Origin of the sequence: Nocardia sp. CA-135953, from assembly GCF_050955735.1 — a bacterium.
Classification (GTDB): Bacteria; Actinomycetota; Actinomycetes; order Mycobacteriales; family Mycobacteriaceae; genus Nocardia.
The window spans coordinates 1-57,671 of record NZ_CP192082.1; the positions used below are offsets into that span (position 1 = coordinate 1).

The 57,671-nt window shown below is 64.8% G+C and carries 50 protein-coding genes and 3 tRNA genes (1 of these 53 running past the window's edge); 27 read left to right on the plus strand and 26 right to left on the minus strand.

Annotation, left to right across the window (positions count from 1 at the left end; genetic code table 11):
• From dnaA to ACQPXH_RS00050, 10 genes are all read left to right on the plus strand, one after another.
• Positions 1-1,998, plus strand: coding sequence for a chromosomal replication initiator protein DnaA (gene dnaA / locus ACQPXH_RS00005; protein WP_433600299.1), 1,998 nt, complete (start codon positions 1-3; stop codon positions 1,996-1,998).
• An 842-nt stretch (positions 1,999-2,840) separates the two neighbouring features.
• The gene (gene dnaN / locus ACQPXH_RS00010; protein WP_433600300.1) at positions 2,841-4,016 is read left to right on the plus strand and encodes a DNA polymerase III subunit beta; all 1,176 of its coding nucleotides are present in this window, start codon (positions 2,841-2,843) and stop codon (positions 4,014-4,016) included.
• 136 nt (positions 4,017-4,152) lie between these two features.
• Positions 4,153-5,340, plus strand: coding sequence for a DNA replication/repair protein RecF (gene recF / locus ACQPXH_RS00015; RefSeq protein WP_433600301.1), 1,188 nt, complete (start codon positions 4,153-4,155; stop codon positions 5,338-5,340).
• A gap of 266 nt (positions 5,341-5,606) precedes the next feature.
• A complete protein-coding gene (locus ACQPXH_RS00020; protein ID WP_327094807.1) occupies positions 5,607-6,167 on the plus strand; it encodes a DUF721 family protein in 561 nt (186 codons plus the stop codon).
• A 498-nt stretch (positions 6,168-6,665) separates the two neighbouring features.
• Positions 6,666-8,705 (plus strand): DNA topoisomerase (ATP-hydrolyzing) subunit B, encoded by a 2,040-nt coding sequence (gene gyrB / locus ACQPXH_RS00025; protein WP_433600302.1) that lies wholly within the window; start codon positions 6,666-6,668, stop codon positions 8,703-8,705.
• A 47-nt stretch (positions 8,706-8,752) separates the two neighbouring features.
• Positions 8,753-11,275: a DNA gyrase subunit A gene (gyrA, locus tag ACQPXH_RS00030; RefSeq protein ID WP_433600303.1), complete on the plus strand. Its 2,523-nt coding sequence runs from the start codon at positions 8,753-8,755 to the stop codon at positions 11,273-11,275.
• A 39-nt stretch (positions 11,276-11,314) separates the two neighbouring features.
• The gene (locus ACQPXH_RS00035; RefSeq protein WP_433600304.1) at positions 11,315-12,397 is read left to right on the plus strand and encodes a DUF3566 domain-containing protein; all 1,083 of its coding nucleotides are present in this window, start codon (positions 11,315-11,317) and stop codon (positions 12,395-12,397) included.
• Between the two features lie 136 nt (positions 12,398-12,533).
• A tRNA-Ile gene (locus ACQPXH_RS00040) sits at positions 12,534-12,607 on the plus strand.
• Between the two features lie 29 nt (positions 12,608-12,636).
• The gene (locus ACQPXH_RS00045; protein ID WP_218007666.1) at positions 12,637-12,744 is read left to right on the plus strand and encodes a DLW-39 family protein; all 108 of its coding nucleotides are present in this window, start codon (positions 12,637-12,639) and stop codon (positions 12,742-12,744) included.
• A gap of 25 nt (positions 12,745-12,769) precedes the next feature.
• Positions 12,770-12,845 (plus strand) — tRNA-Ala (locus tag ACQPXH_RS00050).
• Positions 12,846-13,513: 668 nt separating this feature from the next.
• On the opposite strand, the gene ACQPXH_RS00055 is transcribed toward ACQPXH_RS00050, so the two are convergent.
• Together ACQPXH_RS00055 and ACQPXH_RS00060 are read right to left on the minus strand one after the other, a co-directional pair.
• Entirely contained in the window at positions 13,514-14,569 is a 1,056-nt protein-coding gene (locus ACQPXH_RS00055) for a hypothetical protein (RefSeq protein WP_433600305.1), read from the minus strand.
• 40 nt (positions 14,570-14,609) lie between these two features.
• Positions 14,610-15,320: a YoaK family protein gene (locus ACQPXH_RS00060; protein WP_433600306.1), complete on the minus strand. Its 711-nt coding sequence runs from the start codon at positions 15,318-15,320 to the stop codon at positions 14,610-14,612.
• Between the two features lie 155 nt (positions 15,321-15,475).
• On the opposite strand from ACQPXH_RS00060, the gene ACQPXH_RS00065 reads away from it, so the two are divergent.
• The 3 genes from ACQPXH_RS00065 to ACQPXH_RS00075 all read left to right on the plus strand — a co-directional run bounded on the left by ACQPXH_RS00065 (position 15,476) and on the right by ACQPXH_RS00075 (position 18,987).
• Positions 15,476-16,417, plus strand: coding sequence for an acyl-CoA dehydrogenase family protein (locus ACQPXH_RS00065; RefSeq protein WP_433600307.1), 942 nt, complete (start codon positions 15,476-15,478; stop codon positions 16,415-16,417).
• A 714-nt stretch (positions 16,418-17,131) separates the two neighbouring features.
• Positions 17,132-18,139, plus strand: a complete 1,008-nt coding sequence (locus tag ACQPXH_RS00070) for an ATP-binding cassette domain-containing protein (RefSeq protein ID WP_433600308.1) — start codon at positions 17,132-17,134, stop codon at positions 18,137-18,139.
• A gap of 29 nt (positions 18,140-18,168) precedes the next feature.
• Positions 18,169-18,987 carry an ABC transporter permease gene (locus ACQPXH_RS00075; protein WP_433603677.1) on the plus strand — a complete coding sequence of 273 codons (819 nt, stop codon included), beginning with the start codon at positions 18,169-18,171 and terminating at the stop codon, positions 18,985-18,987.
• Between the two features lie 17 nt (positions 18,988-19,004).
• On the opposite strand, the gene ACQPXH_RS00080 is transcribed toward ACQPXH_RS00075, so the two are convergent.
• The gene (locus ACQPXH_RS00080) at positions 19,005-19,217 is read right to left on the minus strand and encodes a hypothetical protein (protein ID WP_364474058.1); all 213 of its coding nucleotides are present in this window, start codon (positions 19,215-19,217) and stop codon (positions 19,005-19,007) included.
• Between the two features lie 105 nt (positions 19,218-19,322).
• On the opposite strand from ACQPXH_RS00080, the gene ACQPXH_RS00085 reads away from it, so the two are divergent.
• Together ACQPXH_RS00085 and ACQPXH_RS00090 are read left to right on the plus strand one after the other, a co-directional pair.
• A complete protein-coding gene (locus tag ACQPXH_RS00085; RefSeq protein WP_433600309.1) occupies positions 19,323-19,850 on the plus strand; it encodes a peptidylprolyl isomerase in 528 nt (175 codons plus the stop codon).
• Between the two features lie 4 nt (positions 19,851-19,854).
• Positions 19,855-20,724, plus strand: coding sequence for a rhomboid family intramembrane serine protease (locus ACQPXH_RS00090; RefSeq protein ID WP_433600310.1), 870 nt, complete (start codon positions 19,855-19,857; stop codon positions 20,722-20,724).
• A gap of 44 nt (positions 20,725-20,768) precedes the next feature.
• Here the strand turns inward: ACQPXH_RS00090 and ACQPXH_RS00095 are convergent, their stop codons facing one another.
• Positions 20,769-21,233 (minus strand): PH domain-containing protein, encoded by a 465-nt coding sequence (locus ACQPXH_RS00095; RefSeq protein ID WP_433600311.1) that lies wholly within the window; start codon positions 21,231-21,233, stop codon positions 20,769-20,771.
• Positions 21,234-21,329: 96 nt separating this feature from the next.
• Positions 21,330-21,593, minus strand: a complete 264-nt coding sequence (gene crgA, locus ACQPXH_RS00100) for a cell division protein CrgA (RefSeq protein ID WP_063044162.1) — start codon at positions 21,591-21,593, stop codon at positions 21,330-21,332.
• 205 nt (positions 21,594-21,798) lie between these two features.
• Between crgA and ACQPXH_RS00105 the strand changes: the two genes are divergently transcribed.
• Positions 21,799-22,443, plus strand: a complete 645-nt coding sequence (locus ACQPXH_RS00105) for an aminodeoxychorismate/anthranilate synthase component II (protein WP_433600312.1) — start codon at positions 21,799-21,801, stop codon at positions 22,441-22,443.
• Complete coding sequence (locus tag ACQPXH_RS00110; protein WP_433600313.1) at positions 22,440-23,558, plus strand: dihydrofolate reductase family protein; 1,119 nt, start codon at positions 22,440-22,442, stop codon at positions 23,556-23,558. The genes ACQPXH_RS00105 and ACQPXH_RS00110 overlap by 4 nt, the downstream gene beginning before the upstream one ends.
• A gap of 70 nt (positions 23,559-23,628) precedes the next feature.
• Here the strand turns inward: ACQPXH_RS00110 and pknB are convergent, their stop codons facing one another.
• The 7 genes from pknB to ACQPXH_RS00145 form a co-directional block, all read right to left on the minus strand.
• Positions 23,629-25,533 (minus strand): Stk1 family PASTA domain-containing Ser/Thr kinase, encoded by a 1,905-nt coding sequence (gene pknB / locus ACQPXH_RS00115; protein ID WP_433600314.1) that lies wholly within the window; start codon positions 25,531-25,533, stop codon positions 23,629-23,631.
• On the minus strand, positions 25,530-27,050 hold the full coding sequence (locus ACQPXH_RS00120; RefSeq protein WP_433600315.1) for a protein kinase domain-containing protein: 1,521 nt from the start codon (positions 27,048-27,050) through the stop codon (positions 25,530-25,532). The genes pknB and ACQPXH_RS00120 overlap by 4 nt, the downstream gene beginning before the upstream one ends.
• Before the next feature lie 38 nt (positions 27,051-27,088).
• Complete coding sequence (locus ACQPXH_RS00125; RefSeq protein WP_433600316.1) at positions 27,089-28,555, minus strand: peptidoglycan D,D-transpeptidase FtsI family protein; 1,467 nt, start codon at positions 28,553-28,555, stop codon at positions 27,089-27,091.
• On the minus strand, positions 28,552-30,027 hold the full coding sequence (locus ACQPXH_RS00130) for an FtsW/RodA/SpoVE family cell cycle protein (RefSeq protein WP_433600317.1): 1,476 nt from the start codon (positions 30,025-30,027) through the stop codon (positions 28,552-28,554). Before ACQPXH_RS00130 ends, ACQPXH_RS00125 begins: the two co-directional genes overlap by 4 nt.
• Positions 30,027-31,511, minus strand: a complete 1,485-nt coding sequence (locus ACQPXH_RS00135) for a protein phosphatase 2C domain-containing protein (protein WP_433600318.1) — start codon at positions 31,509-31,511, stop codon at positions 30,027-30,029. Before ACQPXH_RS00135 ends, ACQPXH_RS00130 begins: the two co-directional genes overlap by 1 nt.
• Positions 31,508-31,975, minus strand: coding sequence for an FHA domain-containing protein FhaB/FipA (locus ACQPXH_RS00140; RefSeq protein ID WP_014980860.1), 468 nt, complete (start codon positions 31,973-31,975; stop codon positions 31,508-31,510). Before ACQPXH_RS00140 ends, ACQPXH_RS00135 begins: the two co-directional genes overlap by 4 nt.
• A gap of 201 nt (positions 31,976-32,176) precedes the next feature.
• Positions 32,177-33,622 (minus strand): DUF3662 and FHA domain-containing protein, encoded by a 1,446-nt coding sequence (locus tag ACQPXH_RS00145; protein WP_433600319.1) that lies wholly within the window; start codon positions 33,620-33,622, stop codon positions 32,177-32,179.
• A 222-nt stretch (positions 33,623-33,844) separates the two neighbouring features.
• Between ACQPXH_RS00145 and ACQPXH_RS00150 the strand changes: the two genes are divergently transcribed.
• Positions 33,845-33,927 (plus strand) — tRNA-Leu (locus ACQPXH_RS00150).
• A gap of 642 nt (positions 33,928-34,569) precedes the next feature.
• Here the strand turns inward: ACQPXH_RS00150 and ACQPXH_RS00155 are convergent.
• Positions 34,570-35,043, minus strand: a complete 474-nt coding sequence (locus tag ACQPXH_RS00155; RefSeq protein WP_433600320.1) for a hypothetical protein — start codon at positions 35,041-35,043, stop codon at positions 34,570-34,572.
• Between the two features lie 91 nt (positions 35,044-35,134).
• The gene (locus ACQPXH_RS00160) at positions 35,135-36,859 is read right to left on the minus strand and encodes a hypothetical protein (RefSeq protein ID WP_433600321.1); all 1,725 of its coding nucleotides are present in this window, start codon (positions 36,857-36,859) and stop codon (positions 35,135-35,137) included.
• 177 nt (positions 36,860-37,036) lie between these two features.
• Between ACQPXH_RS00160 and ACQPXH_RS00165 the strand changes: the two genes are divergently transcribed.
• Positions 37,037-37,531 (plus strand): hypothetical protein, encoded by a 495-nt coding sequence (locus ACQPXH_RS00165; RefSeq protein WP_433600322.1) that lies wholly within the window; start codon positions 37,037-37,039, stop codon positions 37,529-37,531.
• Positions 37,532-37,628: 97 nt separating this feature from the next.
• Here ACQPXH_RS00165 and ACQPXH_RS00170 read toward each other — a convergent pair whose 3' ends face one another.
• From ACQPXH_RS00170 to ACQPXH_RS00195, 6 genes are all read right to left on the minus strand, one after another.
• Complete coding sequence (locus ACQPXH_RS00170) at positions 37,629-37,856, minus strand: hypothetical protein (RefSeq protein WP_433600323.1); 228 nt, start codon at positions 37,854-37,856, stop codon at positions 37,629-37,631.
• A gap of 447 nt (positions 37,857-38,303) precedes the next feature.
• A complete protein-coding gene (locus ACQPXH_RS00175) occupies positions 38,304-38,708 on the minus strand; it encodes a hypothetical protein (RefSeq protein ID WP_433600324.1) in 405 nt (134 codons plus the stop codon).
• 111 nt (positions 38,709-38,819) lie between these two features.
• Entirely contained in the window at positions 38,820-39,347 is a 528-nt protein-coding gene (locus ACQPXH_RS00180; RefSeq protein WP_433600325.1) for a hypothetical protein, read from the minus strand.
• A 1,256-nt stretch (positions 39,348-40,603) separates the two neighbouring features.
• Positions 40,604-41,197 carry a hypothetical protein gene (locus ACQPXH_RS00185; RefSeq protein ID WP_433600326.1) on the minus strand — a complete coding sequence of 198 codons (594 nt, stop codon included), beginning with the start codon at positions 41,195-41,197 and terminating at the stop codon, positions 40,604-40,606.
• A gap of 184 nt (positions 41,198-41,381) precedes the next feature.
• Positions 41,382-41,504: a hypothetical protein gene (locus tag ACQPXH_RS00190; RefSeq protein WP_433600327.1), complete on the minus strand. Its 123-nt coding sequence runs from the start codon at positions 41,502-41,504 to the stop codon at positions 41,382-41,384.
• Between the two features lie 787 nt (positions 41,505-42,291).
• Positions 42,292-42,894 carry a phosphotransferase-like protein gene (locus ACQPXH_RS00195; protein WP_433600328.1) on the minus strand — a complete coding sequence of 201 codons (603 nt, stop codon included), beginning with the start codon at positions 42,892-42,894 and terminating at the stop codon, positions 42,292-42,294.
• Between the two features lie 737 nt (positions 42,895-43,631).
• Here ACQPXH_RS00195 and ACQPXH_RS00200 point away from each other — a divergent pair.
• Positions 43,632-44,249, plus strand: a complete 618-nt coding sequence (locus tag ACQPXH_RS00200; protein ID WP_433600329.1) for a hypothetical protein — start codon at positions 43,632-43,634, stop codon at positions 44,247-44,249.
• A gap of 910 nt (positions 44,250-45,159) precedes the next feature.
• Here ACQPXH_RS00200 and ACQPXH_RS00205 read toward each other — a convergent pair.
• Genes ACQPXH_RS00205 through ACQPXH_RS00215 form a run of 3 tightly spaced genes read right to left on the minus strand, consistent with a single transcriptional unit; the run spans position 45,160 to position 46,436 of the window.
• Positions 45,160-45,531, minus strand: coding sequence for a hypothetical protein (locus tag ACQPXH_RS00205; protein ID WP_433600330.1), 372 nt, complete (start codon positions 45,529-45,531; stop codon positions 45,160-45,162).
• A gap of 51 nt (positions 45,532-45,582) precedes the next feature.
• Positions 45,583-45,999, minus strand: coding sequence for a roadblock/LC7 domain-containing protein (locus ACQPXH_RS00210; RefSeq protein WP_433600331.1), 417 nt, complete (start codon positions 45,997-45,999; stop codon positions 45,583-45,585).
• A complete protein-coding gene (locus tag ACQPXH_RS00215) occupies positions 45,996-46,436 on the minus strand; it encodes a hypothetical protein (RefSeq protein WP_433600332.1) in 441 nt (146 codons plus the stop codon). Before ACQPXH_RS00215 ends, ACQPXH_RS00210 begins: the two co-directional genes overlap by 4 nt.
• A gap of 538 nt (positions 46,437-46,974) precedes the next feature.
• Between ACQPXH_RS00215 and ACQPXH_RS00220 the strand changes: the two genes are divergently transcribed.
• Positions 46,975-48,156 carry a tyrosine-type recombinase/integrase gene (locus tag ACQPXH_RS00220; RefSeq protein ID WP_433600333.1) on the plus strand — a complete coding sequence of 394 codons (1,182 nt, stop codon included), beginning with the start codon at positions 46,975-46,977 and terminating at the stop codon, positions 48,154-48,156.
• A 77-nt stretch (positions 48,157-48,233) separates the two neighbouring features.
• Positions 48,234-48,836 (plus strand): hypothetical protein, encoded by a 603-nt coding sequence (locus tag ACQPXH_RS00225; protein ID WP_433600334.1) that lies wholly within the window; start codon positions 48,234-48,236, stop codon positions 48,834-48,836.
• 167 nt (positions 48,837-49,003) lie between these two features.
• Here ACQPXH_RS00225 and ACQPXH_RS00230 read toward each other — a convergent pair whose 3' ends face one another.
• The gene (locus ACQPXH_RS00230) at positions 49,004-49,429 is read right to left on the minus strand and encodes a hypothetical protein (RefSeq protein WP_433600335.1); all 426 of its coding nucleotides are present in this window, start codon (positions 49,427-49,429) and stop codon (positions 49,004-49,006) included.
• Here ACQPXH_RS00230 and ACQPXH_RS00235 point away from each other — a divergent pair.
• Positions 49,409-49,978 (plus strand): hypothetical protein, encoded by a 570-nt coding sequence (locus tag ACQPXH_RS00235; RefSeq protein ID WP_433600336.1) that lies wholly within the window; start codon positions 49,409-49,411, stop codon positions 49,976-49,978. The two genes, ACQPXH_RS00230 and ACQPXH_RS00235, sit on opposite strands and share 21 nt — an antisense overlap.
• Before the next feature lie 451 nt (positions 49,979-50,429).
• On the opposite strand, the gene ACQPXH_RS00240 is transcribed toward ACQPXH_RS00235, so the two are convergent.
• Both ACQPXH_RS00240 and ACQPXH_RS00245 read right to left on the minus strand, forming a co-directional pair.
• Positions 50,430-51,374 carry an alpha/beta fold hydrolase gene (locus ACQPXH_RS00240; protein WP_433600337.1) on the minus strand — a complete coding sequence of 315 codons (945 nt, stop codon included), beginning with the start codon at positions 51,372-51,374 and terminating at the stop codon, positions 50,430-50,432.
• An 829-nt stretch (positions 51,375-52,203) separates the two neighbouring features.
• Positions 52,204-53,028 (minus strand): helix-turn-helix domain-containing protein, encoded by an 825-nt coding sequence (locus ACQPXH_RS00245; protein ID WP_433600338.1) that lies wholly within the window; start codon positions 53,026-53,028, stop codon positions 52,204-52,206.
• Between the two features lie 621 nt (positions 53,029-53,649).
• On the opposite strand from ACQPXH_RS00245, the gene ACQPXH_RS00250 reads away from it, so the two are divergent.
• The 4 genes from ACQPXH_RS00250 to ACQPXH_RS00265 form a co-directional block, all read left to right on the plus strand.
• Positions 53,650-54,483 carry a hypothetical protein gene (locus ACQPXH_RS00250; protein WP_433600339.1) on the plus strand — a complete coding sequence of 278 codons (834 nt, stop codon included), beginning with the start codon at positions 53,650-53,652 and terminating at the stop codon, positions 54,481-54,483.
• A 65-nt stretch (positions 54,484-54,548) separates the two neighbouring features.
• Positions 54,549-55,736: a cutinase family protein gene (locus tag ACQPXH_RS00255; protein ID WP_433600340.1), complete on the plus strand. Its 1,188-nt coding sequence runs from the start codon at positions 54,549-54,551 to the stop codon at positions 55,734-55,736.
• Positions 55,733-57,301 (plus strand): cutinase family protein, encoded by a 1,569-nt coding sequence (locus ACQPXH_RS00260; protein ID WP_433600341.1) that lies wholly within the window; start codon positions 55,733-55,735, stop codon positions 57,299-57,301. The genes ACQPXH_RS00255 and ACQPXH_RS00260 overlap by 4 nt, the downstream gene beginning before the upstream one ends.
• Before the next feature lie 14 nt (positions 57,302-57,315).
• On the plus strand, positions 57,316-57,671 hold the 5' end (the start) of the coding sequence (locus ACQPXH_RS00265) for a hypothetical protein (protein WP_433600342.1). 391 nt of this gene lie beyond the right edge of the window; the window shows 356 of its 747 coding nt (coding positions 1-356); its start codon is at positions 57,316-57,318; the stop codon falls past the right edge of the window.

A 57,671-nucleotide genomic window follows, 5' to 3' on the forward strand; every position in this document is an offset into this window, starting at 1 on the left:
ATGGACGACGAGCAGAACGTGCTGGCCACCGTGTGGCCGGAGGTGGTCGCCGAACTCACCACCGGCTCGGCCGATGGTGCCATCCCGCCGGTCTCCCGGGCACAGCAGGCCTGGCTCAAACTGGTCAAGCCGCTGACCGTGGCGCAGGGGTTCGCCTTGCTCTCGGTGCCATCGTCGTTGGCCCAGGAGGCCATCGAACGCGATCTGCGCGAACCCATTCTGCGTTCACTCGGCCGTCGTCTCGGTCCGCAGGTCGAGGGCCTTGGCGTCCGGATCGCGGCGCCGGCGACGCAGCCGACCGAACGCCCTGGCAACAATCCGCGTCACGCGCGCATGACGAGTCGGCCCGAGCGTGGCCGCGACAGCGGTCGCGGTCCGGCGGGCTATCCCGCCCCCGACTATCCCGGGCGCAACGACTACGCCCCGCCGCGTTATGCACAGCCCAACGATTACCCGGCGGCACCCGAATACTCGACCGGACCGGAGTACTCGACTGGACCGGAGTACTCGGCGGCACGCGACTATGCGCCCACGCCGGAATACGCGGGCACACCCGAGTACCTGCCGGTGCCCGGATACGAGGTTGGGGGGGCGTACCCGACCGACGAATACCCGAGCCGCGGCGACTATCCGGGCCAGACCAATGGCGAACGGCAGGAGCCGCCCGCGTCCCGCCGCGAATCCGGACTCCCGCCGCGACGCGATTCGGTGCCGCCCGGCCAGGAGTCACTGTTCAATCCGGAGCCGCTACCGGAACCGGTGCGGGCGCAGGGGCGCGCGCCGATGCGCGAGGCGGCATCCGCACGGGAATCCCGGCCGGGCACCGATCCGGCCATCGCGGCCGCGCACGAATCGGTTCGCGAGCCGATCTCGGACAACCCGCACGACGACGAACCGGTCGTCAATGTCCGCAATTCGTGGCCGACCTACTTCACCAAGTCGCAGGAGAATCCGGCGCCGTCGAATTCCTCGGCGAGCCTGAATGCCAAGTACACCTTCGAGACCTTCGTCATCGGCGCGTCCAATCGCTTCGCGCATGCCGCGGCGGTCGCGATCGCGGAGGCACCCGCGCGCGCCTACAACCCGCTGTTCGTCTGGGGCGCCTCGGGTCTCGGCAAGACCCATCTACTGCACGCGGCCGGACACTATGCCCAGCGGCTGTTCCCTGGCATGCGGGTGAAGTATGTATCGACAGAGGAATTCACCAACGACTTCATCAACAGTCTGCGCGACGACCGCAAGGTGGCATTCAAGCGCCGCTACCGCGAGACCGACATTCTGCTCGTCGACGACATCCAGTTCATCGAGGGCAAGGAAGGTATCCAGGAGGAGTTCTTCCACACCTTCAACACCCTGCACAACGCCAATAAGCAGATCGTGGTGTCTTCCGACCGGCCGCCGAAGCAACTGGCCACGCTGGAGGAGCGGCTGCGGACCCGGTTCGAGTGGGGCCTGATCACCGATGTGCAGCCGCCGGAGTTGGAGACGCGTATCGCGATTCTGCGCAAGAAGGCGCGGATGGACCGGCTCGATGTGCCGCACGACGTGCTGGAACTGATCGCCAGTCGGGTCGAGCGCAATATCCGCGAGCTGGAGGGTGCGCTGATCCGGGTGACGGCGTTCGCCTCATTGAACGGCCAGCCGCTGGATCTGCCGCTGGCCGAGGTCGTACTGCGCGATCTCATGCCGGATACCGCGACGCTGGAGATCAACGCGGCGACGATCATGGCCGTAACCGCCGAGTACTTCAACACCACGCTCGAGGAGCTGACCGGGCCGGGTAAGGCCCGGCCGCTGGCGCAGGCCCGGCAGATCGCCATGTATCTATGCCGGGAACTAACGGATCTATCGCTTCCCAAGATCGGCCAGGCTTTCGGTCGCGACCACACCACGGTCATGTACGCGGAGAAAAAAGTGCGCAAGGAGATGACCGAGCGGCGCCGCGTGTACGACCAAGTACAAGAACTAACAGCCCGAATTAAACAGCGTTCGCGCTGACCGGCACTAACACCTCGGCACCGCCCTTGACCTGGGGCGGTGCCTTTTTGTGCCCTGTGGACTCCTCGAGGAATTCTTGTGGAGTCCTCGAGGAAACTCCGAGTTGTGCACCGGTTCGTCCACAGGCTGTGCGGATGATCGTGGATCCGTTGCTAACAGGGGTGGAATCAACAGAGTCCACAGCCGTATCCACACACAGGTCCTGACCAGCGACGGGCTCGGTCAGCGGCTTGGGGAATCCTCGAGGATTCCGTGTGGAGTCCTCGAGGATTCCTCGAGCTGTCCACGATTCGGTGCACACGTGTGAACAACCTGGTGAATCTGGTGGAACAACTCGAGGAGCGCTCGAGGATGAATGGGGGACAAACCCGCGACGTCCACAACCCCCATCCGTTCATCCTCGAGTCACCCAGCGGTCATCCACACCGCACCACGCCCCCGGACCTGCGGATTCGGCCGCAGTCCACAGATTCCACAGTGCCTACTACTACTTCAGTTCTTCTTCTTGAAGATCTCTCTTCAAAACAGGATGTGTGGAAAGTCGATCAGTGAGCATCGGCATCCGAGCCACTCGCCGAGACAAGCAAGGAGAAGAGGGGGGCGACACATCCGCGCGATTCACCCGCACCTGTTCTCCTTGCTCGATATTTCGCAGCACGGATCGTCTTCGCGACACAGAACAACCGGAGGGTCGGGCTAGGTTCAGCTGGTCCGGACGAGTACGGTTCAATGTCGGTCGCCTATGCCAGACTGCAAAGGTGGCAGGTACAGCACCCCCTTTCGAGAATCAACGCTGACGAAGCCGACAGAGATCACGGAACCGGGAGAGGACAGAACGGGCGATGGAGCTGGCGGGTATGAAATTTCGGGTCGCCCGAGAGGATTTCGCCGAGTCCGTTGCATGGGTGGCACGCAGCCTCCCGTCGCGGCCTCCGGTCCCGGTACTCGGCGGCGTACTACTCGTTGCGGGCGAGGACGGACTGACCGTCTCCGGCTTCGACTACGAGGTCTCCGCGCAGATGCGCGTCGCGGCCGAGGTTGCCGGACCCGGCGAGGTGCTCGTCTCCGGTCGACTGCTCGCCGATATCACCAAGGCGCTGTCCAATAAGCCCGTCGATGTTGCCGTCGACGGCACCCGCGTGCTGATCAGCTGTGGCAGTGCGAAGTTCTCGCTGCCGACCATGCCGGTCGAGGACTATCCCCAGCTGCCCGAGGTGCCGCAGCAGACCGGCGAGCTGAGCGTCGATGTCTTCGCCGAGGCGGTCGGCCAGGTCGCGGTCGCCGCCGGACGCGACGACACGCTACCGATGCTCACCGGCATCCGGGTCGAGATCGAGGGACCACAGGTCGTGCTCGCGGCCACCGACCGATTCCGGTTGGCGGTCCGCCACATCGAATGGCAGCCCACCCGCACCGATATCGAAACCTCGGTGCTGATTCCGGCCCGGACGCTGTCGGAAGCCGCGAAGACGCTGGGTCCCTCCGATGCTCCCGTACAGCTTTCGCTCGGCACCGGCAGTGGTGCGGACGGTCTGCTCGGCATCGTGAATGCGGGCCGCCGGACCACCACGCGACTGCTCGATGCGGAATTCCCCAAGTTCCGCCAATTGCTCCCCAAGGAGCACACCTCGATCGCCACCCTCCCGGTCGCCACGCTGACCGACGCCATCAAGCGCGTCGCGCTGGTCGCCGAGCGCGGTGCACAGGTGCGGCTGGAATTCACCGACGAGGGGCTGCTGCTCTCGGCAGGCGGCGACGACGCGGGTCGCGCCGAGGAGTGGCTGGAGGCCGAATTCCGCGGCGAGTCACTGACAATCGCGTTCAATCCGGGTTACCTCGTCGACGGCCTCTCCGCGCTGCACGCTGATCGGGTCACCTTCGGCTTCACCACGCCGAGCCGTCCCGCGGTGCTGCTGCCAGCGAGCGACGAGGAACCCAAGGTGACGGAGTCGGGTGCGTTCGTCGCGCTGGAGAGCCCGTACATCTACCTGTTGATGCCGGTTCGGTTGCCGGGCTGAGCATCGGCGGCGATGCGATTTATCCACAGTTCGTCCACAGACAGTGGATGGACCACAAGATGTTGTGGTTTGCGCCCCATTCGTCGCCGGCAGCGGCGGAAAACGGCGATTACGACGGCCGGAGCGGAGTAGACGCGTGTTCATCCGGACGCTGTCACTGCGCGACTTCCGCTCCTGGGAGCACGCCGAACTCGAATTATCCCCAGGCCGAACGGTTTTCCTGGGGGCCAATGGCAACGGCAAAACGAACCTGCTCGAGGCGGTCGGCTACCTCGCCACCTTGGGCTCACATCGGGTCGCCGCCGACGCACCGCTGATCCGTATCGGCACCGAACGCGCCAGGATCGGCGCGACCGTCGTGAACGCGGGCCGCGAACTGCGCATAGATCTCGAATTGAACCAGGGCGCCGCGAATCGTGCGCAGATCAACCGATCTCCGGTGCGCAGGCCGCGAGAAATCCTCGGCATTCTGCAGACGGTGCTCTTCGCGCCGGAGGACCTCGCCCTGGTCCGCGGCGATCCGGGTGAACGGCGGCGCTTCCTCGACGAGTTGTGCACAGCCAGGTTGCCGCGGCTGGCCGCCGTGCGCGCCGACTACGACCGGGTGCTGCGACAGCGCTCGGCCCTGTTGAAATCCGCTGGGCGCCAAGCCCGCTCGAAGGCGGAACTCAGCACCCTCGATGTATGGGACGGGCATTTGGCGACCCACGCCTCGGTGCTGCTCGCACAGCGACTGCGTCTGGTGCACGATATGTATCCGTATCTCGCACAGGCGTACTCGTCGATCGCGCCCGAATCACGCCCCGCCGCAATCGGTTACCGCAGCGCGAGCCTGCCGCCGGAATTCCTGGACCCGGCGCGCGCACCGCAGCCCGATGACGTGGAGGCGCTGGAGGCGAATATGCTGCGCGAACTGGCGGCGGCGCGGCCGAAGGAATTGGAGCGAGGGGTCTGCCTGGTCGGCCCGCACCGCGACGATCTGGATCTGATGCTCGGCACGGCCCCCGCGAAAGGCTTTGCCAGCCATGGTGAGTCGTGGTCGTTCGCACTGGCGCTGCGGCTCGCGGCCTTCGAACTGCTGCGCGCCACCGGCGCCGAGCCGGTACTGCTACTCGATGACGTATTCGCCGAACTCGATCGCCGCCGACGCACGGCGCTCGCCGAGGTTGCGGTCGGCGCCGAACAGGTGCTGGTCACCGCCGCGGTCCCCGAGGACGTGCCCGTGGAACTTTCCGCTGTTCCGCTCCGGATTGAAACGAACGGCGGTGCGGACGGCCGCATCTCCCGAATCGCCGACCGGGAATCCGACGCCGCCACCGGTTGATCGGGCACCGTCGGGACCCCTGTCGCGTCGGTAAGATCAGCGCCGATTGCAATGCGACGCGTCGGCAACCAGCGCGCGAACAGCGGCGGGGAGAGAGGTGGACCTCGTGAGCGAGCGTCAGCGAGTGAACCATCAGTACAGCGCGCGATCGCGCACGACGGAGCTGAGCGTCAGCGAGGCGCAGTCGTGAGCGAGCGTCAGCGAGTGAACCATCAGTACAGCGCGCGATCGCGCACGACGGAGCTGAGCGTCAGCGAGGCGCAGTCGTGAGCGATCCGACAGCGTCGAATGCTTCCGCATCCGAGCCGGAACCGGAGTTGCGCGGTATCGATCTGGCGCGGCGTGCGCTGGAGGAGGCGCGGGCGGCCGCCAAGGCGAGCGGTAAATCGGTGGGGCAGGGCCGGGCATCGCCGCGTCGGCTGCGCACCGGAGCCCGCCGTCGCACCGGCTGGTCCGGCGCGCGGCCCGATGACCGTGACCCGCAACTGCTTTCGAGCCTGACCGGCGCCATCGCGAAGAATCGGGGCTGGTCGACCAAGGTCGCCGAGGGCATGGTCTTCGGCCGCTGGGCCGGTGTGGTCGGCGAGGACATCGCCTCGCACGCGACCCCGATGACATTGAAGGACGGCGTGCTGAGCATCGCCGCCGAATCAACGGCGTGGGCCACCCAGCTGCGCATGCTGCAGGGCCAGATCCTGGCGAAGATCAATGCGGCGGTGGGACAGGGCGTGGTCACATCGTTGAAGATCACCGGTCCGGCGGCGCCGAGCTGGCGCAAGGGTGAGCGGCACATCAAAGGCCGCGGTCCACGGGACACCTACGGATAAGCGACAGTCCAGCGCATAGATCTGTTTCACGTGGAACGCCGCGGCCGTCATACGTGAGTCCGCGACGTAGGCTGAACTATGTGGTGGCCCCCGCTCATTCCCGCGCCGCGCGGACGCTCCGTTCTGTCGTGCGCGATCGGGCGCTGTGTCGATGGTTCGCTCGCTGACGCCCGCTCAGGAGGCCACGGTCACGGCGCCGTCACACAGGCAACTCTCAGGCCGAATCTGATGGACTCAAAGGGGTTGACGGCGGAACCGACCCGCGCTCGACCGATTTCTCGCATCCACGGAGCCGTCAGGGGTGTCGTAGGTGCATTGTGGCTTGGGTCTACCAGTAGGATGGTGGGGTAACTAGCGGCGAACCTTTCGGCGCGTTCCGTACAGCCCGCGCGTGGACCCCTATTTTCACGACCAGAATCACACCGGTGCCCCACGCGTGCTGTCCGACCGCTGCGCCAGGGATCAGCAAGTAAGGAGAGCTACCGACCAGTGGCTGCCATGGACTCCAACGCAGACGGCTCGAACAAGCCCAAGTCAGGCAATTACGGTGCCGAATCCATCACCGTCCTCGAAGGTCTCGAAGCCGTTCGCAAGCGGCCCGGTATGTACATCGGCTCCACGGGTGAGCGCGGTCTGCATCACCTGATCTGGGAGGTCGTCGACAACTCGGTCGACGAGGCGATGGCCGGATACGCGACGCAGGTGGATGTGACCCTGCTGGCGGACGGTGGCGTCGAGGTGATCGACGACGGCCGCGGTATCCCGGTGGCCATGCACGCCCAGGGTGTGCCCACCATCGAGGTCGTGATGACCCAGCTGCATGCCGGCGGCAAGTTCGACTCCGATTCCTATGCGGTGTCGGGCGGACTGCACGGTGTCGGCATCTCCGTGGTCAACGCGCTCTCCAGCCGCCTAGAGGCGGATGTGGACGTGGACGGGTACCACTGGACGCAGGAATACAAGGATTCCAAGCCCGGCAAACTGATGCAGGGCGTTCCGACCAAGCGCACCGGCACCACGATTCGCTTCTGGGCAGACCCGGACATCTTCGAGACCACCATCTACAACTTCGAGACGGTCGCGCGCCGCCTGCAGGAGATGGCGTTCCTGAACAAGGGCCTCACCATCACCCTGACCGATGAGCGCGTCTCCGACGCCGACGTCACCGACGAGGTGGTCAGCGAAACCGCCGAGGCGCCCAAGCATGCCGATCCGGATGCGCCCACTGCGCCGGTGGAGCACAAGGTGAAGACGCGGACATACCACTACCCGGGTGGTCTGGAGGATTTCGTCCGGCATATCAACCGAACCAAGCAGGCCATCCACAACTCCGTCGTCGCGTTCACCGGCAAGGGCACCGGGCACGAGCTCGAGGTCGCGATGCAGTGGAACTCCGGCTACTCGGAGTCGGTGCACACCTTCGCCAACACCATCAACACCCACGAGGGCGGCACCCACGAAGAGGGCTTCCGCGCGGCGCTCACCACGGTGGTCAACAAGTACGCCAAGGACAAGAAGCTGCTCAAGGAGAAGGACGGCAACCTCACCGGTGACGACATCCGTGAGGGTCTGGCCGCCATTGTGAGCGTGAAGGTCTCCGAGCCGCAGTTCGAGGGCCAGACCAAGACCAAACTCGGCAATACCGAGGTCAAGTCGTTCGTGCAGCGCACCTGCAACGAGCACCTCTCACACTGGTTCGAGGCCAATCCGGCCGATGCGAAGACCATTGTGAACAAGGCGGTTTCCTCCGCGCAGGCCCGCGTCGCCGCGCGTAAGGCGCGCGAACTGGTGCGTCGCAAGAGCGCCACCGACCTCGGCGGCCTCCCCGGCAAGCTGGCCGACTGCCGATCCAAGGATCCGAGCAAGTCCGAGATCTACATCGTGGAGGGCGACTCCGCCGGTGGCTCGGCCAAATCCGGCCGCGACTCGATGTACCAGGCGATCCTTCCGCTGCGCGGCAAGATCATCAATGTCGAGAAGGCCCGCATCGACCGCGTCCTCAAGAACAACGAGGTCCAGTCGATCATCACCGCCTTCGGCACCGGCATCCACGACGAATTCGATATCGCCAAGCTGCGTTATCACAAGATCGTGCTGATGGCCGACGCCGACGTGGACGGCCAGCACATCTCGACCCTGCTGCTGACGCTGCTGTTCCGCTTCATGCGGCCACTGGTCGAGCACGGGCACGTGTACCTCGCGCAGCCGCCGCTCTACAAGCTCAAGTGGCAGCGGTCCGATCCGGAGTTCGCCTACTCCGATCGCGAGCGTGACGGCCTGCTCGAGGCGGGGCTGGCCGCGGGCAAGAAAATCAACAAGGACGACGGTGTCCAGCGCTACAAGGGTCTCGGCGAAATGAACGCCAAGGAACTCTGGGAGACCACCATGGATCCCTCGGTGCGGGTGCTGCGTCAGGTCACTCTCGACGATGCCGCCGCGGCCGACGAGCTGTTCTCCATCCTGATGGGCGAGGACGTCGAGGCACGTCGCAGCTTTATCACCCGCAATGCCAAGGACGTTCGCTTCCTCGACGTGTAACCGGCGTGACGCGCAATTCCACGTCCGGTACCAAAGGAGACTTTTAGATGACTGAAACCACGCTGCCACCCGACGGCGGAGCGGGTGACCGGATCGAACCGGTCGATATCCAGAACGAAATGCAGAGCAGCTACATCGATTACGCGATGAGCGTGATCGTGGGTCGCGCGCTGCCCGACGTCCGCGACGGCCTCAAGCCGGTGCATCGCCGCGTGCTCTACGCGATGCACGACAACGGCTACCGGCCCGACCGCGGCTATGTGAAGTCCGCCCGCCCGGTCGCCGAGACCATGGGTAACTATCACCCGCACGGTGACGCGTCGATCTACGACACCCTGGTCCGCATGGCCCAGCCGTGGTCGCTGCGCTATCCGCTGGTCGATGGTCAGGGCAACTTCGGTTCCCGCGGCAATGACGGCGCGGCCGCCATGCGGTACACCGAATGCCGCTTGACCCCGCTGGCCATGGAGCTGCTGCGCGAAATCGACCACGAGACGGTCGATTTCACGCCGAACTACGACGGTCGCTCACAGGAGCCGACCGTTCTCCCCAGCCGCGTGCCCAACCTGTTGATGAACGGCAGTAACGGCATCGCGGTCGGTATGGCGACCAATATCCCGCCGCACAACCTCAACGAGTTGGCCGGGGCGATCTACTGGGCGCTGGAGAACCACGACGCCGACGAAGAGGCGACGCTCGCGGCCTGCATGGAGCGGGTCAAGGGTCCGGACTTCCCGACCTACGGCCTCATCGTCGGTAATCAGGGCATCCAGGATGCCTACACCACCGGTCGCGGCTCGATCCGGATGCGCGGTGTGGTCGAGGTCGAAGAGGACAACCGCGGCCGCACCACGATCGTCATCACCGAGCTGCCGTACCAGGTCAACACCGACAACTTCATCAACTCCATCGCGGAGCAGGTGAAGGACGGCAAGATAGCCGGCATCTCCGATATCCACGACGAGTCCTCGGACCGCGCGGGTATGCGGATCGTGGTCACCATCAAACGCGACGCCGTTGCCAAGGTTGTGCTGAACAACCTCTACAAGCACACCCAGCTGCAGACCAGCTTCGGCGCAAACATGCTCTCGATCGTCGACGGCGTGCCGCGCACGCTGCGCCTGGATCAGATGATCCGGCTCTACGTCGAGCATCAGTTGGAAGTCATCGTCCGTCGTACCAGGTACTTGCTGCGCAAGGCCGAGGAGCGCGCCCACATCCTGCGCGGTCTGGTCAAGGCGCTCGACGCGCTGGACGAGGTCATCGCGCTGATCCGGCGTTCGGCCAATACCGACACCGCGCGCACTGGCCTGATGCAGTTGCTGGATATCGATGAGATCCAGGCCACGGCCATCCTCGATATGCAGTTGCGCAGGCTGTCCGCCCTGGAGCGGCAGAAGATCATCGACGAGTTGGCCAAGATCGAGGCCGAAATCGCCGACCTCAGGGACATTCTCGAAAAGCCGGAGCGCCAGCGCGCGATCGTGCGCGACGAGCTGGCCGAGATCGTCGAGAAGTACGGCGACGAGCGGCGCACCAAGATCGTGGCCAATGACGGCGATATGGCCGATGAGGATCTCATCGCCCGCGAGGATGTGGTCGTCACCGTCACCGAGACCGGTTACGCCAAGCGCACCAAGACCGACCTGTACCGCAGCCAGAAGCGCGGCGGCAAGGGCGTGCAGGGCGCGGGTCTCAAGCAGGACGACATCGTCAAGCACTTCTTCATCAGCTCCACGCACGACTGGCTGCTGTTCTTCACCAATAAGGGCCGGGTGTACCGGGCCAAGGCCTACGAACTGCCCGAAGCCAGCCGGACCGCGCGCGGTCAGCATGTCGCGAATCTGCTGGCCTTCCAGCCGGATGAGAAGATCGCGCAGATCATCCAGATCAAGGGCTACGAAGATGCGCCCTATCTGGTACTCGCCACCAAGAACGGCCTGGTCAAGAAGTCGAAGCTGTCCGATTTCGACTCCAACCGCAGCGGCGGCATCGTCGCGGTGAACCTGCGTGACGACGACGAATTGGTCGGCGCCGTGCTGTGCTCGGCCGATGACGATCTGCTGCTGGTTTCGGCGCGCGGCCAGTCGATCCGCTTCTCCGCCACTGATGAGGCACTGCGTCCGATGGGCCGCGCCACCTCCGGTGTGCAGGGCATGCGGTTCAATGCCGACGATGAACTGTTGTCGCTCAATGTGGTTCGCGCCGACACCTATCTGCTCGTCGCGACCTCCGGTGGTTATGCCAAGCGGACCGCGATCGAGGAGTACACCCCACAGGGTCGCGGCGGTAAAGGTGTATTGACTATCCAATACGACACCAAGCGTGGCACCCTTGTCGGTGCGCTCATCGTCGACGACGAGGATGAGTTGTATGCGATCACATCCGGCGGTGGTGTTATCCGGACGGCGGCGAAGCAGGTTCGTAAGGCTGGACGACAGACCAAGGGCGTGCGATTGATGAACCTCGCCGATGGCGATACGTTGCTTGCTATCGCGCGCAATGCCGACGAACCCGATCCTGATTCGCTCGTCGGCGGAGACGGCGACATCGGTTCCTCTGAGCAGTAACCCCACAGCGGCGGCAACGAACGGATCTAAGGATTCCCATTGACCACGAATCAGCCGAACGACGAGCGGCACCAGACGAACGGTGTAACCGAACGGATCGCACCGTCACCGATTCCGCCGCGGCCGATCCCACGGCCGGTCGCATCGGCCGAGAACGGCCAGCCGAGTGGCCCGCAGGGAGGGGCCCAGCCGCACGAAATGCGCAGCAAACAAGGCGAAGTCGCGTTCAAAGCGCCGGAGCCGAGCTCGGGTGCGGACGGGCATGAGGCATTCGATCAGCGGGCGGCTCGGCCGGGTAACCCAGGCGAGCCGGCCGCGCCGGAAGCGGGCGATCGCTCGGCATCGAACGGCGGCGGCCAGTCGCCCTTCCAGGAGGGCTGGTCGCAGCTGCCGCAGCGGGAGCCACAGTCGAACCTGTATCGCCCCGGCCAGTCGCCGGTGACCGGTCGCCCGAATTCCACCGGCGGTGGGCTCAGCGGCAGTGGTGCTGGCGGTGGCCTGGGTGGCGGCGGCGGTCTCGGTGGCGGCAATGCCCGCACCACCGCGGATCTCGCGGCCAAGGCGGCACGCAAGGAAGCGGCGATGGTGAAGTCCGTCGGCATCGACGGACCGACCCGCAGCATCGCCCGCCCGGAATTGATCAAGGACATGCCGGACCTGTCCGACATCCGGCACCCGCTGCCCGTCGAAAACCCGGGCCCGCAGTCGGTACCTGTCTCGCCCGCGGTTCCGGTCGCCGTCGCGGCGGCCGTCGCCTCCGGTGAGCCGTTGCGGGCTACGGTGCAGATCCGTCGGATCGACCCCTGGTCGACCCTGAAGATCTCGCTGGTGATCAGCGTGGCCATGTTCTTCGTGTGGATGCTCGCGGTCGGTCTGCTCTACATCGTGCTCGAGGGCATGGGTGTGTGGGAGCGGCTCAACAGCACCTTCACCGATATGGTCTCCTCCGACAGCGGCTCGGTCGGGTTGGTCGACGCCGGTTCGGTATTCGGCTACGCGGGCGTCATCGGGCTGATCAATGTGGTGCTTTTCACTGCATTGGCGACCGTCGGCGTCTTCATCTACAACCAGTGCTGTGACCTCGTCGGCGGCATCCAGGTGACCCTGGCCGACCCCGACTAGAAGCGGTGTCCACGCGGCCGGTCGCTGTCCTCGCACAGGGCGGTGACCGGCCGTTTTGGTCTTCGGCGGGCGGGTAAGGTAATCTCGTGCCTCGGTTCGGTTAGCAGCTCCGGCGGGTAATCGGAACAAGAAATAGGGGCCTATAGCTCAGGCGGTTAGAGCGCTTCGCTGATAACGAAGAGGTCGGAGGTTCAAGTCCTCCTAGGCCCACTCCCGAACATCACAGTAGGGTGGGAATCATGAAAATTCTTCTCACGGTCGGTGTCGTGGTCGCGGTTCTCATCGGAATCACCAAGCTGCGCAAGCGTGACGATGCGGACCTGTGGCACGAAGTCACCACCCGCTGAACTGTCCTCGGACAGTAGGGATTTCGGGGCCTTAGCTCAATTGGCAGAGCACTGCCTTTGCAAGGCAGGGGTTAGGGGTTCGATTCCCCTAGGCTCCACCAGGAACCGTGCAGGCCACGACCTAGATCTATGATCTAGGTCGTGGCAGGTCCATGTATCCGATCTGAGGGATTCGCGCATGACCGAAAGGGCGCGTGCCCACCCCTCGCCGGACCGGTGGGTCCACCTATTCCCGGGTTCGCTGCCGCGTTCCGCGTAACGGTCGCATCCTCGAGACCTCGCCGAGTTTCGAGGACCATGCCGTGGCGATCCGCCGGGCCGGACTGCTCGACCGTGTCGGGCCGAGCGCAACCTCGCCACTGATACGCTGCGGCTGACGAGCCGCTCGGCACGCTCACCGGCTGGCTACAGCGCTATGCGGACCGGCATCGAGGCCGATGCCCGTAAGCTGGCACCGCTACATCGATCGCGACATCGTCGGTTACGCGAGTAGCCCACTAGGATCTCGTACGGCCGATCTCATCCCGGTCTGCTCGCCGAGCGCCTGACACCCGTATATGTTGTGGCACACCGGAATATCGTGACGTCCGCAAGGGCGAGCCGATCTGGGTCGTGTTGCGTGATGCCGGGCACGAGTCCATCACGACCACCGATAAGCGCTACGGGCACATCTCGGCCGGCGGCCACAGGCGAGACAAGACTCATGCTCTCCGTGAGCATGAGCCGGGCATCGAGTGGCACTGACGGGCAGATCAGCTACCGGCTTGATTCACAGAGCGACCGAGGCCTGCTTCAACTGGGTGAGCATCGTTTCATCGGGCCAGAAGCGGGCTTCGAAGCGAATGGGAGACATGCCGGGAATCGGTGTGAGGCCGGTTATTTCGAGGGCGGCGGTGAGTGGGACGGTGCAGATGGGAACGGCGTTGTCGGCGGCGTCGGTGCCGGCGAACATGATGTAGTCGGCGGCGGGGAGCAGGTAGTCGACGCCTTGGCCCCAGACGGTGTAGGTGTAGGGGTGGGTGTCGATGCCCGCCGGCTTCATGTCGCCGACGATGGCCGTCTTCAGGTCGTAGCGGGTGACTTCGAGGTCGCGTTCGAGCGCCTGGTTGAGCCAGTGGGCCTGGACGGCATACTCCCACATGGCAAGTCGGTATCCGGCGCGGACGGCAGCATGGTGTTGTTCGTGTCGGCCTGCGCGATCGAAGGGGACGACGGTGCCGTCCTCGTCGAGGGTGTAGCCCTGCGGTGAGAGGCGTTGGCGTGCATCCACATACTGTTGCTCGACCTGGCCGTAGATGCGGGCGAGCAGGTGTGGGATATCAGGGACCACGATCAGTGTGTCGATGTCGGGCATGAAGACTACAGGGCGGCGGCCGGCATAGCGCTGACTGAAGGTTGCCAACCAACCCGGGGCGAGCGGCCAGGAGGTGAGGTATTCGCTGCCGTCGCGATCGGTGCGGGTGAGGATGGCGTTGCCGCGCGGATCATGCGGCTGCGCAATGGCTTCCAGATTTTCGCGGGCCGCGGTGAAGACCTCGTCGGCCGAAACAGGCCAGAGCGCCATGGTCGAGTAGTTGATGACTGTTCGCGTGTTCGGCAGGTCGATCGCGACCAATTCGTCGACGAACGGGAAGGCCGGGCGGCTGACGAACCGGGTGTCGATCTCGGCGGCCTCGGGCCAGCGGTGCAGCAGGTTGTCGAGTGCGGCCTGTTTGTAGGTCGTCGGACGCAGAATCGGCCGCAATAGCGGTCGGATTTCGGCCCAGGTGCTGTGTTGTGCAAGTGCCGCAAGGTGATCCGGCGTTGGATCCTCGAAACTCCCCACCGGACAACCGTATCCGTCGCCTCGACGGCGCGCACGTGGGTCAGCTCGTCGTGGGCGGGCCGTGTCGGTCGAGGTGCAGGTAGGTGAAGCAGGTAGTGATCAGGCACACCACGGTGGCGGTGATGAGCATGGCCCAGCCCGCGACGATCAGACTCAGCAATCCGCCCAGCAGCGCGCCCGCGCAGAAGGCGGCATAGAGCAGGAAGTAGCCGAGCCAGTCGGCGTAATCGCCGCCGCTGATATGGCGTTCGATGCCCTGGCCCATTTTGACGAGGGTGCCGGTGACGTAGCTCAGAGGTATCGAAACTTCGCCGTTCTTGACGAACGAGGTGTTGAGCGCGCCGACCCCGAAGGCGACGAACAGGATCGGGATGAGGTCGATCTTGGTGGCGCTCGTCGCCCAGTAGATGATGCCGTCCAGCAGGGATGCCACGGCGAGGCTGAGCGTGGTGAGCAGGGTCGGGCCGTGCGGATGGCCGGACCAGTAGTGCGTGCGACACCAGGAGGCCACCACGACGCCGGCGAGGAACGAGAGCATGAGCAGCGCCGCGGCGACGGCGATATCGGGTTCGTCGTGGAAGTAGCCGAGGACCGCGCGCTCGGTATTGCCGGTCATGAACGTGACGAAGTAGCCCGCGGTATGCGTGAAGGCCGCGGCTCCGATGAGACCGGCCAGTGCAGCGAGCACCCAGGACAGTCGTGCCTCGGCGTCATACAGCGCCTTTCGGCGCGCGAGATCCGGTTTCGTCACTGGTCAGGCTCCTCACGAGGGGTATGACGAGTCAGTGATACCTGGTGATCCTGAGATTCTGCTGTCGCATCGCCGCGTTCCGGATAAGGATTGCGGAGTAGTCGCCGCCTTCCTTGGGTACGAGCAGCGCGACGATTCTCGGTTAGCGTGCACGAGTGGACTCTGTGTTCGATTATCTGCTGACCGAGGCGCTCGATCCGACACCGCTCGAGTCGATCACCGATGCGTGGACGCGGCATCGGGCGACCGCCGAGCGGTTCGACAACACGATCGATATAGCGATCGCCGGTGGATTCGGTGCGGACCGACTGGGTTTCGCATTTCTGTCCGGATATCAGCAGGCGCTGCGTGCGTTGCTGCCCGACCTCCCGGCCGATGAGCTGGTCGCGGTTTCCGCGACCGAGGCCGGTGGCGCGCATCCGTCCGCGATCGCGACCGAGGTGACCGAGACCGACCGCGGCTGGCGGGTGAACGGCACCAAGACCTTCACCACATTGGGGATACTCGCGCGGCGGATGTTGGTGATCGCCAGCGCGGGCACGGCGGCCGACGGGCGCAACCGGCTGCGCGCGGTGCTCGTCGATGCCGCACAGCCCGGCGTCGATGTGACGAATCTGCCCGCAGTACCTTTCGCACCCGAAATCCCACACGCCTCGGTGACATTCACCGATGTCGCGGCAGAGCCGCTGGCCGGCGACGGGTACTCGGATTACCTCAAACCGTTCCGCACCATCGAGGACGTCCATGTGCTCGCGGCCACCCTCGGCTGGTTGCTGCGGGTCGGGCGCGAGTCCGGTTGGCCGCGGGCGACGCTGCAGCGGTTACTCGCCGCGGTGGCCTTCGTACGTGGTCTCGATATGGATCGGCCGACCGCACCGGGCGGGCACATCGCACTGGGTGGTGCGTACGCGTATTTCGAACAGGTGCTGACCGAATTGGAGCCGCTGTGGGCACAGGCCGATCGGGTCGTTCGCGAGCGGTGGGAGCGGGATCGTCGGTTGCTGGCGACCGCCGGAAAGGTACGGGCGCAACGGTTGACGGCGGCCTGGCTATCGGTGGGCATGGTCGAGAATTCGGCGGTGCCGACAGATAGCTGAGCGGGGCTGACCTGCCCCGCAAAATGGGGAGCGGGCCTCGGCGAAGGGGGGGAGTTAGCCGAGGCCCGCGTAAGGTCGGCCCGGGGGGGAGGGGCCGACGTGAATGATCCTACGCGATGTTCCGGGATTGTGTGTGCGTGGGGATCGCGACTTTTCAAGATTTTTCGGGACGGCTCACCTGCGCCGGGCGCGGGCGCCGCCCAGGTAGCCGGACCGGTCGGTGGTCGGACTGTTGCCGGTTCGGTGACTGTTGTCAAAAATGTTGTCGCGCAGTGATTTACGACCGGGGTGTGATCTCACTACGCGGGCGATGTGAAAGTGAAAACCATGCCGACCGGTTGCTGTGCGTCCGGAATCGCTTCTGGGGTTCATCGACCGGACGGCAGATTCGGTCGGATTTGCCGCGTGTCGTTCGGTCACGGGCATGTCGGGCCCGCGGCACCCGAGTACCGGTCGGGCCCGAATCGGGTAGTGCGCTACGCGCGATCGGACGGGGATCGAGCGGCAGGATCGAAATCGGTCGCATCCCGATCCGGCACCCCCGAGCACCGCCCGGAACGGGATGCGACTGTTTGTGTTCGGTGGCAATTTCGCGACCATCGATCGTTGGTAAAGCCCAGGTCGACGAAAATCACGGGAAATTGTCGGTGCACAGGGCAATACTGACTCGGGTAATGGTCACCTCGCTCGGAGCGAGCGAACCTCAGGAGAATCATGCCCGACGCAATCGTCGCCGAGGGTCTGGTCAAACGATACGGCCAGTTGGTCGCCCTCGATGGACTCGACCTAGCGGTGCCCGAGGGCACCGTCACCGCATTGCTCGGACCGAACGGTGCGGGTAAGACCACCACGGTCCGGGTGCTCACCACCCTGCTCATTCCGGATGCCGGCCGCGCCACCGTCGCGGGTATCGACGTGCTCCGCAATCCACAGGCGCTGCGCTCACGCATCGGCGCGTCCGGGCAATACGCCGCCGTCGACGAATATCTCACCGGATTCGAAAATCTGGAGATGGTCGGCCGGCTCTATCACATGGGCGTACAGCGCAGTAAGGAGCGCGCGCGGGAATTGCTGGAACGCTTCCGACTGAGCGAGGCCGCCGATCGACCGGTCAAGGGCTACTCGGGCGGCATGCGCCGACGGCTCGACCTGGCCGGCGCACTGGTGGCCAATCCACCGGTGCTCTTCCTCGACGAGCCGACCACCGGACTCGATCCGCGTGCGCGCCTCGACCTCTGGGATGTCATCGAGGAACTGGTCGCCGGGGGAACCACCCTCTTGCTGACCACGCAGTACATGGAGGAGGCCGACCGGCTGGCCGACGCCATCGCGGTGATCGACCACGGCAAGGTGATCGCCCGCGGCACCGCGGATGAACTCAAGACCCTGGTCGGCGGCGACCGCATCGAACTCACCGTCGACCACGCCGACAATCTCGCGACCGCCCAGGAGGCACTGAAGGGCTTGGCGGACGGGGAGATCCACCTGGAACCCGGACTGCGCCGGATCACCGTTCCGGTCAGTGACGGATCGCAGGCGCTCGTCGATGCCATCGGCAGGCTGAGCACCCACAATGTGCAGATTCACGACGTCGGGCTGCGTCGCCCCTCACTGGACGATGTCTTCCTGACGCTCACCGGTCACGAGGCCGAGGAGTTGATCAACGGAAATGGCAGCAAGCCCGTGGATCGGCTCGAAGCAACGGAAGGACGCAAGCGATGACCGCGGCGACCCTGGACACCAGAACCCGCATGCCACTCGGCGAACGTCTCACCATCGTCTACACCGACAGCTTGACCATCGCCAAACGCAATGTCATCAAGATCAAGCGCGTACCCGACGTGCTGATCTTCTCGACGCTGTCGCCGATCATGTTCGTGCTGCTTTTCGCCTATATCTTCGGCTCGGCGATCGAGGTGCCCGGCATGTCGGGCGGTTACCGGGAGTTCCTGATCGCGGGCATCTTCGCGCAGTCGGTGGTGTTCGGCGCGACGTTCACCGGACTGGGACTGGCCGAGGATATGCAGAAGGGCATTATCGACCGGTTCCGTTCGCTGCCGATGGCGCCGTCGGCCGTGCTGGTCGGGCGCACCATCAGCGATGTGGTGATCAATGTGGTCAGCCTGGTGGTGATGTCGCTGACCGGTTATGTCGTCGGCTGGCGGATACGCGGATCACTGCTCGACGCGGTGCTGGCCTATGTGCTGTTGCTGCTGTTCGCGTACGCGATCTCCTGGATCATGGCCGTGGTCGGCCTGCTGGTCCGCGCGCCCGAGGTGTTCAACAACGCCAGCTTCATGGTGATCTTCCCGCTGACATTCCTGGCCAATACCTTTGTGCCGCTCGAGAATCTACCGACGGCGCTGCGGGTATTCGCCGAATGGAATCCGGTTTCGGCGGTCACCCAGGCGACTCGCGATCTGTTCGGCAATACCAGTCCGATGGCCCCGAAATCGGACGCTTGGTCCATGCAGCATCCGGTGGCGACGACGCTGGCGTGGGTGGTCATCATCCTGTTGGTGTTCATCCCGCTCGCGCTGCGTCAGTACAAGCGCACCGTCAGCCGCTGACCGGAATCGAAGCGAAGTCAGCGACCGTTGTCCGCGCCGGCGCCCGCCAAGGGGGTCGGCGCGGAACCGTTGCGGGAGTAGCCGATTCGCGGCGGCGCCGGCGCCGGTTCCGGCGGTTGTGGACGCTTGCTGCGGACCAACCAGGCCACGCCACCGGCCAGCGCGACGACGACCGCGGCGATCAGACGGTTACGAGAACGTGCGGAGGTGAGTAGGCGCCCCAAGGTCATTCGACAACTGTGGCACATACCCGCGCATCGCGCAGTAATCCCGGATCACAGCCGCACCCGGCCCGGTGCGGCGAAGATTGCGAGGATCGTGGCACGATGGGCGGCGTGACCTCACCGAATCAGACCGCCGTGGCCACGTTGCACACCAACCACGGCGATATCAAGATCTCGCTCTTCGGTAACCACGCCCCGAAGACGGTGCGGAACTTCCTCGGCCTGGCCGACGGATCGGCACCGTACGAGACGGAGAACGCCAGCGGCGGCACCTCCGGCCCGTTCTACGACGGCGTGAGCTTCCACCGGGTGATCGACGGGTTCATGATTCAAGGTGGTGACCCGACCGGCACCGGACGCGGTGGACCCGGCTACGAATTCGGCGACGAATTCCACCCGGAGCTGCGCTTCGATCGCGGCTACCTGCTGGCGATGGCGAATGCGGGACCGGGCACCAATGGTTCGCAGTTCTTCATCACCGTCGGTTCACAGCCGCATCTGAACCGCAAGCACACCATCTTCGGGGAGGTCGTCGACCCCGATTCGCGCAAGGTCGTCGATGCCATCGCGACCACGCCGACCGATCGCAACGACCGTCCCAAGGAAGCCGTCACCATCTCCAAGATCACTATCGAATAATCCGATGAACGCTCAACCGCCCGCACCGACGTGCGTCCGCCACCCCAATCGTCCTACGGGCCTGGCCTGCACTCGGTGCGGGCGACCTGCCTGTCCGGAATGCCTGCGACCCGCGGCGGTCGGACAGCACTGTGTCGACTGTGTCCGTCAGGGGCAACGTGAGGTCCGCCCGGTGCGAACCGTCGCCGGTGCGCAGACCCTGCGGACCCCGATTCCGTATGTCACCTATGTGCTGATCGCGCTGAACGCGATCATCTTCGCGGTCACCGCGGGCCAATCGAAGAGTCTGGTGGAGAACACCGGACATTCCGCGCTGTACGTCGACTGGGTGCTCTATCCGCCCGCGGTCGCGCACGGTCAGTACGTGCGGCTGATCGGCTCCGGCTTCCTGCACTACGGTCCGATCCACCTGCTGCTCAATATGTTCGCGCTGTATGTGGTCGGCCGCAGTATCGAGCCGGTCCTCGGGCGGGTGCGCTATCTGGTGGTCTACCTGGTGTCACTGCTCGGCGGTGCGGCCGCCGTGATGGTTTTCGCCAGGGACAGCCTCACCGCGGGCGCATCATGTGCGGTCTACGGACTGTTCGGCGCGATCACCGTGATCCTGATCCGGGTGCGGCAGAATCCGAATCAGATGTTGATCCTCATCGGCATCAACGTCTTCATCAGCTTCTCGCTGCCCGGTATCTCATTGGCCGGACACCTCGGCGGACTCGCCGCGGGCACCCTTGCCGCACTCGGCATTCTGTTCCTGCCCGAATGGTTGCGCGCGAAATCGCAGGAGAATGTGCGACTGATCGGGTGGACTGCGGTTGCCGCCGTCGCCGTGGCGGCACTCGCGGTGATCGTCGCCGCGGCCATATCGCTGCGGTAGATGCTTCACGTGAAACGTTGCCGCCGCGGGCATTCGGCGCGCGGCTACTGCGCCAGTCCGTGCGCGACAAGGGTTTCGAAGACCTCGTCCGGACTGGTGCCGAGGTCCCATCGGCCGAAGATCAGCAGCCGTTCGTCGCCGTGGTGCTCGACGTCGATTTCGAGCATGGGATTCTTGCGGCCGAGGCGGCGGTAGCCGACGACTCGGGCCCGCATTATCTGATCGCGGGTGTATGCGGTCGGCCCGGTAAGAGTGCGGACCACCAGTCGCGGCTGTGGATCGGCGGTGATGCTCAGGCGCGGGCGCTGTCGGAATCCGAGGCCGGCCAACGCCAGCAGGCCGACCGCCGCCGATCCGATCAGCAGCCGACTCGGCCCATCCTTGGCGAGGATGGCGGCACCGGCCAGCACCAAACCGCCGATGGTCACCGCAATGAGAGCGGCCATCGGTGTGGTCCAGGTGGTGCGTGGTTCGGGAGGCGGATCAGGCGAATCGGATTCGGGATCCACGTGTCACTTTCCCCAATCGTTCCTCGAGTTGTCCACACGGTTATCCACAGGTGTGCATGAATGACACGTCTGTAATCCTGGCGTTACTGAGCCAGGTCACCGCCACCGCATGGTCATGATCAGGCCGATGACCATCAGACCGAAGCCGATCAGGAAGTTCCACGCCCCGAGATCCGCCATCCAGGAGATCTTGTCGTTGGCCAAGTAGTAGACGAGCAACCAGACCAACCCGGCCAGCATGAAGCCGAGCATGATCACGACGTACCAGACCGGGGACGGCCCTGCCTTCACCTTCACCGGCGTGCGGCTGGCGGGATTGATCGTGTAGTCGGTCTTCTTGCGGACCTTCGACTTGGGCATGTCGTCCTCGGGTTCGGCGTTCAGGTCGGGTACCGGCGGGCGGGATTCGGTTGAATTATGGCCGAGCTCGCGCACCACAGAACCCGATCCGGCGGGGGCCGAGACGGTCCGGGTGAGGGCTCAGGTCCCCTCCGGTCTGCCTCTAGGCTATCCCAACTGGTAATGCGGGCGACGGTCCGCCGGGTCGCCACGTAATCTCGACAGCATGCGTGTACTGGTCGTCGACAACTACGACAGCTTCGTGTTCAACCTGGTGCAGTACCTCGGCCAGTTGGGTGCCGAGGCCGTGGTCTGGCGCAATGACGACGCGAAGTTGGCCGATCTGGACGCGGTCGTCACCGAATACGACGGCATTCTCATCAGCCCGGGACCCGGCACTCCGGATCGGGCGGGTGCGAGCATCGATCTGGTGCATGCGTGCACCCGGCACGGCATTCCGCTACTCGGGGTGTGCCTGGGCCATCAGGCCATCGGAGAGGCGTTCGGCGGCACCGTGACTCGCGCGCCGGAGCTGCTGCACGGCAAGACCAGCTCGGTCTTCCATCTCGGCGCGGGCGTGCTGGCCGGTCTGCCCGACCCGTTCACCGCGACCAGATACCACTCGCTCACCGTCCTCGAGGACACACTGCCCTCGGATATCGAGGTGATCGGGCGCACCGAGTCCGGGATCGTGATGGCCATGCGGCATCGGAGCCTGCCGATTCACGGCGTGCAGTTTCATCCCGAATCGGTGCTGACCCAGGGCGGGCACCGGATGTTGGCGAACTGGCTGGAGGTATGCGGCGAGCGCCCGTCCGAGGGACTGGTGGAGATGCTGGAGGCGGAGGTCGCGGCACTGGTGACCCAGTGACGCGTCGGCCCTATGTGCTGCTGTCCGTCGCGGTCAGTGTCGACGGATATATCGACGATGCGAGCCCGGAGCGGCTGAAGCTGTCCAATGCCGCGGATTTCGATCGGGTGGATCAGGTGCGTGCCGAGTCCGACGCGATCCTGATCGGTGCGCAGACGCTGCGGCGCGACAATCCACGGTTGCTGGTCGACAGTGCGGACCGCCGGGCGGCGCGCATCGCGGCCGGAAAACCGGAGTACCCGTTGAAGATCGCCGTCAGCGCACGCGGTGATCTGGATCCCGAGCTGCGGTTCTGGCACTGCGGCGGTGACAAACTCGTCTACACCACACACACCGGTGCGACGAAGCTCGGCGATCGGTTGGCAGGTCTGGCGGAGGTGGTTCCGCTCGGTGCCGATATCGACCTCGCAGCATTGCTCGACGATCTCGGCCGCCGCGGCATCGCCCGGCTCATGGTCGAGGGCGGCACCCGCATCCACACGCAGTTTCTCGCGGCGGACCTGGCCGACGAATTGCAGATGGCGGTCGCGCCGGTCGTCGTCGGACATGCCGCGGCGCCGCGCTTTCTCGGCCCCGCGAGCTACCCGGCCCGCCGAATGCACCTGGCCGATATCACTCGGATCGGGGATATTGCATTGCTGCGCTACCTGCCGCGCGAGTCCGAGGAACAGACCGATATCCGATTCATGCGCCGGGCAATCGAACTGGCGCGGCTGTGCCCGCCCAGTCCGACCGCGTTCTCTGTCGGTGCGGTCATCGTGGCCGACGGCGTCGAGATCTCGACCGGCTACTCGCGCGAGACCGATGAGAAGGTCCATGCCGAGGAGTCCGCACTCGACAAGCTCGACGCGGACGATCCTCGGCTGGCGCGAGCGACGATCTACAGCACCCTGGAACCGTGTTCGCAGCGCGCCACCGCGACCCGGCTCCCGTGCACCGACCGAATTCTGCGGGCCGGGATTCCGCGCGTCGTCATCGCCTGGCGAGAACCGACGACCTTCGTGACCAACTGCGTCGGGGTGGAGCAATTGCGGAAGCACGGCGTCGAGGTGGTCGAGTTGGCGGAGCTGGCCGAGGCGGCGATGTCGATGAATCGCCACCTGGATCTTTCCTGATCGGCGTGACCGCCCGCCGTAGACCGCGGTGACGAATTCGCTGAACTGATTGTCGCCAGGTTGGCCGCGGTTACGGCGGACCGAGGACGTAGGTGGTGATCGACACCGTTCCGTTCTTCGCGATCGCCGATCCGGCCGCGGGCTGCTGGCTGACGACCCGGCCGACGCTGTTGGTATCGAAGGTGCCCTGGGTGGTCTGGCTGATCTGTGCCGATGTGCCGGTCCAACCCGCCTGCCGCAGTTTGTCCACCGCCTGCGCCGTGGTCAGGCCGACCAGGCTCGGCATGACGATGTCGCCGCTGGAGACCTGCACGGTGACCGTCGATCCTTTGTCCGCGCTGGTGCCGCCCGCCGGGTTGGTAGAGAGCACCTCGCCCTTGGGCTTCGAGGACGGCACCTCCTGGATGTTGATCTTGAAACCGGCGCTGTCCACCAGATTCGGCTGCGCGACACTGATGTCCTGACCGACCACATTCGGCACTCGGATCTGCTCCGGTCCGGAGCCGAGAATCACGACGATGGCCCGGTCGACATCGACGCGCGAGCCCGCCGAGGGATCGGTGCCGATCACCTTGTCCGTCTCCTGCGCACTCGACGGCTTGCGCTGCACGCTCGGATCCATCCGCAAGCCACTGGCGTTCAGCTGCTGCTCCGCCTGCTCCTGGGTCATGCCGTCGAGCCGAGGAATCTGCACCTGCGCCGGCCCGCTGGAGACCTGCACGGTGATCGTGCTGCCCTTGTCGACCCGGGAGCCGCCGAGCGGCTGAGTGGAGATGACATTGCCGGTGGCGACCTTGTTATCCGGCTTTTGCTGGATGGCCACCGTGAAGCCGAGCTTCTGCAGCGAGTCCTGGGCCTGTTGCGTGGATTTGTTCGAAAGGTCGGGTATGGCGACCTGATCCGGGCGTGCGCCCGGTCCGATCAGAACCCAGAACAGGGCGAACGCAACGATGACCGCGGCGGCGGCGCCGAGCGCGATATAGAGATTGCGGCGTGGACTCGCCGGTTCGGCGGGTTCCTGCTCGGCGGTGTCGTCATTGCGTTCGACGGTGCGGAAGTTGCGCGGCCCAGGTTCGTTCGAGCCGAGGATGGTGGTGCGGTCCTCATCGGTCATCACCATCGGCGCGCTGGGCTTCTGCCCGCCGAGCACCCGGATCAGATCGGCACGCATCTCGGCGGCCGACTGGTACCGGTTGGCCGGATTCTTGCTCATCGCCTTGAGCACGACGGAATCCAGCTCGCGCGGCACTCCGTTGTGGACATGCGATGGCAGCCGCGGATCCTCCCGGACGTGCTGGTAGGCAACGGCGATCGGCGAGTCGCCGGTGAAAGGCGGCTCGCCGGTGAGGATTTCGAACAGCACACAGCCGACGGAATAGACATCCGAGCGGGCGTCGACGGTCTCACCGCGCGCTTGCTCGGGCGAAAGATATTGCGCGGTACCGATAACCGCTGCGGTCTGGGTCATCGGGTTGGAGCTGTCTGCGATCGCGCGCGCGATGCCGAAGTCCATCACCTTCACGGCCCCGGCCCGGTTGATCATGATGTTGGCGGGCTTCATATCGCGGTGCACGATTCCGGCCTTATGGCTGAAATCCAGTGCGGCGCAGACGTCGGCGACGACCTCCATGGCCCGGCGCGGCGGTATCGGACCCTTGCCGCGCACGATGTCACGCAGCGTGTCACCGTCGACGTACTCCATCACGATGTACGGCAGCGGACCGCCGTCCACCTCCGCCTCGCCGGTGTCGTAGACCGCGACGATGGCCGGATGATTCAGTGCGGCGGCGTTCTGTGCCTCGCGCTTGAAGCGCAGGTAGAACGTCGGGTCGCGGGCCAAGTCGGCACGCAACACCTTGATCGCGACGTCCCGGCTGAGCCGGAGATCGCGCGCCTTGTGGACTTCGGACATGCCGCCGAACCCGATGATCTCACCCAGCTCGTAGCGGGAGGAGAGATTCTTCGGGGTCGTCATGGTTGTCCTTGCGGAGTAGCAGCGCCTGGAGTGGCCGAGGGTCCTCGGGCACCGGGACTATCCGGAAATGGTAAATCGAGCGTAGGGAACCACGAGCCTCTTGTGGTGGTGGACGGACTCGTCGTTTTCGACGACTTCGTCGTACTCGGCGCTGTGGTACTCGGCGCTGTGGTCGGCGGCTGCGTTGTCGTCGTCGGTTCCTGGGTCGGTGGCGGTGGCGGGGCCGGTCTGGTCGTGGTGACGACGGTCGTCGGCGCCTCGGTTGTGGTCGTCGGCGGCGTCGTGACCGGCGGCGGCGCGACCTTCGTGGTGGTGGTGACCGGGCGCACGGTATCCGGATTGGTATCGCCGCCGAAGAGCAGCCACAAAACGAGTCCGACGAGCAGCACCGCGCCGACGGCCACGGCCGCGCCGACCTTCTGGCCGGTGGTGAATTTCGAGGTCTCCGGACCGGGCCCTGGGTTGGTGCGGGTGGCGCCGGAACTCATCACGGTCCTGGGCGCGCCTGCGGGCGACTGTCTGGTCGAAGCGACGCCGCCTACACCCATCGGCGTGGCCGGGGTGTTGTACCGGACCGTCGGGCCATCGTGGTCATGCGACGGCAGAATCACGGTCGGGCCCGGCGGCAGCACCCGGGTCGCACCGGTTGCCGTCGGTCCCGCGGTGGTGACCGGCGGTGGTGGACGCCGTCCGGCGCGCACGGCGGCGACGGCATCGGCGAATTCGCCGCCGCTGGCATAGCGCAGGGCCGGATCCTTGCCCATGGTGATCTCGATCAGCTCGCGCACATTGGGCGGCAGATCGGACGGCATCGGCGGCGGGGCCTCGCGCACATGTTTCATCGCGACGGTGATCGCGCCGTCGCCGCTGAACGGGCGCTGCCCGGCCAATGCCTCGTAACCGACCACACCGAGTGCGTACACGTCACTGGCCGCGGTCGCGTCCTCGCCGACCGCCTGCTCGGGCGCGATGTATTGGGCGGTGCCCATCACCATGCCGGTCTTAGTGACCGGGGAGGCGTCGACGGCCTTGGCGATGCCGAAGTCGGTGATCTTCACCTGACCGGTCGGCGTGACGAGGATATTGCCCGGCTTGACGTCCCGGTGCACGACGCCGGCAGCGTGTGCGACCTCGAGCGCGCGACCGGTCTGCTCCAGCATGTCCAGACCCTGGGCCACCGAAAGTCGCCCGAGCCGGTTCAGCACCGTATTGAGCGGTTCGCCCTGCACCAATTCCATGACCAGATAGGCGGTTTCCCCGCCGCTGGGATCCATGGTCTCGCCGTAGTCGTAGATTCCGGCGATACCCGGGTGATTCAGCTGGGCCGTGGTCTTGGCCTCACTGCGGAACCGGTGTCGGAAGGTCGGGTCGGCTGAGAACTCCGACTTGAGCACCTTCACCGCGACCCGGCGGTCCAGTCGGGTGTCGAGCGCCTCCCAGACCTGCCCCATACCGCCCGTGGCGATCAGGCGTTGCAGGCGATATCGGTCGGCGATCATCGCACCGTTGTTCAGCATCCCGGCCCCCGTACATCCACTCGCACGTTCATAATCTCTCAGCGCCCTCGCAAACCGGCGTCCAGCACCGCGCGGGCAATCGGCGCGGCCACCGAGCCACCAGTGGCGGCCAACGCCCGGTCGCCGCCGTTCTCCACGATCACCGCGATGGCGATCTTGGGGTTCTGCGCGGGCGCGAAGGCGATGTACCAGGCGTGTGGTGGCGTATTGCGCGGATTGCTTCCGTGTTCGGCGGTTCCGGTCTTAGAGGCGATTTGATACCGGGTCTGGCCGTGTCCGACGGTGTTGTCCTCCGACGCGATCATCAGGTTGGTCAGCGTCGACGCTACCTGGGCGCTGACAGCTTGGCCGACCGAGACCGGTTTATTTTTCGAGAGTTCGCTCAGATCGGGTCCCTGCAGTTGGTCGACCAGGTACGGCTCCATGCGGACGCCGCCGTTGGCGACGGTCGCGGCGATGACCGCGTTGTCCAGTGGGGTGAGCGCGACATCGCGCTGACCGATGCTGCTCTGAGCCAGTGCGGCATTGTCCGGAATCGTGCCGACGGTGCTCTCCGCCACCGGAATCGGGATGCCACGGTGCGCCCCGATTCCGAATGCGGCGGCCTCGTCCTTGAGGTTGGACGAGCCGACCTTGAGACCGAGTTCGACGAATGCGGTATTGCAGGATCTGCGGAATGCCTCGGTGAGCGTTGCGGTGGGGCCGCTGCCACAGGTGGCTCCGTTGTAGTTCTCCAGCGTCGTGTTCGTCCCCGGCAACGTGATGTTCGGCGCTGCGGTGAACTGGTCGTCCGGGGTTGCGGTGCCGTTGGCCAACGCGGCGGCGGTGACGACCACCTTGAAGGTGGAGCCCGGCGGATAGGTCTGCGACACAGCACGATTCAACATGGGTTGGCGCTGGTCCGCACTCAGCTCTTCCCAGGACTTGGTGCCCTGGGCGCCATCGTGCCCGGACAACAGGTTCGGGTCGTAGCTGGGGGTGGACACCATGGTGAGAATCTTGCCGGTACTGGGCTCGATCGCCACCACGGAACCCGTATAGCCCTTTGCGGTCAGCTGTTCGTAGGCGACCTGCTGCATCATCGGATCCAGCGTGGTGAGCACATTGCCGCCGCGCGGATCACGGCCGGAGATCATATCGATCAGGCGGCGTCCGAACAGCGAATTGTCCGAACCGTTGAGCACCGTGTCCTCGGCGCGCTCCAGCCCCGTGCTGCCGTACTGCATCGAGTAGAAGCCGGTGGCCGGTGCATACGCCTCGGGATCGGTGGGGTAGGTGCGCAGGTACTTGTAGCGGTCGTCGGTGGCGACCGAACTGGCCAGCACGGTGCCGCCCGCGGAGATCTGTCCGCGCTGGCGGGCGTATTCGTCGAGCAGCACGCGCGAGTTGCGTGGATCGGTGCGGTAGTCGTCGGCTTTGATCACCTGCACATAGGTGGCGTTGAGCAGCAGGGCGACGATCATGAGCATCACCGCGACCGCGACTCGTCGTAGCGGCGTGTTCATTCCTGCGGCCTCGCTTCCGGTTTGCGCAGAAGCTCGGTGGTCGCATCCGCGATCGGGGCCACCGGATCCTTCTTGCGCACCGGCGCCGGGGCACGTGCCGCGTCGGAGACCTTGATCAGCAATGCCAGCAGCGCGTAGTTGGCCAGCAGCGACGAACCGCCGTAGGACATGAACGGGGTGGTGAGACCGGTCAGCGGAATCAGTTTGGTGACACCGCCGACCACCACGAACAATTGGATCGCGATGGTGAACGACAACCCGGCGGCCAGCAGCTTGCCGAAGCTGTCGCGCACGGCGAGCGCGGTCCGCAGGCCGCGCACCACGAAAACCAGGAACAGCAGCAGCACCGCGGCCAGCCCGAACAGGCCGAGTTCCTCGCCGATGGTGGTAATGATGAAGTCGGTCTTGGCGAAGGGCACCTGCGAGGGCCGTCCGCTGCCGAGGCCGGTGCCCGCCAATCCACCGGTGGCCAGGCCGAACAGCGACTGTGAGATCTGGTAGCCGGTGTTGTTGTAATCCGCGAACGGGTGCAGCCAGGTCTGAGTGCGCACCCGGACATGGCTGAAGGCCTGGTAGGCGAAGAAGAATCCGATGGTCAGCAGCACGCCGCCGATGACGAGCCAGCCGACCCGCTCGGTCGCGATGTAGAGCATCACCAGTACCGTGCTGAAGATCAACAGCGAGGTGCCGAGGTCCTTTTCGAAGACCAGCACGCCGATGCAGACGATCCAGACCACCAGAATCGGTCCGAGGTCGCGGGCGCGCGGGAACTCCATGCCGAGGAAATGCCGACCGGCCGCGGTGAACAGATCGCGCTTGGCCACCAGCACCGAGGCGAAGAAGATGATCAGCAGGATCTTCGCGAACTCACCCGGCTGCACACTCAATCCGGGTAGCCTGATCCAGATCTTGGAACCGTTGGTCTCCGAATACGCCCCGGGCAGCAGTGCCGGAATCGCCAGCGCGACAAGGCCTGTCAAGCCCAGGGTGTAGCCGTATTTGGCCAGCGTGCGGTAATCGCTCAGCACGACCAGAATCGCGATGAAGATGATCATCCCCAGACCGGTCCACAGGACCTGTTGATTGGCGTCGGGGGAGGGGATCGGCCACGAGTTGTAAGCGGCGGTCTGCGCGTCGGCGAGATCGAGCCGATGGATCAGCACCAGGCCGAGTCCGTTCAGCAGCGCGGCGATCGGTAAGAGCAGTGGATCGGCGAACGGTGCGAAGCGGCGCACCGCGAGATGCGCGACCGCGAACAGGGCCAGATAGGCGAGACCGTACTTGGCGATATCCCAGGTGACCGATTGTTCCTGACTCGCCTCGACCAGAAACAGCGAAACGGTGACAATGCCCGTCGCACCGGCGAGCAATACGAGTTCGGCATTGCGCTTCGTCGACGGTGGCGGCGCTGGCGCGAATCCGCCGGGCGGACTGGGAAAAGCCCCAGCGGACGGCGGTGCCGGAGCGGACATCAGTCCGTCACCCGGCAAGGTTCCCCCGCCGTCTGGGGGTTCGGCGACGTCGCCGCCGTCGGGGTCTTGGCGTCGGGGCCCTTGGTCTCACTCGGCTGCGGTTCGGGCGCGGGCGGCCGGTTCTCGGTGGTCGGGGCGACCGTCGTCGGCGCGGGGACCCCGGGCTGCGCGGGCGGCTCGCTCGGCGGCACGACGCCGGGCTGCGGTACCGACTCCTTGGTCGGACAGACGGGCAGCAGCTCGTTGCGCGCCAGCATCTGCATCTGCTTGCGCGCCTCGTCCAGCGAACCCGGCGGCAGCCCCTTGTCCACCTGGTCGTGCCCGGTCTGCTTGAGATCGGAAACCTTGAGCGACTTGCACTTCGGCGGCAGCGTCTCGCCCGGCTGCTTCAGGGTGAGGGCGCCGGTCGGGTCGACACAGCCGATCGTCTCGACCTCGTGGATCGAATAACCCAGCACCGAACCCGGCAGCCCGCGCATGATGACGACCTTGTCGTTATCCGCGCCGACGTAGTAGTTGCTGCGAATCATGTTGTAGCCGACCAGCAATCCGACCGCTGCGGCCAGCACCAGGGCGACCGCGAGCAGGATCCACCGCAACTTGTGCGATTTGCTCTGCGGCGGCGTCTCCGGTGTGGCGGCGGCCCGGCGTGGTTCGGCCCGCGGCGGACGCATCGCGGCGGCCCGACCGGCGGCGGTATTCGGCGGCGGGGAGTCCTCGTCCTGACCCGAGGCCGCGCCCGCCACGATCGGGTGGCTCTGCCCGTAGTCCAGATCGATGACATCGGCGACGACCACGGTGACGTTGTCCGGGCCGCCGCTGCGCAAGGCGAGTTCGATGAGCCGATCAGCACATTCGTCGGTGCTGCCCTCGCGCATGGTGTTGGCGATGGTCTCATCGCTGACCACATCGGAGAGTCCGTCGGAGCACAGCAGATAGCGATCGCCGGCCCGGGCCTCGCGCATGATCAGCGTCGGCTCGATCTCGTTGCCGGTGAGGGCGCGCATGATCAGCGAGCGCTGCGGATGGGTATGCGCCTGCTCGGGCGTGATCCGGCCCTCGTCGACCAGCGACTGGACGAAGGTGTCGTCGCGGGTGATCTGGGCCAGCTCGCCGCCGCGCAGCAGATAGGCGCGCGAGTCGCCGATGTGGACCAGGCCGAGTTTCTTGCCCGCGAACAGGATCGCGGTGAGCGTGGTGCCCATGCCGTCGAGTTCGGGCTCTTCCTCGACGTGATCGGCAATGGCGCCATTGCCCTCGTGGACGGCGGTATTGAGCTTGCCGAGCAGATCGTCGCCGGGCTCGTCGTCGTCGAGGTGGGCGAGCGCGGCGATCATCAACTGCGATGCCACCTCGCCGGCGGCGTGGCCGCCCATACCGTCGGCTAGTGCGAGCAGCCGTGCGCCCGCATAGACGGAGTCCTCGTTGTTGCCTCGGACAAGACCGCGGTCGCTGCGCGCTGCGTAGCGGAGAACAAGTGTCACGATCGCAGCTCGATCACTGTTTTGCCGACACGGACGGGGGTTCCGAGTGGAACTCGGACTGCGGTGGTGACTTTCGCGCGGTCGAGGTAGGTGCCGTTCGTCGAGCCGAGGTCTTCGACGTACCAGTCGTCACCGCGCGGTGAGAGCCGCGCATGTCTGGTCGAGGCGTAATCATCGGTGAGTACCAGCGTTGAGTCGTCCGCACGTCCGATCAGCACCGGTTGGGTGCCGAGCGAGATGCGAGTGCCGGCGAGTGAACCTTGAGTCACCACAAGAAATTTGGCGCCCTTCTGGCCTCGGCTGAAAGACGGCAGCACCGCGGAACCGCGTGCGGCCCTGGGCTGGATCCGGATGCCGGATGCCGCGTAGATGTCGCTGCGCAGGGTGCGCAATACCGCCCACACGAATAACCACAACAGCAGCAGGAACCCCGCACGGGTCAATTGCAGGATCAGTCCCTGCACGGCGCTCCACCTCCTGTTCGACCGTGTACGTCGGTGCCGGAGGTGCGAGTTCGCCCCCACCGGCCTGCTGGTTTCGCGAGCCCCGGTCCTGGCGACGCGCGTGTGTTGGCAGCATCATAGGGCCGTGGGTCGAGTTCGATCACGATACGGCCGCAGAATCCCTGTACGCCATGTCGTGACCTGCACCGCGAGCTTACGGGATCAGACGATACGGATCAGGATCTCGGAGTGCCCGGCGCGGATGACGTCGCCATCGGCCAGCTGCCAGTCCTGAACCGGGGAGCCGTTGACCAGCGTGCCGTTGGTCGAACCCAGATCCGAGAGCATCGCGGTCTGCCCGTCCCAGCGAACCTCGATGTGCCTGCGAGAAACTCCGGTATCCGGCAGCCGGAAGTGCGCATCCTGACCGCGGCCGATGATGTTGCTGCCCTCGCGGAGCTGGTAGGTGCGGCCACTGCCGTCGTCGAGCTGCAGCGTCGCGGAATAGCCCGAACCGGCTTGTGCGCCACCGCCGTACACGGGTGCGGGGGCCTGGTAGCCGCCGCCCTGCGCGCCGTAGCCGGGCTGTTGCGAGTAGGCCTGGCCATAGCCGCCCTGCTCCTCGGGCGCGGCGTAGCCCGGCTCGCCGTAACCGGGTTCCGCGTAGCCCTGTTCGCCGTATCCGGACTGCGCGTAGCCCTGCTGGCCGTAGCCCGGCTGCTGACCGTAACCACCCTGGTCGGCGTAGCCCTGCTCGCCGTAACCCTGCTGCGCGTAGCCCTGCTGGCCCTGCTGGCCCTGCTGGCCCTGCTGGCCATAGCCCTGTTCGCCGTAACCCTGCTGCCCGTAACCGGGCTCCTGGTAGCCCTGCTGGCCGTAGTCCTGATCGGCGTAGCCACCCTGCTGCTGGCCGTAGCCGCCGCGCTCGCCATAGCCCTGCTGCCCGTAACCGGGCTCCTGGTAGGCCTGCTGGCCGTAGCCCTGGCCACCCTGCTGGTAGTCGTAGCCGTTCTGATAGTCGCCGTAACCCTGTTGCGAGTCCGGTGCCTGGTAGTCGGAGCCACCGCCGTAGGGCGCGCCGCCCCGGCCGTAGTCGTCGCGGTACGCACCGTTCGGCGGCCCGGGCCGCCCCGCAGGCGGCGGTGCGTACCCGCGGTTGCGTGGATCGGACTCCGCGGGCTCACGGCTTGGGTCGTAGCCTGAGTTCTGCGTCATGGGGCCAGCTCCTGGTTGCGGGTGTGCAGGTCGTTGTGGCGTGGGTTCGGGGCTGCGAGCCGGGGTGGCTCTGCGGCCGATGTCGGGATCGACCCGACCGCTCGCCCTGAACTGTCCGGTGTGCAGCGTAGGTGATGCCTCGAATGCCACGTGTACTTCGCCGTAGGTCTGCCAGCCTTGCTCGCGGATGTAGTCCTGAAGGTGTTTGGCGAACGCGCGGGTGGTGAGGTCGTGGTCGGCGTCGAGTTGTTGGTGATCAGAGGTGTTGATGGTGATCACATAACTGTTGGGCGCCAACAGATGTCCGCCACCCAGATCCTGGATATTGTCGGCGGCTTCCTGCTTGAGTGCCGCTTCCACCTCCTGGGGAACGACACTGCCCCCGAAGGCTCTGGCGAACACGTCACCGACGGCGCCTTGCAGGCGACGTTCGAATCGAGAAACGATGCCCATCTCGGCCTCCCTTCGGTGCGTGTCTGATTATTCATAACAACGACACGTACATATGGCGTGTCGCGTATCGACCACGTTCATTGCATGATATCCACGATCGTCCACACCTGTAACTCCCGGAAGCCAGCCTGGGTTCCCGCGCCTGTCCGGACCGCACTCGAGTGCCGTCAACAGGCGATTTCGTGTCTCGCAGACCCGCGTGATACTGTCTCCCAGTCGCTCGGGCGAGTGGCGGAATGGCAGACGCGCTGGCTTCAGGTGCCAGTGTCCTTCGGGACGTGGGGGTTCAAGTCCCCCTTCGCCCACAGATGTAGTGCCGTAGAGCCGCAGGTCAGAGGGTGTTTTCTCTGTTCTGCGGCTTTTTTCGTCAACAGGATTTGTTGACTGGGATGTTGACTGGAATCGCCAGTTGGTGTTGACAATCGTTTTCGGTCAAGGCGGGGTGTGTTCCCCTTTCGGTTCGAACGCTGTGAAAGTGCCTGGTTATCGATTGTTTTGGTGCTCGGCGCATGTGTGTGGTCGAGGTCGTGGGTTAGCGGATCGGCCTGGAGGAGAAGGGGGTTCGGAAGCACTCCCTTCTCCCTGTGTCGGGCATTTGGGGGTGCCCGGCATCGCGCTCGGTCGCATCGTCTGAGTTTTGGGTCGGTGGCTCTTGCTGCCAGACGCTGGCTTTTGTTAGGCGTGCGCCCATCATCCGAACCTGGAGTTCCTGATGTTTCAACCTGCGGTTACCCGATAGCCGGATCCCGGTGTGGATCATGGGCGGTCGTCGGTGACCGGGCTCGCGTAACAGTGAGGGCGCGTGCCTCTGCCCGAGCACCGTCCAGAACCTGATCGGGAACTGCCCCGCTTGATCGCCAGGACTTGAAATCCCGCAATTTCGTTCGTCACGAAAACCCGAATCAAGCTGCCCCGCAGCGTTGTTGAGCGATCTCACTGCCACATCACTACGCTGCGAGGAACGGCCACCACCAATGGGTGGGGGGCAGACCACGCAGCATCGGATAATCCGGGACATCGTCCGCGTATTCCGCACTGCTCCGGAGTATCTCGTCCATTTCCTTCAGCTCGTCGAGATTTTGATCGTACAGAAGATCCGATGATCCTGGATAATCGTCCAGCAGCAATTGAATCGCCGAACGACGGATAAACGCCTCTTCCCACCTGCCGGTCACCGCGCTGTCGAGCGCGTGGCCGATACAGACAGAAAATGCGTGGCGATCGGCATCGATCCGCGAAATCACCTCGGAGCGAAACTCTGCTAGCTCGGTATCCGATACTGGGTCGCCACCACCGACCTGAACACCGATCAGCTCGGACATGGCGTTCTCGAAGGTGCCCCACCGTGTGGAGAGATGACGCTCGCTGCCGGAGTCGGCGTACTCTTTCGACAAGTCGAAAAGACGCAGGGCTTCCCGCATCGACTCTTTAGTCGTACCAAATCTCATGAGCGAACCACCTTGTCTGAATAATTGGATGTCACAGTAACAGCTCCAGTTTGGTTTCCAAGACTTATTTGATGTGAGCACCGTAGGCTATGACGCGGGCCATCTCAGCGTCGGATGCTTCGGATTTGCGCCGATGGGAATTGATGTTGACTGTTAGGGATTGGTTCAGCTTCCCATCTTGTACTGTGCTGATCGGTTGAACCTCCAGGATCGGTGACGGTGCCGGAGTCGAGGCCACTGTGTGGCGGATCGAACCGATGAGATTGTCGATCCATGACTGCGGCGCGAGGGCGGTGGTCGAGAAGGAATCTCGCCTCGGTTCGGTGACAGCGGGTCGATCGAGCCCCGGACGCATCCCCAGTATCGGCGGTAGCGCGAGACTGGGCGGCACCAGTCCATTGGACCATGCCTTACCCGATGACCAGGGCGATGGCGGGTATCGCTGGCTCATTCCTGGGTCGGGCACAATCTCTGGTGGTGCTGTACCGTCGGGCCCTGGTTTGACTGCTGTCGGTTGCCCGTATGTGGCGATCATCGCCCTTCCGTCCGGAGTGACGTTCACGATGGTTTCGACGATGTTCGGCTTCCCCTTGACGATCACATCTCGTTGGAAGACATACTTCATCACCCCGTCCCTCGGGTAGATTCCGACCAGTCTGCCTTCACGAACGGTGAGGTCGGCGCTGTTCTGATACGCCTCGATTCGGCTCGGCAAAAGCTCCTTCTCCGAGTCGGGCATGTTTTTCCAGTGCCTGAGAGCGTGGTAAGCACTACCGAACTCGTCACCGAATCCGAGACTCTGGTTCTGCCGCAGCATCGCTACCACATCCCGTTGCGACATCCATGGGCGCAGATCAACGGCACCTTTGCCGCTACGCCGAACAGTCTCTATGTCCTCTTCAAGATTTTTCGTGACCTGATAGTCATCCAAACGCTTGGCGGCTACCGAATCTTTGTTTTCACCTTTCAGAATGTCTTTAGGGTCCACACTGTCGTATGCTTCTTGGTATTTCCCCTTATAGTATTCGTACGCGTTCGCGAATTTTCGCGGATTTCCGGGACCGGCTTGGTTCATCGCCCATTGAAGGGCGCGTTGCTGCATTCCGGCGTTGACGGCGTTGTTATTGAATTTCGCGGTTCCGCCGACTACCTGCGCGGCCCGTTGGCGTGCGGGATCATCCGCCGGCAGGTCTCCCAATACGAGCTGTGCGAAGGTCGGCGTTTCCGAATCCGGGCCACCGATCATCGTCTCGGCGAGGATACCTTCGCCATCGGCGATCTGAATCCGCCGCCCGTTGGACATTGGCTGAGGCTTCACCCCTGGCAGATCCCGCACTTCCGGCACCGGTTCGACTGTTTTCGGGAAGCCTGGTGCGTCGGGGGTGGTGGTGGACTGTGTGATGCGGTCTTTCAGTTGGGGTGGCAGGTTTTCGAATCTGTTGATGGCTTGGCGGGCCAGTGCGATGGCTTCTTCGCGGGTTGCGCCGTTGGCGAGGGCGGTGCGGGCGGTGCGGGAGCCGATGGCGAGGGCGGTGGCGCGTTCGGTGGCGTTGATCCCGAGCTCGGTGACGCCACCGACGAGTGAGACGACGTCGATCGCGGCGAGGATGTTCTCGACCGCACTGTGTTCGGGTGCGCGGTGGGTGGTGGTGGGACGCAGCGAGCCATCGGGTTGGGGGGTCAGTGTGGCGAGATCGGCCATCGGGCCGTAGAGGTGGTTGTAGACCCAGTCTCCGGCGATACCGAAATCGGTTTTGATGCCGTTGGCCAGATCGATCGCGCCCTGCACGCCGTCGCGGTCCAGCGGAACGCTGCTGCGGGCGGGAGGTGTGCGTGATCCGTCGGGGTAGATGTAGTAGGTGGCGGTGGAACCGTCGCCGAGGGTTTGGGTGACGCGTTGCCCACCGGGTTGGGGCCGATCGAATTCGGTGCGGACCGGTCCGTCGGGACTGTTGGTGATCCGGGTATGCACATAGTTGCCGGTCGAGTCGAGACCGTAATCATCTACCGCGGTGACCAGACCGTTGGTGGTGGTGACGACGTGGTCGCTGCCGTCCGGGCGGCGCTGGGTGTATTTCTTGACACCGGGCTGATCACTGCTTTCGATGGTGATGATGCCCTTGGTGTCGGTGGTGGTTGTCAGCTTGCCCTGCGGGTCGACCGAAAAGGTTCGGTCCCACGGCATTTCCATGTTGTCACGGTTGCCGAGGCTGCTGATCTGGACTTCGAGGGTGTCGTTTCGGTCGACCAGGCGGGTGGTCGTGGCGTCGGGGTTGTCCCAGTATCCGGTGGTGATGCCCTTCTCGCGGTAGTCGAGGATCGGCTGACGACCCGTCTCCGGGGGAACAGGATTTCGGTGCGTGTCCATGGCTTGTCGGCGCCGTCGGATCCGCCGCCCTGGGTGACTTTGATGATCGATCCGTCGAGTTGGACGGTGGTGGTGATCTTGTGGCCGAACTGATCGATCGTCGTTGTCGAATTCGGTGTGCCGTATAAACCTTTGACCTGGGCTGTGGTGACCGGCGAGGGATCGCCCGACCGGTTGGATCCCGGCCGGGTCAGCGCGGGGTCGGGTTTGAAAGCGTCTGGATCACTACTGCCGGATCGGGCCGAAGGAGGGCTGGTGTGAATGCTGGGTTGTGCCGGGCCGGGTTCGGTACCGAGTTTCCAATCAGGTTTGAAAGCATCCGGATCAGGCATAATTCCTCCTTGCGAGTGGCGTGATGAGAACGACGCAAACGTGTTGCGCCGGTGAGTAATTCGTCAGGACCGATGTCGGTCAGCATCTGCGGCCGCGTTATCCATGGCGCGGGACAGAGCAGACATAAAACGCGGCCCGCACTTTCGCGGGCCGCGTGGCTTTTTCGGGAGTTCCAGTTAGTGGTCGTCATCCATCCGGGCCGCGATGTAGCGGCCGGTGTGCTCGGCCTGTCGGTGTAGTCGTGGAACGACTGCGGCATGGCCGATAGATGGTGGTGTCACCGGCAATCAGTGTCGTGGCCATCTTGCAGGTGCCCAGCCCCACGCTGACCGGGGGCTTTTCGAGTGGCCGACAGAATCCCCAGACCGGACATGAGCGGCTGGTGTCAAATACCGCAGAAACGAGTGAGACCTGCACGAAAGCCAAGCAGTGCCTGCAAGAAAAGGGGGGCAGACAAGCCTTGTCGACGGACGGTTGCACAGTCGTGCCGTCTGCAAGATCATCACGCAAGCAATGCGATTTCGTCAAGCCCTCACCGATCCGGACACGCCGGTATCCGTACCCGAATCCGGCGCCAGAGACTGTCATGGACCGGCCGAACAGAAACCTGGACACCTCGCGACCTCGACGCCGAGGTCGACCGGCCCGCGAGAACCGGACACCGGCGAGTCGCAGCGGCCCCACCAGGACACGTGCCCGTGGTCGATTCGCGCGGCACGGTGTGCTGGACATTCGCCCTCTCGCCCCCCACCATCTGGATCTCGAAGACGGCGGTCTGCTGATCCTCGCGTTGCGCGGTGGGGGTGTAGATGTGCGGGGCCAGTCGGGCGCGGGCTTCATCGCGCAGGCGTGTGCCGTCGCGGTCGAGGGTGCCGGTGGTGGAGGCCAGGGCGAGGTCGGCGGCGAGTTGGCTGGGACTGTAGGTGGCGTCGGGCATGAAGGTGGTGCCGTCGGTGGTCCACAGTCCGCCGTGTTGCCAGTGCTGGTCGAGTCGCTGCTGGGGCGGCGGGCTTCTCGGTGCCGGTGGGGTCTTGGGCGCGGCCGGCGATCAGGTCGAGGTCGCGGCCCAGTTGCGCGGCACTGTAGGTGGTGTCGGTGGCGAAGCCCGAGGCCAGTTGCGGGGTGGCGAAGCGTTGGGTGCGTGGGTGGTGGGTGTGGATTCCCACGGCGTTTTGATGCTGTTCTGGTGGGTGGTCAGCCCGTTGGGCAGGGTGACCGGTCTCTGCTGGATCGTGGTACCGCTGGGCAGCGTCAGATCCTGGGACTGCCCTGGTGCGGGTTGGGGGCTGTGGGTCAATGCGAGCGCGTCCTCGATACCACCGGCCGGTGGCGGCTGCTGCTGTTGCTGGGCCTTCGAAGGGTCGGGCATGAGCAGACCCGCCAGCTGTTGCTGCTGGGGCGTGAGCCCGCCGGTCGAGGGTTTCGCCGTGGTGGTCGGTGGCGGAGCGACGCGGGGCTTGCCCAGGCTCTCAGGGATCGACGGGCCCTGAACGGGATAAGGGGTGGTCAGCGGGGTGGTGATGGCCGGGGCCGAGACATCGTTGTCGGGGATCTGCTGGGGGTCTTTCGGTGCCACAGTGCGTACCTCGGTATTTCATGAAAAAGGCCGCCCCCACTGCTGGGGACGGCCGGAGGGCGGAAATGACAAGTGCCGCCCACGATTTCGGGGTGAATCGAGTGCGGCACCAGAGGTGCTCACGAACGGGCGTCGTGAGCTGGGGGTGTCCGACCACAGGGCCGGACGTGTTCGCATGAAGTTGCGGTGGGCCTCGACGATTGCTGGTTTCGGCACCGGCGTAATCGCCTACAGCCGAGTCGATGACTCACCGGCTTGGGACATGAAAAAGCCCAGGCTGCGTTGTGGATGCTGCCTGGGCGGGCGGGGTGGAGATGACAAGTGCCGCAGTCGATCACGAATGATCGAGCACGGCACAGAGTTGTCCGTGTTGCGGACGAGGACTGAGGTTCACCGGCGATGGTGGCGACAGGGATTGCCGGTTACATCCGGTGTTCACGGATGCGATTGAGACTGCCTGGGATACCGATGGGTAGAACAGTATTTACGGCTACCTCGGCGTGCGGACCGACCGAACCCCTATAGCAGCTCGAGCCTTGTCCTCGGCGGGTCGTATCGCTGGATAGTGCTCGCGCCGTTACGGTCTCGCAGTGCGAGCCCGCGGACTGATACAGAGGTCTCCGCATGAGCAGATTTCGAACAGGGTTGACCCGCATGCCGGCTACGCCCCCGATCCGAGTCACACGACGTGACCCCGAGGGGAATGAGTCGGCAGTGTAGGCAGCGCAGCCGTTTGCGAGTGGCGGACACAATCCCGAGACCGGACATGAGCGGCTGGTGTCGAGTACCGCGGAAGCGAGTGAGATCTGCACGAAAACCCAAGCAGTGCCCCACAAATAAGGGGGCAGACGAGCCTTCTTGGTGGACGGTTGCACAGTTGTGCCGTCTGCAAGATCATCACGCAAGCAATATGAGTTCGTCAAGCCCTCACCGATCCGGCCATGCCCGTATCGTCTCGGAACTCGGCGCCACAGACCGTTCATCAACTGCCCTGGCCGTGCTGGCCCGGTCGGAGCTGGGCTCACGGCAGATAGCTGCAGTCGGTGCTGGCCGCGTCGCCTCTTGCTGCGTGTTCTTCTCGAACGACGCCGTCGACAATGGCCACAGTTCGAAGGCGAGCGCGCTCATGGCCAGCACCGGGAAAGCTCGGGCATCGAGCTTTCCCGGTGCTGCACGCCAACGACTGACGGTCCGGGCCGGCCGGGCGGGCCGGGCGCCGCAGCGTCCGATCCCGCCTGGCAGGGGTGCGGCTCGGGTCACCGCGACCAGGAGTACACCGGGTAGACGGCGTATTCGCAGCCCAGGGTGGTTACCGAGACCTTGCGGGTGTCGGTGGTGTTGGGTGGTGTGGTGAGGAACTCGGTGTAGGTGGGGCACGCGGCGCTCTGGTGGGCTATGAGGGTGGTCTCGACCACCGCCTGCGCGCCGTGGTTACGGTCGAGCACCACGGTCGGCGGGGTGTCCTGGCCCTGCGGCAGGCCGCCGAACAGTGCGCCCCGCGGCTTGCGGACGGCATCGACCTGTGGACCGCCGGTGACCGCTGTGATACCGGGGTAGCCGGTCAGGCTGCACGCCCCGCTCGCACCCACCACCCAGTAGTTCAGCTTGAACCCCAGCGTCGCCCCCGACGGGTTGGTGATCGGCTCGGCGTTGAAGTTCAGCTGCCCGTCCGCACACGCGGGCACCTGTGCGGTCGGCTGCCCCTGCAGCTGCACCTGTTGCGCGCCGGCCTGCGCGGCCGTGGCCTGCGCACCTGGCACCCCGGGCTCGCTCGTGCACCCGGTCAGCACCAACGCCGCCGCCCCGAGCACCGAGAACACCCCGGCGGTGGTAGCGATTCGTTTCGTCATGGACAACACCTCACGGTCGAGTCGGAACCGGAAGCCGTGCGCTCCCGATCGACGTATCCATCCCCCCGTAGGGACGATCCCGTCGCACATCGAATCGCCTGGCGCCCCCGCGGCCGTTAACGCCCTCGCGGACAACCTGTTCCGCGACCGGCACCCGCGCCGTGGGCCGGTCACCGGCCGATGATCAACCCGCCGCCCCGGACGGCGGGGCCTCGGCCAGCGCCAGTTTCAGCTGTTCGCTCTCCATCCGCAACCGCCGCTGTTCCGTCGTGCCCTGCGCCCCGGCTGCGCCGCTGGGGGATCTCATCCGACGCCTTGGTCCTGGGCCGACGGACTTGGCACCGGATCGGCGAGCCTCGGCGCCACAGTGCCCATTATCGTCGCGGGCCGGGTCTTCGCCGCCGAGACCTTCCGGTCCGCACCGTGAGTCCGGCCATGAACATTCGACCGGGCACGTGGTCGTATGCTGAGTTGGCCAGGGGTGCTGGCTATTTCCCGTCCGAGCATGTTCCCGTCCGAGCATGGACTTGCCTATCGCTGATGTCGTGCGTCCACAATGGTGTCGCTGCGCGTAAGGGTGCCCAATCAAGGCCTTCGTAGGGCGGCGCAGCTGCCACGCCCAGGGATGTCACACCAAGTCGGTTCCAAACCTGCTGGTCTGCTATCGATTTCGAGCTCACTGCCGTTCGCAGACAGGCACGATGGGCGTACTGCCGAATCAACGGAGGTCGATCGACTGCACCTGATCGTTGCTGACCCCCTGCGGTCACCTGGCAGGGGTGCTGATGATGACCTTGGCGGTCTGGCCGGTGCGCGCGGTTTCCGCGATCGCCGCGTTGACACTCGATCGCAGCATCGGAAACCGTTGCCGATGTGGCAAGTTCGACCCACCCACACAAATGAGACCACACCGGCGTCGACATCACCTTCACCCGCGACATCCAAGACCACATCGAGCAGCGACATGTGCGGCAATTCACCGAATAATGATGCGACACCCGCTGATTCGTGCCGCAACTTCCCAACGTGCGCAGTGAACTCGTGCAGCGTTGGACGTCCCAGTTTCCGGAGACGCAAACGCTATCCGGACGAAGTCACTTGTCCAGAGTCTGCCGCTGTCGCAGGATGACTCTGGCCAGTTCGGCGGGCGTTCCGGTGGTTGTATCGACAGTCGTGTCATAGCGGTAGCCGTGATCGTGGACTGTGCGGAAATGGCCGCGCGCTACCCCGATGTTCTTGCCACGAGCCAGTTCCCGCTGCTCAGCGACAGCCAGCGGGCAAGTGACACAGACCAGCTGAACGTCCAGGCCGGCCAACGCATCCATCCACATCGGCAGCAGATCTGGGGTCAGCAGCATCTCGTCGACGACCAGATGATCGCCACCATGGGTGAACGCGGCGGCCGCAGCGCACGCCGACCGCAGCATCCGCCGACCGACACCGCCGTAGCGAATGACCACCAGCTGATGACCATCCGCATCACGGCCGGTCCGGTCATACCAGAATCCATCACGGCTCAGCGGACCGTCACGTCCACCGCCCCAGTTCGGCGGCACCAACCCGAACAAGGTATCAATCCCCCAATAGACAAACGGGATGTCGCTCTCATCCTGAATGGCACGCGCCAGGGTGGTCTTACCCGCGCTCGATGTCCCGTTGAGGAAGATGACCCGATGAGGGAGTTCCACGCTCCGCATCCGACCACGCTATCCAGTCGCTCTCGGTCACCCTGGGAAAAGTGACAACTACAACCTGCAATTGGTGTCACCTATCACCTGCAGCTCTGACACAAACCCCAGGCCACCGAAAGCCCCGGTGACAACTACGACCTGTCGTCACATCGTGTGGATCATCGTCGCAGCGCCGAGTCGGATCTGCCGAAGTGATGCAACATGTTTCGCGGCGGAGACGAGACCATGACCGAGGTGTACACCCGATCGGGCTCGACGGCGTCCAGATCGGGGACTCGCAGGTCCAGGGATGACCGGCAGGGACCGCTATCCAAGTAGTCGGTATGCCTCGTGATCGTCCTCGGTTGTGGTTTCCAGGGGCGTAGCGGTACCAGGTACCGCCTGCTGGGGCGGGATGGCGGTGTCCGGTGGTGTAGTGATCCGAGTGCATCGGCGGCGACCGGAGCGGGTGCTTGCAGAGCGAGATGCCGGAGCGCGGCGACGCGGCCGGCATCGAACGTCTCGTTGTTGGGCGAGACCAATCCAGTTTCGGCACCTACACATTTCACCGATGCACGCCGTGGCAGCATGGCCGGCAGTGCTCCGATCACGGCTCCGCATCACTTACGTGTATCGTCTGCCGGTTCACCACATCGTGAACCAATCCGATGCCGTTCCGGTGCGGTCGGGTTCGCTTCCGACACCGGGGCATTGTTCAATTGCATTCCGACGCACGCCCTTTGCGTCAGAAAGAGACCTCACGCATGCACCTCACGAAGTTCGCGGTGGCCACGGTCATGGCTGCCGCGGTCACGGTGACCGCCAGTGGATTCGCTCACGCCGACGTGCCCGCGGCGCAGCAGGAGAGACCATTCGCCCTTCAGGGCACCGATCACGGTGTGGCCTTCACCATTTCTCAGTCCTCCGATCTGAAGGAGGTCACGGTCAACCTGGACGGCGGCCGATTCACCGCGACCGACACCGGCTACACCGTCGCCGACGCAACCGGTGCGCGTATCGGCGAAATTCCCTTCCGGACAGCCACTTCCGACGGCACTGTCGAACTCTCCGCCACTGTTGACCCGACCGGCACCCACCTGAGCGCCAAGCCCATCGACGGATGGGTCTCCCAGCGTCAGATCAACACCCAGATGGGGGCCGGCATCGGCGGCACCATCGGATTCGTCCTGGGGAGCTTCCTGGGCCTGTTCGGCCTGATCGGCATGGGTGTGCTCGCCATCATCACGATTCCGGTCGGCATGATCGCCGGCGGTCTCATCGGCGCCGGGATCGGCGGGGCAATCGGCAACTCCCTGCCCGCGTCCGACGAACCCAACATCTGGGAATACCACTGCGGCCGCCCGCACGAGCCTCGCTGCTGATCGAACAACCGAAACGGCGCCGCCCGAGCACTGCGCCGGGCGGCGTACTCGACCGACCTTGTCCGCGGCGGCCCGAGTCCGAACCGACGGGAGCAGTGTGCGCGCCCCTCGACGCACCCGCCCGCGTCCTGCTCGCCCCCACGACGCGGCCCTGGCCATGCGCGGGCTCGGCGAAGCCCTCACTCAACATCCCAGCTGTGTGACCAACTCGCCCACTTGGCGGACACCTTCGACAAGAACCCGGACCTGTGTCGCCGACTCCGCCTCCCAGCCCGCCGTTCGGATGGCGGCCATGGCCGCGAACACGCTGCGCGAGCTGTCCACCACCACCGAGCTGCATCGGACCGCCGGTCGAGGCACTTCCCGCGCGGCACTGTGCGCGCCTGTGTCTCGGCGATGTGACTGTGTCTCGGCGATGTGACGGTTCGCGACCCGACGTGCCGCGGCAGGGAAGTGCGTACCGCTGGTACGAAACCCGCACGGTAGGAATGTTTCTCGCGATCAGCGCGGCCCGCATCGACAGTCGTCGCGGGCACGCTCGGGCGGCCGCGATCTGCCGTCAGATGCGTCGGCTTCCGGTGGCAGAGCAATCGTCGAGGGGCGCGGCAACAGCTACCGGCGAGTCGTCTGATTGTCAATCTGCCTGATTCACAACCTTATTCGCCGTGTCGGCGCCATCCGGTTCAGCGTTGTGCGGTGGCAGCGCCGAGTCGCTCGTACCGTTCCTTGGTCCGTCCACCGAATCAGTGTCTGGTCGTGGATAGTCTCGATGTCGCGCCGCCGAAGTGCCTGCCGCGCCGTTCAGTTGGATCGGCGGCGCGCCGCCGATCAGCGAATGTATCCCTGTGCCCGGCCCAGCGACCGTCGACCAGTGTGCCGCCCGAAAAGCTGGCGACCTGGTGGTGCGGGACTAGATCTGCAACTGATCGTCGATGTTCTTCAGGCGGTGCCTTGCCAACGCGAGGTTGGCGCGGTTGCGATCCAGGGCGAGGTAGAGGAAGAGGCCATGGGATTGGCGACTGCTCAACGGGCGAATGATATGGTACTGGCCCGACAGCGAGATCAGGATGTCTTCAATGTCTTGCTGGAGGCCCAACTGGGCGAGAGTGCGTTGTTTGGCGCGGACGATCTCGGTATTGCCCGCCGCGGCGATCTCGAGATCGAGGGCTTTGGAGCCGCCGGCCGTGCCGAGGGCCATTCCGCTTTCGTAGTCGACGATAGCGGCCCCGAGCGCGCCGTCGACGGCCATCATTTCTTTCAGCGCCGTATCCATATCCGACATGAGTCATTCCTTACTGTGCTTCGATTCATCGGGGTTGTGCAGGTACAGACGTCAGCCATTTGGAGCGTGTAACTGGGCAATGATCTTGCGCGCCGTGGCACTCAGGCGACCCAGGCTCACCGACTGGGCACTGCCCACCACCAACACCAGGGTGCTGGTCAGAGGGAAGACTCCGACGCACCCCCGATCGGCTTCGAACAGTACCGATTGTGATCGTCCGTGCGAGGCTAGTACTGCGAAGTGGTCGCCGATACTGGCCGCCGCCGCAGCGACCACCGACCCCCGCAGCGCGACTTCATCTTCTTCGCCGTCACTGGAATTGCCCGATGCCACGACGAGGCCGTCACGGCTGGCGATGAAGATGTATTGCGCGTCGGCGAACGACTCGCACGCCTCGGCCAACAATTTCGCAACGGCGTCGGGGTCGCTGAGCCGTATCGCCTTGCGCTGTACGTGTTGTTGGTTCATATCCGGACCGCCTGCTCGATATGACGTAGGTGCCTGCGAGCCAAGGCCAGATTTGCTTGCGCGCGATCGAGCACGAGGTACAGGAAAAGCTTGTCGCGACGATCGGGAACAGCCGATACACTGTCGGGCCGACTCTCCAGCGGCATGACGATGTGATACTGCGATCCCAGGGTTACGAGAATGTCTTCGATTGCGTCGTCGAGTTGCAGCGTCTCGATTGCGCGCATCTTCGCCTGTACTACCTCTGCGAGTGCTGCGCCGGCGATGTCGAGATCGAGTAGCGAATTTCCACCCTGCTTGCCGACAGTCGAACCGGTGTCGCAGTCGACGATCGCAACACCTATAGCTCCATCCACCGACATTCCGTCGCGCAGAGCATCATTGAGATTCACGCTACCTCTACATATGAAAGATGTCCGAGCACCGACCGAAGTCAATGCGGACAGTATCACTCGGTCTGCACTACTACCAAGTCATGCCGGGACCATCGCGCGTGCTCTAGTTGATGCCCTTGGCTGATAACGCTCCGACCGGAAGATATCTTTTGGCTATCAGCTAGTTTCTACCCTTGGTAACGCCGTGCTGACCTCGTAGTACGTCGTCCAAGGCGAATCTCTGGTAAACCAAGATCGCACCGAGACCGACTGGATTTCTAGCACCGCCACGATCGATGGCAGGGACAAGCACTGCCGGAACCCGTGTGCGACTCCGCACACCTGTCCGGTATCGGGTTGCTTGTCCAGTATCGGGTATGGGATACCGAAATGGAACGCGCGTGCGGCGCGCTATGGAGACGTCGGGAATTCGGGCGCACGGGTGAGCGGGGAACCGGAAGTTCAAGTCCCCCTTCGCCCACATCAGTTGCGGCTGGTCAGCGGTAAGATCGAATCGGATCTCTGACCGGCCGTCAACACTCCGGTCAACATCTTGTATTCCACGGGATGTCGGCACAGTCACCCTTTCACGGAGGACTTTGTGCCCACTCCACGTTCTGTCACTCGCACCGACGGTTCCATCACCTGGAAAGTGCCGTTCCGGCTGCCCCAGCCCGGCGGCAAGCCCAAGCAGACTTCCGAGACCTTCGACGACTTCGAGTCCGCGCGCAAGTTCGCCGACCTGATCGAGAAGCACGGAGTCGTCGAGGCCCTGCGAGTCCTCGAGGTTCAGCGCTCGGCGGTGGTCGCCGCGCCGACAGTCACCGAATGGTGCAACTTCGTCGTCGATCACCTCTCGGGCGTCGAGCCCTACACCAAGAAGAAGTACAGGCAGTACATCGTCAACGACATCGATCCCTTCATGGGACACCTTCCTCTCGATGCGGTCACCCAGTTCACCGATGCCGCCTGGGTCATCCACATGGAAGAGGAGAAGGAGTTCGCAGCCAAAACCATCCACAACAAGCACGGCTTCTTCTCCTCGGCGATGAAGGCGGCGGCCACACTCAAGCCTCAACCGCTCATCCCGTACAACCCCTGCGCGGATACCAGGCTGCCGAAGATCTACCCGACGCGGGTCATGTTTCTCGAACCCGACGAGTACGGGCTGTTCGTCGGTGCGATGCCCGACCGGTGGGTTCCGCAGGTTGAGTTCTCCACAGCCTCGATGGCCCGGCCTGCCGAGATCGCCGCGCTGCTGGTCGGCGACATCAACCGCGACACCGGTGCTGTGGACATCAGTAAGGCGTTCAAATACACCGGTGGCCGCTTGAAGCTCGGGCCGCCCAAGACACAGCGGGGCGTTCGCGTGACCAATGTGCCGATGGAAACTCTGGACCTGCTCGACCTGGATCGGCCGAAGAGCGAACTGCTGTTCCACACCTACCACGGCAACCCGATCCGGCCCTGCTACTTGTATCAAAAGGCATTCGTTCCCGCGCTGCAGAAGCTGATTGTGCTCGACGAGAACGGCGACGTCGTCTCCGACGAGTTGAAAGGCAAACGGCCCAGCCCCTATTGGCTCCGGCATACCGGAATCAGTTGGCGCCTGCTCGGCGGTGCGCCGTTGTTTGTGGTGAGCCGCGACGCTGGTCACGAGTCGGCCGTCATCACCGACAAGGTCTACGGGCACCTGGACCGCTCCGCCAGCGCCGATGCCGCCAAGGTCTTTGCCGCCCGCCTTCCGCGGTTGCACCGCCCGATCCTGTCCATCGCCGCATGAACGCGCCGATTCACCAGCACGCCGAATCTTGGTTGTCCCGCCGTTCTTCGCACCGGGGAATCAGGAGGGGGCCCGTTGTGCTGAGCCTCGACGAGTTCACCGCGGTGCGTGATGGGTTGCCCGCGTATTGGCGTCAGCACGCCGACTTCCTGGCCGTGGGAGCCGCACGTCTCAACGAGACCGCTGCGGTATTCGTCTGCGACGTCGACCCCGACACCGCCAGCTGCGAGATCTCCAAGACCTGGACACCGACAAACGACGGATGGAAGATCCGGCCGAACAAGTACAGCCGCAGGGTGATCCGCCTTCCCGAGGCACAGATCGAGCGCCTCGACCTGGACCGCCCCGGCGACGAGCTGCTGTTCACGACCCGCTCAGGCGGTCCAGTCCTCGGACATCTCTATGCCAAGGTGTGGAGAGGCGCACTGGCCCGTCTGCTCGACTGCCACGACGAAGGCAGCGACCCCCTGCACGGCAAACGGCCTCGCCCGGAGGACGTACGTTGGAGCTGCGCCGAATGGTTGTTGTCTGCAGGTGTGCCATTGGCGATGGTCGTCGCGCACCTGGGCTTGGCGCGTATCGACACGTTGATGTCGGTGGTCGAGAGGTGTGTGCCTGAACTGAGTGCGACCACGACCGGGGCCACCTCCGTGGTCGAGCCGCCACCGGTCAGCCGGTAGTCCAAGCGCGCCGCCTCCATGCCGCCCGGCTGTCCGCCCCGATCGACCTGCGGGCAGCCGGGCACTCGATCCGATCCGATTTCATTTCATTGCAGTCTGACAGACGCTATGAAATGAAATGCATTGAAATGAAATGAAATCCAATGCTCAAGGTCATCGCTTCGTCCTCATCCGAAACCCCTGATACGTGCACTTTTCCTGGCTGCGATCGACCGGTCGCGGTCAGCGAACACCGGCGCCGTCCACTGAAGTACTGCGACGATCCCGGCCACACGGCTCTCAAAGCACTGCGCAAGAAGCAGGCACTGGCGAAGGCAGCGGCCCGAGCCGAGGAAGCTGCCGTTCCTCGTACGGTCACCGGTGACATTGCTTCGCTGGCCGGACTCGTCGACCGCTTCGGCAAACTCGGCACTGAACTCGACGCCGTAGTCACCGATGCCGGAGATCTGTTCGACTCGATCCGCAATCCGGCCAACATCGCCCATGAGGTCGCCGAAATAAAGCGCAGCACCACGATCCAGGTCGCCGAAGCGGAGCAGGCTCGTGTACATGCCGAGCAGGTCGCCGATGCCATGCGCCTCCAGCTCGACCAATCTCGCGATCTCGAACAGGTGGCTCTCGATGCTGCTGAGGAGGCCGCGACGGCTCTCGATCAAGCCAATGACCGCGTCGAGGAAGTGACCGCCGAGGCGAACCGGCGCATCGCGGAGGCTGAAGCTGCCCGTGACAGCGTGTACGACGAAGCCGAGCAGGCACTCAAGCAGATGCGCGAGCACGTCGATGCCGCGAGAGCCGCACAAGCGCGAGCCGAAGGTGAACGTGCTGCGGCGCTGAAGGCTGCCGAGGCGGAGCGAGCCGAGGCGTCCAGGCTGCGTGAGGTGTTCGAGAGCCGGACCGAGGAGCACTCGCGCCAAATCACACATCTGCACTCGGTCCACACCGAGGCCCTTTCGGCTGCGCATCGTGCCGCCGAGGAGGCGGCACAGGCTCATCGCCAACAGCTCGAACAGAGCCGCCGTGACCACCGTGAGCAGATGGCTGCGGCGCAGAAACGGGCCGACGCCGAGGCGGCCCGGCTGCGTGCCGAGTTGCAGGCGGCACGCCGTCCGGCCATGGACCCGGCCAGCAGCGCTTCAGAATGAGATGGCACGGCCCGGAGACAGGTGCACGGGTTCACCTGGGATCACACTCCGGGCCGTGCCGCTCCCTGTGGCACGGTGTCGGCTGAGCCGCACCCAGGGAGTCATCGGGCCGGCGGCTGCCAACTTTGGCGGCGTTGACGCCGACTCAATCCCGCTGCAGAGGAGATCGCTTGGGCAGATGACTGACCCAGCGCATCAGGCGTAGGCGTAGGCGGATCATTAGAGGGCTGGGCGGTCTGCTTTAGCGCCGCCTGGATATCGCTCTCGGTGAGAAACCAGGTTCGGCCCGCGCGATGACCAGGCAATAGCCCCGCGTTCAGCTGCCGCACATACCAGGCCCGCGACTTGTGCAAGCGCCGTGCGCCTTCCTCGACCGGCCAGGTCTTCTCAGCTGTAGTGCCCTCGTCGTCGCGAGCAGGCTCACCTACTGGCGAGGCCGACGGTTCCCTGCTCATCCTTCGGTCTCCGCGCCGTGCACCCCCCAGAGGGCGTCGTTCTCTGCACCGGCGGATGTGACGCGGACTAGCGGACCACCAACCCGCACGATCGCGGATTCGACCGCCGCGGCAGACAGCACCGGATCAGCTCGTGGCAGCGAATGACCGACTCCGGTGACCAGCTCGAAATCAGCCTCGATCTTGTCGGCGAAGCGCTCCGACTGCGAGGGGGGTACGACGCCGTCGCGCTCGGCACCCAAGACCATGGTCGGAACCGCGCGCAACGTGGTCACGGTCTGCGGTCCCAGATAGAAATGACGCAGCGAGAGCACGAAGTCGCACAGCACGCGCGGGTCGACCCGATTGCTGCCAGTCACGAACGGGGAGCGTGACCCATATCGCCTACTCAGCGCTCGGAAGCGAGCTTGCAGGGCTCGGTGGGCCAAGACGTTGAGCGTATCGAGCGCGCCTGGACGCGGCCCGTTCAGTGCGTTGGGGATCGAAAGAAAATAGCTCGGCAGCGTCGGGTACTCCGGGAACTCACCGGCCGGGTTGAACAGCACTGCGGCGGCCAACGTCTGGAACTGCCTGGGATGGTGCTCGGCGAACGCCTGGGCGACGTGACCGCCCGCGGAATGCGCAACAAGGATCACGCGGCCGACCACACGCGAAACGATGGCATCGAGATCAGCGGCCAGGGTCGCCAACGTGGTGAAGGCCCTGCGGTGTGGCCATCCTGAACGGCCATGGCCACGCTGGTCGTAGAGATACAGATCGACAGCGTCGCCGAGGCGGCTTGTCAGATGTTCTGCCAACGGAGCCCAGTATGTCGAGTCGGTCAGCAAACCGTGCACGAAGATCACCGATGTCGGTGCACGGCCGGTGCCGAATCGCTTGGCCGACAGTCGAACTCCGTCCGGTGCCGGGACGGTGAGGATGCATTCCTGGGGGAAGGTCATGGGTTCGGTTCCTCGTAGAGGGGCAAGGGGAAGGTCGACGGCATCGAGGGCTTGGGAGCTGCCGGATGCCAGTGATCGAGGGAGGTGGGTGTGGTGTGGTCGCACCGGACAACGGGCGGATCGGCGTTCGCCGCCAGCAATTCCGCAGGAGGCGTTCGCCATCCGGCCTCGTCGCACATCTCGCAGGAACGCCGCCGAGCGCGCTCGGCGACCGCTGCTTCGTGCAGTTCGTCGCGATGGTGGCGATCCCAGGCGGCACGAGCCCGGCGCGCGGTCCGGCAGGCGCCGCACAAAGGTGTCATGGTGGCGCCGATATGTTGCGGGCATCGCCCTGGCGGAGCCGAATTCACAACCCATTCCTTTCGAGGAGCGCACGGTAGTGCGCACTTTCGGGTGATGGGATTCACGGGCGTGCAACAAGATACGGGTGCAGCAGAGCAGTTCGGACACAGGAATTCAGAATCGATATTCTCGCGCAACGCGAATCAGCCGATGTAGGTAGGACAATTGCTTCGGTGGGAATGGGCCGCCCGATCGGAGGGGGTGATCGGGCGGCCCGCGCAATCCCCCTAGAGGGAAAGATTTGGACGCGCCGGGATTTCTAGAGCGTTATCAGGTCGAGGTCCGACCAGCGGTGGTTGAATCCACGTATTCTCCTGGCTCGAAGGTGTTTCGGACTTCACCATCACAACCGCGTAATCCCGTGAGTGTCTACTGTTTTCGGCTACGCCATCGAGTGCAATACACCTGCGAGTGCATGTGCGTGCATCTGCACGTGCATCCAGCTGAGCCTGATGTGTTCTGGGACGCAAACAGCCGATTTCGTGATCTATGCCACTTCGGCATGATGTCCGACTTCCTTGCAGCCGATGAAGCCGTGCAGGGCGTAGCCACCGCATTTGCCGGTCACAAACTCATTGACGCGCACCAAGTACGGCTGGCGTGTGACCGGATCGAGCAGCGTCATGAACGGGTCGGCAGGCCCGCGGCCGAATGCCATCCGTTCGTCCCGACTCCACCGTCGGCGGAACTCGGGATACGCCTCGAGCGCCCCGAGGAGCTCGTCGGCCCAGTCCGTGTTCGGGCTCATCGCCAAACGACCGCGCAGGCAGGCGATCCTGATCGCGATCTCGTGGTCGCGGTCCAACAGAACATCCCGCGCCTCGTCGGTGAACATCCACAGCTGTTCGTTACCGACCTCGGCCAGGCCGGGAAACGCCCGCTCGTGAGCGCTGTTGTGGGCCACCAGGTTCCACCGGGAATCGAAGTAAGCCGCCAGGTGTGGTTCGGCTCTTATGAGCGTGTAGCGCTGGTTGGGGGTAAGGCCGTGGCGCAGCTCCTCTACGGTCGGCGTCGGGGCGGGAACCTCGACGCCTGCGAGCTGGAACAAGGCCCACCGACCGTCTTCGTCGAGTTCCAATGCGCGAGCAATTGCCTCGAGCACTCCTGTCGACGGCTTCTTCTTGTCCCCGTGTTCGAGCTGCACCACGTAGGACAAGCTGACCTGGGCGAGCTCGGCCAGACGGTTCATGCTCATCTTCGTGCGGCGACGCGCAGCCCTGATGTACCGACCGAGGGTCGGACGTGACAGCGGGCGGACCCTCGCCCCCATTTCAATAGCGAATTGTTTGCTAGCTGAGCTGTCGTTGTGCATTCAACCCCCTTGTTTCTCAAGCAGGCATTTCCTCCAAACGCCTGTGATGGATAGGACGGCGGAACTGGTTTCCCGGTTCCTTCGAGGTGGAAGCGTATTCGAATCGTGATCTTGTGGAAGGGGTCGGACTGACACTGTGCGGTGTAATGCACTGCGACGTGTAATGCACTTGGTGGTGCAAGTGAAAACTATGGACACGCAACGCATTTCACGGTTGTGATGGTGAGGTCAGAACGATACACGTGAATCGGAAGGAGAATCCGTGGACCCCGCCATCATCCTCAGCGTCCTCAACACCGGCAGTTCGATCGCTGCAAACGCAACGTCGGCACTGGTGAATGTGCTGAATATCGTATTCAGCTTCCTGTAGGGACTCCGGGGCCGCCCGACAACGAATACTTCGGGCGGCCCATTCCTCCATTTAGAAACTCTCTTTCGACTTTGTCGATAATTCTCAGCGCAGAAAGTGGATCGCGCATGCCTTCATCCGAGAACCGGACCTCGCTATGCGTTTCTCCGCATGTCGAGAGCGCCTCCCAGCCCTCCGCACATCGCTGGCCTCCCCATGGGCAGGCCAAGCGCCGAATCCAGCGGGGCGTATTCGTTGCCGCTGTTCCTCTGATGGTCACCTTGGCCTTGGTGATCCCGGCCGACGCCGCCGTCGGTGAGATCGCCGACCAGCCCGGGGTGACCAGCCCGGCGCAGCCGGGAACAACTGCGCCGCCCCCACCGCCAGCGGCACCTGAACCCCAACCCGAACCCGAGCACACCTCGCCCGCGGTACGCAACGATGCCCCCTCCCGCCCGGTCCCTCCGTCGGAGCCCGCTTCACCGATCGTCTGGGAGGACCTCCACCTACCCGAACCAACGCCGACGGTCGCGCCGATCGAACCGCCGCCGAAAACGATCAGGATCGGCGACTGGAGCACCCCAAGCCCGGACTGGCTCCCCCCGGAGGTCACGGACGGAATCAACACCGCCGCCGCAGGCTTCGAAGCCGCAGCCGCACAGTTCTGGGACAGCATCGGACTACCCCCGGAGCGCAGTGACCGCGTCGCGGCGGCAGGTACCGCAGGAACCGGGATCGGTGCCGTCGCCGCTGGAGTTCCGGCGGCTGCCGTGGCTGCCGTTCCCGGTGCGGCACTCGGAGCCGCGGCCGGTGCCGCGATCGGTGCCGCTGTCGGAGTCGTCGGGTCTATCGGCGTTGAAGGCGCATTGGCCGTCGCAGGTGCGGTAGCCACCGCAGAAATCGGTGCCATTCCCGGCATCCTGGCGGCGGCTGCCGCTACCCCCATCGTGTTCGGCGGGACTATCGGCACCGCCACCGCAGTCGGTGCCGCGATCGGAGCCGCGATCGGCGGGGCGATCACCGGAGCGCTGGGCGGAATCCCCGCCGCCATCGCGGGCGGGACGGTCGGTGCCAGCGTCGGCGCAGCTGTGGGGGTGGGGGAGTGAGCAAGCACCGAGCTCGTCAGCGGCACCGCGCGGTTTGGAGCCTGACGGCTTGCACGGCAGCAGCGATGCTGGCAGGCACCGCAACAGCCATCGCCGACGACACCGCGCAAGTTCCTGGTCCCAGCTGCCCTGGACTCTATGTGTTGGGCGTTCAGGGTACGAGCGAATCTTCGCCCGGAGCCTCCCTTTTCGACAACACCGGGATGCTCGGCGAGATGTTCCGGCCGATGCTCGCGAACGGTGTGAGTATCGGACACGCCTTCGTGCCTTACCCCGCTTCTTTCGGCGGCGTGATCGGCACCGGCGCAGGTACCGACTCCTACGTCGATTCCGTGCAAGCGGCCCGTACCCAGCTGGACGCGATGGCCACTCAGGTCATCGCACAATGCCCCGACACGAAACTGGCCGCTGCTGGATACAGCCAAGGCGCGGAAGTGCTTTCAAGCTTCGCCGCCGATGTCGGCTCGGGAACCGGGCCCGTCCCGGCTGACAAAGTCGCCGGGATCGCCTTGCTCAGCAACCCTTCTCGCGCAACGGGCACCGATCCGTTTCCCGGACGGCCCGGCCAGATGACGCCCAGCCCCGCACCAGGATCCGCAGGGGAGCTGACCAGTCGAGTGCGGATCAACCCGGTACCTCCGACCGGTGGCATCACCGCCAGCGGATCAGGTTACGGCGATCTCTCCGGCCGAGTCGCCGAATTCTGCATAGCGGGTGACCTGAGCTGTGACGCTCCCGCCAACGACGCAGCGTTGCGCACCGTCGCTGGCCTTGCGGCTCAAGCGGATCTGCGCGATCCGATTGTTGCTGCACAGTCTCTGACGAATGGGTGGTCAGCCACCGTGGCGGACACCAGAACCTCCGTACTGGTGAACGATGTCAGCGTCGTAGACGGTCAGGTCACCTACGCCCCCTCCCGGTCGGTCTCTCAACGTCTAGCCGAGGCCGCCGACCCTCGTTCAGCGGCACCGACAGCAGAACAGACCCAGGCTGCCAACGACAAAGCCGACCAGGTCGTCTCGGCAGTCCTCGCCGATCCCCTGGGGCAGATCCCGCGTCTGGTCGGGCAGATCATCGCAGCGATCGGGCAGAACATCGCCGACAACAGCGATCTGGCCAACCCCGCCGTCCTGGGGCGCTACCTCGATGTGCACGGCAACCACACCGGGTACGGCACCGACGGCCAGACTGCCAACGCTGCCGACTGGTTCTCGGCTCTGTCGCGTGATCTCGCGGGAGGAGCTGGCCGATGAGGCGGTTCCAGCGGGCTCGGGTTCGGTGCGTACAGCGTGGTGCGCACCGGGCACCGGTGCGAGTGCTGGCAGCAAGCGCCACTGCCATCGCCGCTTTGATCGCCATGACCGGCGTGGCGTGGTCGCAGCCCACATCGGAGCTACCAGCCGGGACCGAATGCCCGGCACTGTATGTGCTCGGCATCCAGCCCGCGGAAGAAACCTCGCCCGACGCTGCGTCCACCACCGACACAGGGATGCTCGGAACGATGTTTCGGCCACTGCTTGCCGAAACCGGAACGAAGGTCCAACGCGCCTACGTCGCGCTCGATGCCACAGCTGCGACCGGTTCTTTGAGCGCTGCTGGCGACGGATATACCCGAGCCATCAGCGCGGCGGCGGACAGACTGGTCGAGTCCGCGACCCGTGTCCTCCAGAAGTGCCCGGACACACTGCTCGGCGGGGCGGGATATGCCCAAGGAGCGCACGCACTTTCAGAGTTCAGCCGACGAGTCGGCACCGGCGCCACAGCCATCCCGGCCGATCACATCGCGGGCATCGCGTTGATCGCCAATCCGGCGCGACAGCGAGATTCCGAGGTGCTGCCGGGCCGCCCGGGGCAGACCACGCCGACGGCACCGCCGAGCCTGCCCGACTCCGCTGTCTCGGCGATCACCTTGCCCAACACCCGCCTCGCCGGAGGCGGAATCGCTGCTGCGCTCGGTAGCCACGCGATCGGTTCAGCCAGCTACGGAACACTCACCGGCCGCGTCGCAGACCTTTGCGCGCCTGGTGATCTCGCATGCAACACTCCCGACCACGCCGCGCTGCTGCAAGTCGTATCGAACGTGGCGGCACGCGCAGACCTCCACGACCCCATTGCGGCGATATCGACGATCGCGACCGCGATGGCGCAAACGATCTACACCACGGCGATCAACGTCGTCACCGACGACGTTCAAGGCACCAGCCTGGACCAGATCTCCTATGCGCCCGAGAAGAGCATCTCGCAGCGACTTGCCGAAGCCTCGGACCCGCGCACCCAGATCCCTGGCCCGAACGACGCGATCCAGGCGCTCATGAAGCTGGGAACCATTGCCTTCAACAGCGCGGTCACGATCGCCGAGAAGGTCATCACCCCTGCCACCGTTGCCGAACTGATCGGCATCGGCCTGGTCGACCCGGTCGGGGCGTTGGCAACTCTCGGCACGAAGCTCGCTGCTGCTGCCGTCGAACTGATCCCGCCGGCCACCGGAACGCGGCTAGTGCAGCAAGCATTCGACGCCGTTCGCGACAACATCACCGACAACGCCGACCTGGTCGACATCGGGCTGCTCACCCAAGCCGCCGACGTCATCGGTCGCCGAGCCGACTACGGCGCCTCCAGCAACGGCCAGCAGTCCCTGATGACGGTGGCCGCGCACTGGTTCGCGGCGCTGGCCGACAGCCGTGACCAGCATCCACCGGACTCGTCGGTGACACCCAGTCCCGCGGGAGTCACTACTCCCGCGTCCGTTCCTTCGGGGGAGCCGCACACCCCCTCCACTCATCGTGTGGCTCCCCCGGAGGAACTCCCTGCCAACTGACGAGGAGGTGAAGTGTGTTGCAGGACCATAAGTCCCGTGACGAATGGGGATGGCTCGAGAACCATATCGGCTCTCGGCCCGCCGAATCCCACGCGCTGTCTGGCAACGCATTCACCTCTTCTGCAGACCCAGCGACCGCCGCAGAATGGGGATGGCTCGACGATCAACAGCTATCGCCCGCTGATGATGAACCCTCAGACGACGGGGACACCAGCACTGCTGTCCCGATAACAGCGAAGGCACCCAGATCGAACAGCAGGGTTCTGAGCTGGGTATCCATCTCGGCCGCCGTGGCAGCAGTTCTCGTCGGGGCCGTAGCGGTCATGTCACGGGCCGACCTCGATCAGACAGCAACGACGACCACCACCTC

What these genes read in the sequence shown, in the direction of transcription:
- dnaA (WP_433600299.1), top strand. Translation starts at nt 1, where the DNA reads ATGGACGACGAGCAGAACGTGCTGGCCACCGTGTGGCCGGAGGTGGTC.
- dnaN (WP_433600300.1), top strand. Translation starts at nt 2,841, where the DNA reads ATGGAGCTGGCGGGTATGAAATTTCGGGTCGCCCGAGAGGATTTCGCC.
- gyrB (WP_433600302.1), top strand. Translation starts at nt 6,666, where the DNA reads ATGGACTCCAACGCAGACGGCTCGAACAAGCCCAAGTCAGGCAATTAC.
- gyrA (WP_433600303.1), top strand. Translation starts at nt 8,753, where the DNA reads ATGACTGAAACCACGCTGCCACCCGACGGCGGAGCGGGTGACCGGATC.
- ACQPXH_RS00045 (WP_218007666.1), top strand. Translation starts at nt 12,637, where the DNA reads ATGAAAATTCTTCTCACGGTCGGTGTCGTGGTCGCGGTTCTCATCGGA.
- ACQPXH_RS00070 (WP_433600308.1), top strand. Translation starts at nt 17,132, where the DNA reads ATGCCCGACGCAATCGTCGCCGAGGGTCTGGTCAAACGATACGGCCAG.
- ACQPXH_RS00075 (WP_433603677.1), top strand. Translation starts at nt 18,169, where the DNA reads ATGCCACTCGGCGAACGTCTCACCATCGTCTACACCGACAGCTTGACC.
- ACQPXH_RS00080 (WP_364474058.1), bottom strand. Translation starts at nt 19,217, where the DNA reads ATGACCTTGGGGCGCCTACTCACCTCCGCACGTTCTCGTAACCGTCTG.
- ACQPXH_RS00090 (WP_433600310.1), top strand. Translation starts at nt 19,855, where the DNA reads ATGAACGCTCAACCGCCCGCACCGACGTGCGTCCGCCACCCCAATCGT.
- crgA (WP_063044162.1), bottom strand. Translation starts at nt 21,593, where the DNA reads ATGCCCAAGTCGAAGGTCCGCAAGAAGACCGACTACACGATCAATCCC.
- ACQPXH_RS00105 (WP_433600312.1), top strand. Translation starts at nt 21,799, where the DNA reads ATGCGTGTACTGGTCGTCGACAACTACGACAGCTTCGTGTTCAACCTG.
- pknB (WP_433600314.1), bottom strand. Translation starts at nt 25,533, where the DNA reads ATGACGACCCCGAAGAATCTCTCCTCCCGCTACGAGCTGGGTGAGATC.
- ACQPXH_RS00120 (WP_433600315.1), bottom strand. Translation starts at nt 27,050, where the DNA reads ATGCTGAACAACGGTGCGATGATCGCCGACCGATATCGCCTGCAACGC.
- ACQPXH_RS00125 (WP_433600316.1), bottom strand. Translation starts at nt 28,555, where the DNA reads ATGAACACGCCGCTACGACGAGTCGCGGTCGCGGTGATGCTCATGATC.
- ACQPXH_RS00130 (WP_433600317.1), bottom strand. Translation starts at nt 30,027, where the DNA reads ATGTCCGCTCCGGCACCGCCGTCCGCTGGGGCTTTTCCCAGTCCGCCC.
- ACQPXH_RS00145 (WP_433600319.1), bottom strand. Translation starts at nt 33,622, where the DNA reads ATGGGCATCGTTTCTCGATTCGAACGTCGCCTGCAAGGCGCCGTCGGT.
- ACQPXH_RS00155 (WP_433600320.1), bottom strand. Translation starts at nt 35,043, where the DNA reads ATGCGGGAAGCCCTGCGTCTTTTCGACTTGTCGAAAGAGTACGCCGAC.
- ACQPXH_RS00165 (WP_433600322.1), top strand. Translation starts at nt 37,037, where the DNA reads ATGCACATAGTTGCCGGTCGAGTCGAGACCGTAATCATCTACCGCGGT.
- ACQPXH_RS00170 (WP_433600323.1), bottom strand. Translation starts at nt 37,856, where the DNA reads ATGCTGACCGACATCGGTCCTGACGAATTACTCACCGGCGCAACACGT.
- ACQPXH_RS00175 (WP_433600324.1), bottom strand. Translation starts at nt 38,708, where the DNA reads ATGCCCGACGCCACCTACAGTCCCAGCCAACTCGCCGCCGACCTCGCC.
- ACQPXH_RS00185 (WP_433600326.1), bottom strand. Translation starts at nt 41,197, where the DNA reads ATGACGAAACGAATCGCTACCACCGCCGGGGTGTTCTCGGTGCTCGGG.
- ACQPXH_RS00190 (WP_433600327.1), bottom strand. Translation starts at nt 41,504, where the DNA reads ATGAGATCCCCCAGCGGCGCAGCCGGGGCGCAGGGCACGACGGAACAG.
- ACQPXH_RS00195 (WP_433600328.1), bottom strand. Translation starts at nt 42,894, where the DNA reads ATGCGGAGCGTGGAACTCCCTCATCGGGTCATCTTCCTCAACGGGACA.
- ACQPXH_RS00200 (WP_433600329.1), top strand. Translation starts at nt 43,632, where the DNA reads ATGCACCTCACGAAGTTCGCGGTGGCCACGGTCATGGCTGCCGCGGTC.
- ACQPXH_RS00205 (WP_433600330.1), bottom strand. Translation starts at nt 45,531, where the DNA reads ATGTCGGATATGGATACGGCGCTGAAAGAAATGATGGCCGTCGACGGC.
- ACQPXH_RS00210 (WP_433600331.1), bottom strand. Translation starts at nt 45,999, where the DNA reads ATGAACCAACAACACGTACAGCGCAAGGCGATACGGCTCAGCGACCCC.
- ACQPXH_RS00235 (WP_433600336.1), top strand. Translation starts at nt 49,409, where the DNA reads ATGCGCCTCCAGCTCGACCAATCTCGCGATCTCGAACAGGTGGCTCTC.
- ACQPXH_RS00240 (WP_433600337.1), bottom strand. Translation starts at nt 51,374, where the DNA reads ATGACCTTCCCCCAGGAATGCATCCTCACCGTCCCGGCACCGGACGGA.
- ACQPXH_RS00245 (WP_433600338.1), bottom strand. Translation starts at nt 53,028, where the DNA reads ATGCACAACGACAGCTCAGCTAGCAAACAATTCGCTATTGAAATGGGG.
- ACQPXH_RS00250 (WP_433600339.1), top strand. Translation starts at nt 53,650, where the DNA reads ATGGTCACCTTGGCCTTGGTGATCCCGGCCGACGCCGCCGTCGGTGAG.
- ACQPXH_RS00255 (WP_433600340.1), top strand. Translation starts at nt 54,549, where the DNA reads ATGCTGGCAGGCACCGCAACAGCCATCGCCGACGACACCGCGCAAGTT.
- ACQPXH_RS00260 (WP_433600341.1), top strand. Translation starts at nt 55,733, where the DNA reads ATGAGGCGGTTCCAGCGGGCTCGGGTTCGGTGCGTACAGCGTGGTGCG.